Origin of the sequence: Mycobacterium sp. MS1601, from assembly GCF_001984215.1 — a bacterium.
In the GTDB taxonomy this organism is placed as follows: Bacteria; Actinomycetota; Actinomycetes; order Mycobacteriales; family Mycobacteriaceae; genus Mycobacterium.
On sequence record NZ_CP019420.1, the window covers coordinates 6,324,613 to 6,381,095 of the forward strand.

57 protein-coding genes (2 of these 57 only partly in view) are annotated in these 56,483 nt (G+C 67.3%); 16 read left to right on the plus strand and 41 right to left on the minus strand.

The window, feature by feature from the left end; all coding sequences use genetic code 11:
- Positions 1–349: the final stretch of a cryptochrome/photolyase family protein gene (locus BVC93_RS30240; RefSeq protein WP_083740617.1), read on the plus strand. Its footprint begins 944 nt before the window's first position; the window shows 349 of its 1,293 coding nt (coding positions 945–1,293); the start codon falls outside the window, past its left edge; the stop codon is at positions 347–349.
- Positions 350–408: 59 nt separating this feature from the next.
- The gene (locus tag BVC93_RS30245) at positions 409–663 is read left to right on the plus strand and encodes a DUF2631 domain-containing protein (protein ID WP_083740618.1); all 255 of its coding nucleotides are present in this window, start codon (positions 409–411) and stop codon (positions 661–663) included.
- Between the two features lie 127 nt (positions 664–790).
- Here BVC93_RS30245 and rlmN read toward each other — a convergent pair whose 3' ends face one another.
- Genes rlmN through pyrH form a run of 4 tightly spaced genes read right to left on the minus strand, consistent with a single transcriptional unit; the run spans position 791 to position 4,151 of the window.
- Positions 791–1,891: a 23S rRNA (adenine(2503)-C(2))-methyltransferase RlmN gene (rlmN, locus tag BVC93_RS30250; RefSeq protein WP_083740619.1), complete on the minus strand. Its 1,101-nt coding sequence runs from the start codon at positions 1,889–1,891 to the stop codon at positions 791–793.
- Positions 1,892–1,932: 41 nt separating this feature from the next.
- The gene (locus tag BVC93_RS30255; protein WP_083740620.1) at positions 1,933–2,802 is read right to left on the minus strand and encodes a phosphatidate cytidylyltransferase; all 870 of its coding nucleotides are present in this window, start codon (positions 2,800–2,802) and stop codon (positions 1,933–1,935) included.
- A gap of 6 nt (positions 2,803–2,808) precedes the next feature.
- Positions 2,809–3,366, minus strand: a complete 558-nt coding sequence (frr, locus tag BVC93_RS30260) for a ribosome recycling factor (RefSeq protein WP_083740621.1) — start codon at positions 3,364–3,366, stop codon at positions 2,809–2,811.
- Positions 3,367–3,425: 59 nt separating this feature from the next.
- Positions 3,426–4,151 (minus strand): UMP kinase, encoded by a 726-nt coding sequence (gene pyrH, locus BVC93_RS30265; RefSeq protein ID WP_083740622.1) that lies wholly within the window; start codon positions 4,149–4,151, stop codon positions 3,426–3,428.
- A 206-nt stretch (positions 4,152–4,357) separates the two neighbouring features.
- On the opposite strand from pyrH, the gene BVC93_RS30270 reads away from it, so the two are divergent.
- The 5 genes from BVC93_RS30270 to BVC93_RS30290 are packed head-to-tail and all read left to right on the plus strand — an operon-like array spanning position 4,358 to position 9,129.
- Entirely contained in the window at positions 4,358–5,947 is a 1,590-nt protein-coding gene (locus BVC93_RS30270; RefSeq protein WP_083740623.1) for an ABC transporter substrate-binding protein, read from the plus strand.
- Positions 5,935–6,939: an ABC transporter permease gene (locus tag BVC93_RS30275; RefSeq protein ID WP_083740624.1), complete on the plus strand. Its 1,005-nt coding sequence runs from the start codon at positions 5,935–5,937 to the stop codon at positions 6,937–6,939. The genes BVC93_RS30270 and BVC93_RS30275 overlap by 13 nt, the downstream gene beginning before the upstream one ends.
- Positions 6,936–7,763 carry an ABC transporter permease gene (locus BVC93_RS30280; protein WP_083740625.1) on the plus strand — a complete coding sequence of 276 codons (828 nt, stop codon included), beginning with the start codon at positions 6,936–6,938 and terminating at the stop codon, positions 7,761–7,763. Before BVC93_RS30275 ends, BVC93_RS30280 begins: the two co-directional genes overlap by 4 nt.
- A complete protein-coding gene (locus tag BVC93_RS30285) occupies positions 7,763–8,542 on the plus strand; it encodes an ATP-binding cassette domain-containing protein (RefSeq protein WP_083741476.1) in 780 nt (259 codons plus the stop codon). Before BVC93_RS30280 ends, BVC93_RS30285 begins: the two co-directional genes overlap by 1 nt.
- Positions 8,539–9,129 (plus strand): ABC transporter ATP-binding protein, encoded by a 591-nt coding sequence (locus tag BVC93_RS30290; RefSeq protein WP_083740626.1) that lies wholly within the window; start codon positions 8,539–8,541, stop codon positions 9,127–9,129. The genes BVC93_RS30285 and BVC93_RS30290 overlap by 4 nt, the downstream gene beginning before the upstream one ends.
- Here the strand turns inward: BVC93_RS30290 and BVC93_RS30295 are convergent.
- The 6 genes from BVC93_RS30295 to BVC93_RS30320 form a co-directional block, all read right to left on the minus strand.
- Entirely contained in the window at positions 9,126–11,141 is a 2,016-nt protein-coding gene (locus BVC93_RS30295) for a primary-amine oxidase (RefSeq protein WP_083740627.1), read from the minus strand. The genes BVC93_RS30290 and BVC93_RS30295 overlap by 4 nt on opposite strands.
- On the minus strand, positions 11,138–12,643 hold the full coding sequence (locus BVC93_RS30300) for an APC family permease (RefSeq protein ID WP_083740628.1): 1,506 nt from the start codon (positions 12,641–12,643) through the stop codon (positions 11,138–11,140). The genes BVC93_RS30295 and BVC93_RS30300 overlap by 4 nt, the downstream gene beginning before the upstream one ends.
- 41 nt (positions 12,644–12,684) lie before the next feature.
- Positions 12,685–13,419, minus strand: coding sequence for an ABC transporter ATP-binding protein (locus tag BVC93_RS30305; protein ID WP_083740629.1), 735 nt, complete (start codon positions 13,417–13,419; stop codon positions 12,685–12,687).
- 6 nt (positions 13,420–13,425) lie between these two features.
- The gene (locus BVC93_RS30310) at positions 13,426–13,992 is read right to left on the minus strand and encodes an ABC transporter permease (RefSeq protein WP_083740630.1); all 567 of its coding nucleotides are present in this window, start codon (positions 13,990–13,992) and stop codon (positions 13,426–13,428) included.
- Positions 13,989–15,161 carry an FtsX-like permease family protein gene (locus BVC93_RS30315; protein WP_083740631.1) on the minus strand — a complete coding sequence of 391 codons (1,173 nt, stop codon included), beginning with the start codon at positions 15,159–15,161 and terminating at the stop codon, positions 13,989–13,991. Before BVC93_RS30315 ends, BVC93_RS30310 begins: the two co-directional genes overlap by 4 nt.
- Before the next feature lie 143 nt (positions 15,162–15,304).
- A complete protein-coding gene (locus BVC93_RS30320) occupies positions 15,305–16,711 on the minus strand; it encodes an amidase (protein ID WP_083741477.1) in 1,407 nt (468 codons plus the stop codon).
- A gap of 56 nt (positions 16,712–16,767) precedes the next feature.
- Here BVC93_RS30320 and BVC93_RS30325 point away from each other — a divergent pair, with 56 nt between their 5' ends.
- Positions 16,768–17,475: a sensor domain-containing protein gene (locus BVC93_RS30325; protein ID WP_192860142.1), complete on the plus strand. Its 708-nt coding sequence runs from the start codon at positions 16,768–16,770 to the stop codon at positions 17,473–17,475.
- A 105-nt stretch (positions 17,476–17,580) separates the two neighbouring features.
- Here BVC93_RS30325 and tsf read toward each other — a convergent pair whose 3' ends face one another.
- The gene (gene tsf, locus BVC93_RS30330) at positions 17,581–18,408 is read right to left on the minus strand and encodes a translation elongation factor Ts (RefSeq protein WP_083740633.1); all 828 of its coding nucleotides are present in this window, start codon (positions 18,406–18,408) and stop codon (positions 17,581–17,583) included.
- 31 nt (positions 18,409–18,439) lie between these two features.
- Positions 18,440–19,267, minus strand: a complete 828-nt coding sequence (rpsB, locus tag BVC93_RS30335; RefSeq protein ID WP_083740634.1) for a 30S ribosomal protein S2 — start codon at positions 19,265–19,267, stop codon at positions 18,440–18,442.
- Positions 19,268–19,572: 305 nt separating this feature from the next.
- On the opposite strand from rpsB, the gene BVC93_RS30340 reads away from it, so the two are divergent.
- Positions 19,573–20,064, plus strand: a complete 492-nt coding sequence (locus BVC93_RS30340) for a murein hydrolase activator EnvC family protein (RefSeq protein ID WP_083740635.1) — start codon at positions 19,573–19,575, stop codon at positions 20,062–20,064.
- On the opposite strand, the gene BVC93_RS30345 is transcribed toward BVC93_RS30340, so the two are convergent.
- The 10 genes from BVC93_RS30345 to rplS form a co-directional block, all read right to left on the minus strand.
- Positions 20,048–20,890 (minus strand): alpha/beta fold hydrolase, encoded by an 843-nt coding sequence (locus BVC93_RS30345; RefSeq protein ID WP_236950184.1) that lies wholly within the window; start codon positions 20,888–20,890, stop codon positions 20,048–20,050. The genes BVC93_RS30340 and BVC93_RS30345 overlap by 17 nt on opposite strands.
- A gap of 105 nt (positions 20,891–20,995) precedes the next feature.
- A complete protein-coding gene (locus tag BVC93_RS30350) occupies positions 20,996–21,913 on the minus strand; it encodes a tyrosine recombinase XerC (protein WP_083740637.1) in 918 nt (305 codons plus the stop codon).
- A 48-nt stretch (positions 21,914–21,961) separates the two neighbouring features.
- Positions 21,962–22,810, minus strand: coding sequence for a siderophore-interacting protein (locus BVC93_RS30355; RefSeq protein ID WP_083741478.1), 849 nt, complete (start codon positions 22,808–22,810; stop codon positions 21,962–21,964).
- 192 nt (positions 22,811–23,002) lie between these two features.
- Entirely contained in the window at positions 23,003–24,148 is a 1,146-nt protein-coding gene (gene dprA / locus BVC93_RS30360) for a DNA-processing protein DprA (RefSeq protein WP_083740638.1), read from the minus strand.
- Entirely contained in the window at positions 24,145–25,653 is a 1,509-nt protein-coding gene (locus tag BVC93_RS30365) for a YifB family Mg chelatase-like AAA ATPase (protein ID WP_083740639.1), read from the minus strand. Before BVC93_RS30365 ends, dprA begins: the two co-directional genes overlap by 4 nt.
- Positions 25,653–26,024, minus strand: a complete 372-nt coding sequence (locus BVC93_RS30370) for a YraN family protein (RefSeq protein ID WP_083740640.1) — start codon at positions 26,022–26,024, stop codon at positions 25,653–25,655. Before BVC93_RS30370 ends, BVC93_RS30365 begins: the two co-directional genes overlap by 1 nt.
- 118 nt (positions 26,025–26,142) lie before the next feature.
- The gene (locus BVC93_RS30375) at positions 26,143–26,448 is read right to left on the minus strand and encodes a DUF2469 domain-containing protein (RefSeq protein WP_019346355.1); all 306 of its coding nucleotides are present in this window, start codon (positions 26,446–26,448) and stop codon (positions 26,143–26,145) included.
- A gap of 43 nt (positions 26,449–26,491) precedes the next feature.
- Positions 26,492–27,208 carry a ribonuclease HII gene (locus tag BVC93_RS30380; RefSeq protein WP_083740641.1) on the minus strand — a complete coding sequence of 239 codons (717 nt, stop codon included), beginning with the start codon at positions 27,206–27,208 and terminating at the stop codon, positions 26,492–26,494.
- Positions 27,209–28,018, minus strand: coding sequence for a signal peptidase I (gene lepB, locus BVC93_RS30385; protein ID WP_236950525.1), 810 nt, complete (start codon positions 28,016–28,018; stop codon positions 27,209–27,211).
- A 100-nt stretch (positions 28,019–28,118) separates the two neighbouring features.
- Complete coding sequence (gene rplS, locus BVC93_RS30390; RefSeq protein WP_083740643.1) at positions 28,119–28,460, minus strand: 50S ribosomal protein L19; 342 nt, start codon at positions 28,458–28,460, stop codon at positions 28,119–28,121.
- 332 nt (positions 28,461–28,792) lie between these two features.
- Between rplS and BVC93_RS30395 the strand changes: the two genes are divergently transcribed.
- A complete protein-coding gene (locus tag BVC93_RS30395) occupies positions 28,793–29,749 on the plus strand; it encodes a hypothetical protein (protein WP_083740644.1) in 957 nt (318 codons plus the stop codon).
- Here the strand turns inward: BVC93_RS30395 and trmD are convergent.
- From trmD to BVC93_RS30420, 5 genes are all read right to left on the minus strand, one after another.
- Positions 29,746–30,423, minus strand: coding sequence for a tRNA (guanosine(37)-N1)-methyltransferase TrmD (trmD, locus tag BVC93_RS30400; protein WP_083740645.1), 678 nt, complete (start codon positions 30,421–30,423; stop codon positions 29,746–29,748). The genes BVC93_RS30395 and trmD overlap by 4 nt on opposite strands.
- A gap of 12 nt (positions 30,424–30,435) precedes the next feature.
- Positions 30,436–30,957 carry a ribosome maturation factor RimM gene (gene rimM, locus BVC93_RS30405; protein WP_083740646.1) on the minus strand — a complete coding sequence of 174 codons (522 nt, stop codon included), beginning with the start codon at positions 30,955–30,957 and terminating at the stop codon, positions 30,436–30,438.
- An 11-nt stretch (positions 30,958–30,968) separates the two neighbouring features.
- Complete coding sequence (locus BVC93_RS30410; RefSeq protein ID WP_068916357.1) at positions 30,969–31,211, minus strand: RNA-binding protein; 243 nt, start codon at positions 31,209–31,211, stop codon at positions 30,969–30,971.
- Positions 31,208–31,645: a 30S ribosomal protein S16 gene (gene rpsP / locus BVC93_RS30415; RefSeq protein ID WP_083740647.1), complete on the minus strand. Its 438-nt coding sequence runs from the start codon at positions 31,643–31,645 to the stop codon at positions 31,208–31,210. Before rpsP ends, BVC93_RS30410 begins: the two co-directional genes overlap by 4 nt.
- Before the next feature lie 165 nt (positions 31,646–31,810).
- A complete protein-coding gene (locus BVC93_RS30420) occupies positions 31,811–32,230 on the minus strand; it encodes a nuclear transport factor 2 family protein (RefSeq protein ID WP_083740648.1) in 420 nt (139 codons plus the stop codon).
- Between the two features lie 119 nt (positions 32,231–32,349).
- On the opposite strand from BVC93_RS30420, the gene BVC93_RS30425 reads away from it, so the two are divergent.
- The 3 genes from BVC93_RS30425 to BVC93_RS30435 all read left to right on the plus strand — a co-directional run bounded on the left by BVC93_RS30425 (position 32,350) and on the right by BVC93_RS30435 (position 35,894).
- Positions 32,350–33,951, plus strand: coding sequence for a diflavin oxidoreductase (locus tag BVC93_RS30425; RefSeq protein ID WP_236950185.1), 1,602 nt, complete (start codon positions 32,350–32,352; stop codon positions 33,949–33,951).
- A gap of 46 nt (positions 33,952–33,997) precedes the next feature.
- Positions 33,998–34,900, plus strand: a complete 903-nt coding sequence (locus BVC93_RS30430) for a D-alanyl-D-alanine carboxypeptidase family protein (RefSeq protein ID WP_083740649.1) — start codon at positions 33,998–34,000, stop codon at positions 34,898–34,900.
- A gap of 196 nt (positions 34,901–35,096) precedes the next feature.
- Positions 35,097–35,894: a D-alanyl-D-alanine carboxypeptidase family protein gene (locus BVC93_RS30435; protein ID WP_083741480.1), complete on the plus strand. Its 798-nt coding sequence runs from the start codon at positions 35,097–35,099 to the stop codon at positions 35,892–35,894.
- A gap of 10 nt (positions 35,895–35,904) precedes the next feature.
- Here the strand turns inward: BVC93_RS30435 and BVC93_RS30440 are convergent, their stop codons facing one another.
- The 6 genes from BVC93_RS30440 to BVC93_RS30465 are packed head-to-tail and all read right to left on the minus strand — an operon-like array spanning position 35,905 to position 42,361.
- Positions 35,905–36,972 (minus strand): amidohydrolase family protein, encoded by a 1,068-nt coding sequence (locus BVC93_RS30440; protein ID WP_083740650.1) that lies wholly within the window; start codon positions 36,970–36,972, stop codon positions 35,905–35,907.
- 2 nt (positions 36,973–36,974) lie between these two features.
- Positions 36,975–38,534, minus strand: a complete 1,560-nt coding sequence (gene ffh, locus BVC93_RS30445) for a signal recognition particle protein (protein ID WP_083740651.1) — start codon at positions 38,532–38,534, stop codon at positions 36,975–36,977.
- A gap of 14 nt (positions 38,535–38,548) precedes the next feature.
- Positions 38,549–39,469 (minus strand): S1C family serine protease, encoded by a 921-nt coding sequence (locus BVC93_RS30450; RefSeq protein WP_083740652.1) that lies wholly within the window; start codon positions 39,467–39,469, stop codon positions 38,549–38,551.
- 11 nt (positions 39,470–39,480) lie between these two features.
- Positions 39,481–40,449, minus strand: a complete 969-nt coding sequence (locus BVC93_RS30455; RefSeq protein ID WP_197687523.1) for a VWA domain-containing protein — start codon at positions 40,447–40,449, stop codon at positions 39,481–39,483.
- Positions 40,446–41,354, minus strand: coding sequence for a DUF58 domain-containing protein (locus tag BVC93_RS30460; RefSeq protein ID WP_197687524.1), 909 nt, complete (start codon positions 41,352–41,354; stop codon positions 40,446–40,448). The genes BVC93_RS30455 and BVC93_RS30460 overlap by 4 nt, the downstream gene beginning before the upstream one ends.
- Positions 41,351–42,361: an AAA family ATPase gene (locus tag BVC93_RS30465; protein ID WP_083741482.1), complete on the minus strand. Its 1,011-nt coding sequence runs from the start codon at positions 42,359–42,361 to the stop codon at positions 41,351–41,353. Before BVC93_RS30465 ends, BVC93_RS30460 begins: the two co-directional genes overlap by 4 nt.
- Positions 42,362–42,466: 105 nt before the next feature.
- Between BVC93_RS30465 and BVC93_RS30470 the strand changes: the two genes are divergently transcribed.
- Together BVC93_RS30470 and BVC93_RS30475 are read left to right on the plus strand one after the other, a co-directional pair.
- On the plus strand, positions 42,467–43,159 hold the full coding sequence (locus BVC93_RS30470; protein WP_083740654.1) for a response regulator transcription factor: 693 nt from the start codon (positions 42,467–42,469) through the stop codon (positions 43,157–43,159).
- On the plus strand, positions 43,159–44,367 hold the full coding sequence (locus tag BVC93_RS30475; RefSeq protein WP_083740655.1) for a sensor histidine kinase: 1,209 nt from the start codon (positions 43,159–43,161) through the stop codon (positions 44,365–44,367). The genes BVC93_RS30470 and BVC93_RS30475 overlap by 1 nt, the downstream gene beginning before the upstream one ends.
- On the opposite strand, the gene BVC93_RS30480 is transcribed toward BVC93_RS30475, so the two are convergent.
- The 4 genes from BVC93_RS30480 to ftsY form a co-directional block, all read right to left on the minus strand.
- Entirely contained in the window at positions 44,364–46,865 is a 2,502-nt protein-coding gene (locus tag BVC93_RS30480; RefSeq protein WP_083740656.1) for a [protein-PII] uridylyltransferase, read from the minus strand. The two genes, BVC93_RS30475 and BVC93_RS30480, sit on opposite strands and share 4 nt — an antisense overlap.
- 79 nt (positions 46,866–46,944) lie before the next feature.
- On the minus strand, positions 46,945–47,283 hold the full coding sequence (locus tag BVC93_RS30485; RefSeq protein WP_003881099.1) for a P-II family nitrogen regulator: 339 nt from the start codon (positions 47,281–47,283) through the stop codon (positions 46,945–46,947).
- A gap of 33 nt (positions 47,284–47,316) precedes the next feature.
- Entirely contained in the window at positions 47,317–48,669 is a 1,353-nt protein-coding gene (locus BVC93_RS30490; RefSeq protein WP_083740657.1) for an ammonium transporter, read from the minus strand.
- Between the two features lie 202 nt (positions 48,670–48,871).
- Positions 48,872–50,233: a signal recognition particle-docking protein FtsY gene (ftsY, locus tag BVC93_RS30495; protein WP_083740658.1), complete on the minus strand. Its 1,362-nt coding sequence runs from the start codon at positions 50,231–50,233 to the stop codon at positions 48,872–48,874.
- Positions 50,234–50,267: 34 nt separating this feature from the next.
- On the opposite strand from ftsY, the gene fni reads away from it, so the two are divergent.
- Positions 50,268–51,290, plus strand: coding sequence for a type 2 isopentenyl-diphosphate Delta-isomerase (gene fni / locus BVC93_RS30500; RefSeq protein ID WP_083740659.1), 1,023 nt, complete (start codon positions 50,268–50,270; stop codon positions 51,288–51,290).
- On the opposite strand, the gene smc is transcribed toward fni, so the two are convergent.
- The 4 genes from smc to mutM all read right to left on the minus strand — a co-directional run.
- Entirely contained in the window at positions 51,271–54,864 is a 3,594-nt protein-coding gene (smc, locus tag BVC93_RS30505) for a chromosome segregation protein SMC (RefSeq protein WP_083740660.1), read from the minus strand. The two genes, fni and smc, sit on opposite strands and share 20 nt — an antisense overlap.
- A gap of 75 nt (positions 54,865–54,939) precedes the next feature.
- Positions 54,940–55,230, minus strand: coding sequence for an acylphosphatase (locus BVC93_RS30510; protein ID WP_083740661.1), 291 nt, complete (start codon positions 55,228–55,230; stop codon positions 54,940–54,942).
- Positions 55,227–55,640 carry an OsmC family protein gene (locus BVC93_RS30515; protein ID WP_083740662.1) on the minus strand — a complete coding sequence of 138 codons (414 nt, stop codon included), beginning with the start codon at positions 55,638–55,640 and terminating at the stop codon, positions 55,227–55,229. The genes BVC93_RS30510 and BVC93_RS30515 overlap by 4 nt, the downstream gene beginning before the upstream one ends.
- Before the next feature lie 40 nt (positions 55,641–55,680).
- Positions 55,681–56,483: the 3' portion of a bifunctional DNA-formamidopyrimidine glycosylase/DNA-(apurinic or apyrimidinic site) lyase gene (gene mutM, locus BVC93_RS30520; RefSeq protein ID WP_083740663.1), read on the minus strand. It continues 46 nt past the right edge of the window; 803 of the gene's 849 nt are visible here — the last part of the coding sequence; its start codon lies beyond the right edge, outside the window; it ends in the stop codon at positions 55,681–55,683.

Consider the following 56,483-nt stretch of genomic DNA (forward strand, 5'->3'; position numbering starts at 1 on the left):
CGAGAGCGGCTTCATGCACAACCGGGTGCGGATGATCACCGCGTCGTTCCTCGTCAAAGATCTGCATCTGCCGTGGCAGTGGGGTGCACGCTGGTTCCTGGAGCAGTTGCTCGACGGCGACATCGCCAGCAATCAACACGGCTGGCAGTGGGCGGCCGGATGCGGCACCGACGCCGCGCCGTACTTCCGGGTGTTCAATCCGGACACCCAGGGCAAGAAGTTCGACCCCGAGCAGGCCTACGTGCGCCGCTGGGTGCCCGAGTACGGCAGCGACGACTATCCGGCTCCGATCGTCGACCACAGCGCCGAGCGCGCCGAGGCGCTACGCCGGTACAACGCGCTGAGCTGAAACGGCGTATGCCAGAATGACGGGCAGAAATACAGCCCCGATCCGTGAGGAGCTCAGCAGTGGTCAGCACCGAGGTGGAGCGCTACGACGACGTCGATCCTGCCGATGTGCCGTCCGCCAAGTGGGGTTGGAGCAAGATCAACTACCGCACCTGGCATCTGACCGGGCTGTTTATCATCGGCTTCCTGCTACTGATGATGCACGGCAACCATGTCGGCCACGTCGAGGACTACTTCCTCATCGGCTTCGCCGTCATCGCCACGTTTTTCCTGGTGCGCGACTGGTGGGGTCGCCAAAAGGGCTGGATTCGCTAGACCGCTACCGCGAGATCGACGCTACGCAGCGAAAGTTCGAGTGATCACCTGCGTAACGTCGATCTCGCGATGTCAGCCCTCGGCCGCCAGCTGGCCACACGCCCCATCCACGCGCGTGCGCGCTGCGCTACCGGCCTCGTCCCTCGGCCGCCAGCTGGCCACACGCGGCGGCAATCTCACGGCCCCGCGTGTCCCGCACCGTGCACGACACGCCCTTGGCACGCACCCGCTTCACGAATTCCCGCTCCACCGGTTTGGGACTGGCGTCCCACTCGCTGCCCGGGGTCGGGTTCAGCGGGATCAAGTTCACGTGTACCAGCGGCCCGAACGCCGTATGCAGCTTCTTGCCCAGCAGATCTGCCCGCCACGGCTGATCGTTGACGTCACGGATCAGCGCGTACTCCACCGAGACCCGCCGTCCGGTGCGGTCGGCGTAGTAGCGTGCGGCGTCCAGCACCTCTTCGATCTTCCAGCGGTTGTTCACCGGAACCAGGGTGTCGCGCAGTTCGTCGTCCGGGGTGTGCAGCGACAACGCCAGCGTCACGCCCAGCTTCTCGTCGGCCAGCTTGCGGATGGCGGGCGCCAGCCCCACGGTGGACACCGTGACCGAACGCGCCGAGATGCCGAACCCCTGCGGTGACGGGTCGACGATGCGGTGCACCGCGGCCACCACGCGGTTGTAGTTGGCCAACGGCTCGCCCATGCCCATGAACACCACGTTGGACAGCCGGCCGTCGAACTCGTCGCGCACCGCGGCACCTGCGGCGCGCACCTGCTCGACGATCTCTGCGGTGGACAGGTTGCGCATCAAGCCGCCCTGGCCGGTGGCACAGAACGGGCAGGCCATGCCGCAGCCTGCCTGCGACGAGATGCAGACGGTGTTGCGGTCGGGGTAACGCATCAGCACCGACTCGAAGGTGGTGCCGTCGACTGCCCGCCACAGCGTCTTACGGGTCTCCCCCGCGTCACACTGGATCTGCTTGGCAACCTTCAGCAACTCCGGAAACAGCGATTCGCCCAGCTGCGTGCGCAACCCGGCGGGCAGGTCGGTCATCTGCTCGGGGTCGGCGATCAACCTGCCGTAGTACTGCGAGGCCAGCTGTTTGCCGCGAAAGGCCGGAAGCCCCAGTTCAGCGACGGCGGCCGCGCGTGCGTCGGCGTCCAGATCGGCAAAATGCCGCGGGGGAAGTGCCCGTCGCGGTGCCTCGAATACCAGGGGAAGATTCATGATCGGGTTCCAGTATCCGCCATCGGCGGCGTCAACCCCAATCAGGCGAGGACGGCGAGCACGATCCAGGTGGCCGCGGCCGACGGCAGGATCGAGTCGATGCGGTCCATGATGCCGCCGTGGCCGGGCAGCAGTGTGCCCATGTCCTTGATGCCCAGATCGCGTTTGACCTGCGATTCCACCAGGTCCCCCAGCGTGCCGGTGATCACCAGGAAAATGCCGAGCGGGATGCCCACCCAAGCGGGCTGCTCCAGCAGATACACCACCGCCAGCACCGCGGCGGTGGTACCGCAGACCAACGAGCCGGCGAAACCCTCCCAGGATTTCTTCGGGCTGATGGCAGGCACCATCGGGTGTTTGCCGAACAGCACCCCGGCGGCGTAGCCACCGATATCGGAGAACACCACGGCCAGCAGCATGCAGAGCACACGGGCCCAGCCGTCGTCGGGGTAGATCAGCAGGACACCGAACGCGCCGAACAGCGGAATCCACGCGGTGAGGAAAACCGTCACGGCCACGTCCCGCAGGTAATTCGACGGGGCGGTTTTGAGCCCCTGCGCCAGCAGTCGCCAGATCAGGCACACCAGCACGGTCCCACCGAAGCCGCCGAGCGCACCGGCGGCGCCGAACGGCCAGGTCAACCAGATGGTGGCCTGGCCACCCACCAGCAGCGGCACGACCGGGATGACGTAGCCGCCCTCACGCAGCCGGCGGACCACCTCGTGGGTGGCCACCGCGATAGCCGCAGCCACCACGCCGATCCAGACGTACGGGACCCACAGCAGGATGGCGATCAGACCGAAGCCCAGAAAGGAACCGACGGCAATGGCCGCGGGAAGGTTGCGACCGGCACGCGAAGACTTCGGCGCCGGCTCACTGCCAGTGTCGGTGTTGGCCACGGGGGTGCTCACTGGAAGTCAGACTTCCAGCAACTCACCTTCCTTGTGTTTGACCAGTTCATCGATCTGACTGACGTAGGTCTGCGTGCTCTTGTCGAGGTCCTTCTCGGCACGGGTGACCTCGTCCTCGCCGGCCTCGCCGTCCTTCTTGATACGGCTGAGCTCGTCCATGGCCTTGCGCCGGATGTTGCGCACCGAGACCTTGGCGTCCTCGCCCTTGGCCTTGGCCTGCTTGACCAGATCGCGGCGGCGTTCCTCGGTGAGCTGCGGGATGGAGACTCGGATGACGTTGCCGTCGTTGCCGGGGTTGACGCCCAGATCGGAGTTGCGGATGGCGTCTTCGATGCTGCGCAGCTGCGACGCCTCATAGGGCTTGATGACGACCAGTCGGGGCTCGGGCACATTGATGCTGGACAACTGGGTGATCGGCGTCATCGAGCCGTAGTACTCGATGTTGATGCGGGAGAACATGCCGGGGTTGGCACGACCGGTGCGGATCGACGACAGATCGTCGCGGGCCACCGTCACGGCCTTTTCCATCTTCTCCTCGGCATCGAAGAGCGCCTCGTCGATCACGGTTGTTCTCTCCCGTCACTCACTTCGTTCCCCTGGCCGGTCGCCGCTTTACGCAGAGATCAAGAGGTGACCAGTGTCCCGATCTTCTCACCTGCGACGGCCCGGGCGATATTTCCGTCGGTCAGCAGGTTGAAAACCAAGATCGGCATGCCATTGTCCATGCACAAGCTGAATGCGGTGGCATCGGCCACCTTGAGGCCGCGGTCGAGGACCTCGCGGTGGGTGACCGCGGTCAGCAGCTCGGCGTCCGGATTGGTGCGAGGGTCGTCGGTGTACACGCCGTCAACAGCCTTGGCCATCAGCACCACCTCGGCACCGATCTCGAGGGCGCGCTGTGCGGCGGTGGTGTCGGTGGAGAAGTAGGGCAGTCCCATGCCTGCGCCGAAGATGACCACGCGGCCTTTCTCGAGGTGACGCCGAGCGCGCAGCGGGATGTACGGCTCGGCCACCTGACCCATGGTGATGGCGGTCTGCACCCGGGTGTCGATGCCTTCCTTCTGGAGGAAGTCCTGCAGCGCAAGGCTGTTCATCACGGTACCGAGCATGCCCATGTAGTCCGAGCGGGTGCGTTCCATACCGCGCTGCTGCAGCTGGGCGCCGCGGAAGAAGTTGCCGCCGCCGATCACCACCGCCACCTGGGCGCCTTCTCGCACCACGTCGGCAATCTGTCGAGCCACCAGCGACACCACATCGGGATCCAGGCCGACCTGGCCGCCGCCGAACATTTCACCGCCGAGTTTGAGGAGCACTCGGGCGTACTTCGGACGAGGAATCGCCGTCGTCATCTGCCACCCCCATCGGATTCGCCGTTGCCGGACATACAAGCGCCATCCGGGCGTGAGCCAGGACGGCTGTTCCCATCCTGCCTCATGCGGGGGACCCCGGAGCGCCCAGCATCAAAAGTGGGACTACCCGATCGGGTGATGGCGCACAGCGAACTGCCAGGTAAGGTTCGGTCTGATCAATTGAACAGATGAGCGGAAGAGGACGTATGGCACTGAGCAGGGTTCCCCGCCGTGTCGGGTTTGCCACCGCGGTGACCGTGATCACCGTCGCGGGTTGCGCCGCTCCGTCGGAGCCGGCGAACCAGGACCAGATCATCCTTGCCGAAGGCCAGGAGCTGGGTGGCTACAGCCCCTTCGTCAGCTACGGCGAACTCGGTGTCTCCCCCATCTACGAAGGACTCCTGCGTCCGGCGTCGGACACCGACGCACAGATCCCCGACCTGGTACCCGCCTTGGCGTCGGCGCCTCCCGAACAGCGCGCCCCGCGCCAGTGGCGCATCGCGCTGCGCGAAGGTGTCAGCTTCTCCGACGGCACCGACTTCGACTCCGCCGACGTGGTGGCCACCTACGAGGCGCTCAAGAATCCGGCCGTGGCCTCCGATATCGCCACCAATGTCGCGCCCATCACCTCTGTTGCCGCCGACGGACCGCTGGCCGTGACGATCGAGGTGAACACCGACGCCGACCCGTCACCGTATCTGCTGACCGGGATCGTCCCGTCGGAAAAGGTGCAGGACGCCCCGGCCGCCGACTGGGCACTGAACACCGAACCGGTGGGCACCGGGCCCTACCGGTTGGACAGCCTGCGTCCCGATCAGGCAGTCATGGTGGCACGCGACGATTACTGGGGCGAGAGGCCGCAGGTGGCACGCCTGGTCTACACCTACACCCCCGACGACAACACCCGCGCACAACGCATCGCCACCGGGGAGGTGGACGGCGCCAACCTGCCGCCCAAGCTGGTGGGCTCGGTGGAGAGCGACGAGATCAGCACTGTCGCGGTGAAATCGGCTGACTGGCGCGGAGTTTCGTTCCCGTCCGGTGTTGCCTTCACCGCCGATCCGCTGGCCCGGCTGGCGATGAACCTGGGTGTGGACCGCACGGCCGTGATCCGCGACGTCCTCGACGGCCATGGCCGCCCAGCCGACACACCGATCGGCGACGTCTACGGCCTTGCCTACAACCCCGAAGCCACCTTCGCCTTCGACCCGGATGAATCCGCTGCCATCCTGGACCGCGCCGGCTGGGTCACCGGCGCCGGCGGCATCCGGGAGAAGGACGGTGCCCGCGCTGAATTCGAGTTGCTCTACAACGCCGCGGACACCCTGCGCCGCGATCTGTCGGTGGCTTTCGCCACCGCGATGAAACCGCTTGGCATCCAGGTCAATCCGCGAGGCACCAGTTGGGACGAGATCGACACCCGGTTCGAGACCTCTGCGGTTCTGCTGGGCGGCGGCTCCACCCCGTACAGCATCGACTCGCAGGTCTACGACACCCTGCACACCCGGCTGCCGGATTCCTCCCCCTACTCCAACCCCGGCAATTTCACCGCCCCCGGTCTCGACGAACTGCTGGACCGGGCCCGCGAATCCGCCAGCGGCGACGGCAAAGACGCGCTCTACCGCGACATCCAGGCCAGCTACGTCGCCCAACCGTCGAGCGTGTTCCTGGCTTTCCTGGATCACACCTACGCCTACCGCGACCTCGGCTGGAACCAATCGGCACCGATTCTGGAACCACATTCGCATGGAGTCACCTGGGGTCCGTGGTGGCATATGGGCGCATGGACCCGGTGACCGAGAACTGGCGTCGCAACCGAATCACTCCCGCCGCCAGGCTGCTCGGAATCCGTGCTGTCATCGCGATTCCGGTGACCGTGGCAGTGTCGGTCGGGATGTTCTTCGTGGCCGCACTCTCGCCGTTCGACCCACTTGCGGCCTACCTCGGCAGCAACTACCAGTTCGCCACCCAGTCGCAGCGCGAGGCCATGCGGGCTGCCTACGATCTGGACCAGCCCTGGTGGCAAGCGTGGTGGCACTGGTTCACCACCGCGTTGTCCGGTGACCTGGGTTGGTCGTCCACCCAGTCGCTGCCGGTGAGCACGGTGCTGGCCGAACGGATGCCCTTCACCCTGGCGCTGTCGGGCACCGCACTGGTGCTCGGCGCCTCGATCGCGATCCTGCTCGGCGCCGTCGCCGGCATGCGCGGCGGTGCCATCGACCGGGCTTGCAACGGCTTTGCGGTCACCTTCGCCGCGGTTCCGCCCTTCGTGGTGTCGCTGACACTGGTGACGGTGTTCGCTGTCGGGCTGCGCTGGTTCCCCACCTCAGGTGCCCGGCCGCCAGGCAGTGACTACACGGTGAGCGGCGTACTCACCTACGCCGCGCTCCCGCTGACGGCTCTGGTGCTGTCGCAGATCCCGTGGCTGATGCTGGCCACCCGAGCCGAGGTGCGCGACGCCAGGGACTCCGATGCGGTGCGCGCGGCCCGCGCCCGCGGCGTGGACGGCTGGCCGCTGTTGCGCGGCCACATCGCGCCGGTGTCGGTGCTTCCGACGCTGGCGCTGCTGGGCACCCGGCTACCGGAGCTCATCGCCGGTGCGGCCATCGTGGAGACGATCTTCGGCTGGCCCGGCGTCGCGGCGGTCCTGGTGGAATCGGCGGCGGCGCTGGACTTCGCACTCATGGCGGCACTGACGGTGGGCGCCGCGCTGGCGGTACTGCTGGGTTCGGCGCTCTCGGATGCCGCCGCAGTGGCCCTCGATCCCCGGATCGGCTTGCGCGCATGAGCATTTCATTGTTGTCCCGACGGTCCCTCGTGCAGTGGCCCTGGATGCTGCTGGCAACCATCCTGGTTGCCGCCGTGCTGGTCCCCCTGCTGGCCGGTGACCAGGCGGCCGACTTCAGCCGGGCGTTGCGGCCGCCGAGCGCGGCGCATCTGGCCGGCACAGACCATTCCGGGTACGACCTGCTGGTCAGAACCGCAGAGGGGCTGCAGATCTCGCTCCTGATCGCCGCCACGTGCGCGGTGGTGTCCGCCGTGATCGGCGCCGTGATCGGCATCGGGTCGGTGCTGGCCGGCGGGTGGATCGATGCGACGGTGATGCGCCTGGTGGACGGGGTGAACGCCCTGCCGCACCTGGTCGTCGGGATCGTCATCGCGGCGATGTGGCGTGGCGAGCCACTGGCCATCATCGCCTCGATCGGCCTTACCCACTGGCCTGCGGTGGCCCGCGTGGTGCGGGCCGAGTTGTTGTCGGTCACCGACGCCGGCTGGGTGCAGATGTCGCGGCTGGCCGGAGCGTCACGGTGGTTCGTGGCTCGCAATCACCTGCTGCCCGCGGTCACCGGTCAGGCCGTCGTGGCGATGGTGATGCTGTTGCCGCACGCGGTGTGGCACGAATCGACCCTGTCTTTCCTCGGCGTCGGGCTCTCACCGGACCAGGCGAGCCTGGGCACGCTGCTGGGACAGGCGCGCGGTGACATCCTTTCCGGCGCCTGGTGGACGCTGGTGGTGCCCGCCGGCGCCCTGATCCTCACGGCGCTGGTGTTCGCCGCCTCCGCCACCGCGCTGCGGCAACGTCACGAACCTCCGTCCGGGCGGGTGTGGTGATGGTCTATTCACCGAAAGCGGCCGCCCAGTTGGTCGGCGTCACCGTCGACATCGCCACCCGAGGCGGCAGACGCTCCCCCGTTGTGCGCACCCTGGACGACGTGCACCTGTCGGTTCCTGCGGCGGGCTTCACCGCCCTGATCGGCGAATCCGGTTGCGGCAAGTCACTTGTCGCCGCAGCCCTGTGTGGGCTGTTGCCGCCGGGATCACGGGCCAGCGGCCAGATCCTGATCGGCGACCGCGATGTCAGCGACGCCGGGGAATCGCAGTGGCGGCAATTGCGCGGCCGCCGGGTGGGATTCGTGCCGCAGTCGGCAGCGACGTCGTTCACCCCGGTTCGCACCATCGGCGCGCAGCTCACCGAGGTGTGCCGACGGCTCGGCGCCGACCGGGATCCTGCCGAACTGCTGGCCGCGGCCCAGTTGCCGCCGGACACCGGCGCGCTGTATCCGCACGAGCTGTCCGGCGGCATGGCACAGCGTGCGGCCATCGCCGCCGCCATCGCCGCCCGCCCGGCCCTGTTGATCGCCGACGAGCCCACCTCGGCGCTGGACCCCGGCCACGCCGCCGCGGTGTGGGAGCTGTTGGGAGCGGCTGCGCGCGCCGGCGCCGGCGTGCTTGCCATCACCCACGATCTGACGACGCTGCTGGATTCCGGGGTGTGCGACGACATCGCGCTGATGCGAGACGGCACCGTGGTCACCCAAGGTCCATGGGCCGAGATCACCGGAGCCGGCGACGACTACAGCCGGCGGTTCTTCGCCGGGGTGACGGCATGACCCGGCTGCACGCGCAGGACGTCAGCGTCGACTACGCCGGACGCACGGCGTTGCGCGACGCCAACCTCACCGTGCGAGCCGGAGACATCGTCGGTGTCACCGGACCCTCCGGCTGCGGCAAGACCACCCTGCTGCGGGTGCTGGCCGGTCTGCAGCGGCCCTGCTCGGGCACAGTGCAGATCGGGGGCTCTGTGGGCATGTTGGCCCAGCACCCCCGGTTGGTGTGCAACCCGCGCTGGCAGTTGGGGGCGGTGATCGCCGAGCCCGCCAGGATTCGCAGGAGCACCGTCGATCTGGATCCGGTGATCACTCGAGTGGGCTTGGACCCGCTGCTGCTGGACCGCTACCCGGCCCAGGTCAGTGACGGCCAGCTACAGCGTGCGTGTATCGCCCGGGCACTGATGGCGCAACCGACATTCCTGCTGTGCGACGAGCCCACCGCGATGCTGGATCCGATCGCCTCGGCTGCCGTGGTGGACCTGTTGAGACAGATGGCCGACGAGGGCACGGGAGTGGTTGTGGTGACCCATGATCCGAGGATCGTCGCCGGATTGACCGGCGACGTCCTCGAACTGGGCGACCGCTAGGACTCCCGCGCTCGTTCGGCGACGGGCAACCCCGCGTGGTGAGCCGAATGGCATGCTGCCGGCGGACTCGGCGGGATATCCAGTGCCGGGTTGCCGTCGAAGAAGCCGACCGGCTTGAGGTGGAAGCCGGTGTACGCGCACGGCATCACCGGCCAGTCCTCCGGCCGCACCACGTGGTGGGCCCCGACGGTGTACCAGAGCACCACATCGGTGTCGTCCAACGGCGCATCGTCGGCGATGAACTCGGGCAGACCCTGCATGTCGGCCGACTGGTACATGTAGTCGCCGGCGGCGAACTTCTCGGCCGGGTCGTACTTCGTCACCCACAGGTTGTGCTGGACGAAGCGGGCCCGGTCGTAGATGTAGGAACCTTCCTGCACCATCACCGGCACCACCTCTTTCGGGGTGAGCTTGTAGGCCACCGGCGCGCCGAGTTCGTTGATCTTCGACGGATTGGCCACCTTCCAGTACCGGCCGGTGGACCAGTTCCAATCCCTGGCACCCTCGGCTTCCGAGGCCACCAATGTGTCCTGGGTGATCCACGCATTCTTGTGCGGGTTCAGCGCCGGGTCCGGCTCCGGGATCGAATCCACCTCGTAGACACTGTTTCCCGGCCCGTCGATGTTCATGTCGAGGCGGAAATTGAAGAAGTGCTGGTGGTTGGGACCGTAGATGCCGGGGGCCACCATCTTGCCCCAGCGTGGCAGTTCACCCTCCGGGACGGACCCGGTGGTCAACACGCCGGACAGCTTCACCTCGACCTCGATGGAGGCGTCGTTGTAGAAGTACCAGAAGAAGCCGTACTCGTAGTTGCCCACCGTGCAGATCATCGACACCACCAGGCGCCGCGACCGTCGGACCTCCACTTCCTCGGTGCGGAAGTCGGTGTGCTTCCAGGAGATCCCGTAGTCCTCCTCGTGCATGCAGATGGCGTTCGGGATGGTGACGGCATTGCCGCTGGAGTCGTTGACCGTGCCGTCGAAATAGTGGATCTCACCCAGGCAGTCGCAACCGAGGGTCAGCGGGTTGGCCGAGAAGCCCATACCCACTTCACCCATGTCGAAGACGTTCTTGTTCCAGTGCGTGGGTGAGCTGTCACCGTAGGGCACCACCATCTCCGACAGCGATCCCCGGTACATGATGGGCCGGGTCTCACCGCGGTCGGTGTAGGTGACCTCGTGGATGGTCAGGCCCTCGCGCGGGTTGAACCCGATGCGCAGAGACCACTTCTGCCACTGCACATTCCAGCCGTCGACGGTGAAGCTGGGTCCGTCGGGCTGGGTGATCTCGATGGGTTTCACCCCGTCGCGGAACTGCGTGAACGCCGGCCGGTTGTCGGGGTCGAACATGAAACGTGGGTCGTAGTTACCCGACTTCGGCGGCAGAGGCACCACACCGTGGTCCTCGATGTCCAGGACTTCCATGGCGTCGAGATCGAAGGTGACGATCAGGCCCTCGACCGGCCGCGCGTAACCGTGTTCGGACGGCGCGGCCCGCATGAAGGTCAGTGGACGGCAGATCAGTGGCGAGTTGTCGTAGTGGTCCTGCTGGCCGTAGTAGCCGGCAGGCCACGGATCGATCATCGCCAGGCTGAAGTCGGTGACACCACGCTTTTGCATGGCTTCCTGCCACCGCGGATCCTGCCGCACCTTCTCCTCTACCCCGGTCATGTGTTCGACGAGGTAGGAGGGGAAGCGGCCGGGAACGGCCTTCCAGGCGTCGATGGTGCCCGCCGCGACGTCGACAACCGCCTCGTAGATCATCTTGGCGGCACCGTCGTACATGGTGACGAACGCCTGACGTGCCACCGCGGTGTCCGCGAACGTCAACTCCGGTGTCTTGTCCGGCTCGGCGAGCTGGATCATCACGAACTTCAATGTGGGAGTGCCATATTCGGACTCCGAGATGATCCTCGCCGCCGCCTCGATCTCTGCGCCGGAGAGGGGATCCAGTGGATAGCTGACTGAATCACCGGTACCCGGTGTGTTCAGAACCGTGCTGTCCATGGTCATTTGGGTGATTCCTCCTTGTTGAGATCCAGGACCGCCAAGTGCGCGAGGGCGTCTTCCTGGTTCATCTTCGCCGCCGAACGACGGCCGAACACGTACACGATCACGCCAAGAGCCACCATACCGAGGCCGATACCGCCGACCCAGGTCATCCAGGTCGCGGTCGGCACGTCCAGCCACGGGGTGAAGAACGAGTAGTAGATGCCGCCCAGCGTGCCGATCGATCCGACGATGACGGTGATCCAGACACCGGTCATCCCGCCCGGAATCCGCCAGAACTGCTCGCTCTCATAGCGGTCTGCGTACTTCTTGCGCGCGATGATCACCGGGAAAAGGAAGAAGAAGCCGGAGATCAGCCACACCACGCTCAGACCACCCTGGATGTAGACGGTGACGTTGGCCATGCTGCTCTGCGAGTACAGAGTCACCAGGATGATCGACGACAGCACACCCTGGATCAGCACCGCGGTCACCGGATTGCGGGTGCGCGGATTGAGGTGGGTGAAGATGCGCGGCAGGTGGCGCTCCAGACCGGAGACGAAGATCAGGCGGGAGTAGGCCACCTGGTAGGTCATCAGAGCCACGAACACGATGACGGCCAGGACGATTGCCGCGACTTCCATCAGCCCCGGGAAGCCGGAGACGTCGAGGTTGCCGATGACGCCGGTGACCGGATCGATCTGGTCGGACGGCAACACCATCATGGTGCCCAGCGTGGTCAGCAGGTAGATGGCCACGAGGGCAAACGATCCCCAGGCGATCATCTTCGGGCCGCTCTTACGCACCGAGAGAAACTCCGCACCCATGTTGTAGGGCGTCTCGACACCGAGCAGGTACAAGATGACCGTGCCGAAGAGGAACCCGGCGGTGGCGAAGTTCGGCACGGTGGCGTCTTGCCAGCTGAACGGTGTCGCCGACCCGTTCTTCGCCGCGTAGATCAGCCCGGCGATGAAGATGGTGAACGTCAGCACGAAGTACACGACGAACACGGTGTTCATCACCTTCTGGTTGGCGGCCAGCCGGGCCAGGGCCAAACCGACGATGCTCCACAGGATCACCAGCTGCAAGATGATGCTGGTCATCAGACCCAGTTCGGCATGGAATGCCAGCAGAACGAACTGCAACACGATGGCAGGTGAACCGGCACCGTTGAGGATCACCGGGATCCACGACAGATAGCCGCCGACAAATCCCCACTTCTCACCCATGGTTCGGGCCGCCCAGATGTACACACCGCCCTGGCCGGGCCACAGGTTGCCCAGTTCGACGACGGCCATACCGGCGGGAATGAGGAACAACAGGATGCCCAGGATCCACATCGGGATCGCTGTCCAACCACCGGCGGCCATCACCGAGGAACCGGTGATCCAGCAGATGATGAACACGTACATGGCGGTGAGGCCGAAGGTGCTCATCACCTTCGGCAGGACCTGCTCGGGGACGAGCTCGGTGGTCATGAGCTTGTCGCGGTCTGCTATTCGAGCAGCGTCGAGTTCTTGCGTCATCTGTTCTCCGGGAGAAACTAGGGGGACCGAGGGAGGGTGAATCAGTTGATGATCTGTCCGTCTTTCATGCGGACAACACGGCTCGCTTCGTCGGCCACCGTGGGATCGTGGGTACTGGCGACCACGGTGACGCCCAGCGTCGAGCACAGGTCACGCAGCATGCGGACCACCGTTTCCCCCGTACGGTGATCCAGGTTGGCGGTGGGTTCGTCGGCGAGCACCAGCGTCGGATTGCTGATCAGCGACCGCGCAATGGCGGTGCGCTGCTGTTCCCCTCCTGACATCTTGGTGGGCTGATGGTTGATGCGATGGCTCAACCCCACCAGTTCGAGCAGTTCGGTGGCCCGCTTGCGCAGGGCCTTGCGGTCGTAGGGCTCGAACATCAGCGGCAGTTCCACGTTCTCGACCGCGGACAGGAACGGGATCAGGTTGTAACTCTGGAAGATGAACCCGATGGTGTCGTGGCGCAGCGCGGCGAACTGGCTCTCGGTGAGCTTGGAGGTGTCCTGGCCGGCCAGCATCACCGTGCCCTTCGTCGGCCGGTCCAAGCCGCCGATGATGTTCAGCAGGGTGGACTTGCCACTTCCGCTCGGGCCCATGAGGCACACGAATTCGCCTGGCATGACCTGTAGTTCGGCGGCCACCAGAGCCTTGACCACTTCATCACCCAGCTTGTGCAGCTTCCACACATCACTGATCTCGATGACGGGCTTCTGCGCCTTCTCGGTGTCGCCGAGGGCGCCGGTGGCGTCGGATTCCGCGTCCAATGCGGTCATTGTTGTCTAACCTCCTGCGGTCAGGGAACGGATGGGGGGACGCGACGCCGCGTTCCACGTGGGCACGATGCTGGTGGCGACGGCCGCCAGGATGCTGACGGCTATGGCGATCAGCACGCCGGCGAACATGCCGCCGTAGGAGATGCCGGTGCCCACCAAGCCGACCATCGCCAGGATCGCTCCGGTGAGCACCGCGAGGACGGCACCAAGGAGCGCGCCCAGTACAGCTGCGACAACGGGTTCCACCAGCAGCGCTGCCACCACGGGTCCGCGCGGGACGCCGTTGGCGCTGAGCACGCCGAGCTCGCGGGTGCGGTGGGCGATGGTCCTGGTGGTGGCCACCGCGACTTCGACCACACCGACCAGCAGCACAGTGACGGCGATCAGGATGACGGCCTTGTCGATCTCGTCGGCGTGTCCGAGGGTGGCCGATTGGGCGCTGATGCCGGCGGACATCCCGAAGACGAGCACCACCAGGAAGGCGCCGGTGGCGGTGGTGACGATGGGCAGCACCATCTCACCGATGCGTCGGCGTGCCGAAAGGTAACCGTAGGCAAGGCCTTTGCTGATCATCGCGCCTCCAGGAGAGCAACCGGCCGCTGTTGTAGTAGCCGGTGGACCGGTATCAAGGCACCGACGATGGCCATGGCAGGGAGGAAGGCTGCCACCATGGCCGAGGCCTGCAGCCACGCGGTGACAGTGGCGATGCCCGGGATCACCAGTGCCACAGCGGCTCCGGCACCGAGCACACCCACCAGGTAGGCGGCGATGAACACCATGAACGACTCGACGAGGAAGAAGTAGAGCACCTCGTCGGCCAGACCGATACTGCTCATGATGCCGAACTCGCGTTTGCGTTCCTGCACCGCCGCCAGGAACGACGACACCGCGATGACGAAGCCGAGGCCCAGGCCCACGATCGAGATCAAGCCCAGCGTGGAGCTGGTGACCTGGCCGGAGAACAGCGCGGAGAACCGCTGCTCGAAATTGAGCGGGCCCGAGCCGCCCAGCGTGTCGTAGATCAACCCGGCACCTGCGGGGTCGGGCTGAACCGCGGGGTCAGGGGTGGACGGTAGATCGACCTCGGCGCCGAACACCTGGGCCAGATCACGGCGCTTCTCCTGCCCTGCTGGGGCATAGACGGTCCACCATCCGTTGTCTCCGACCACCGACTCCGCAAGATCGGTCGACACGAGCATCGACTGCCCGACGCCTGAGGTGTCGACGGTCAGTTGCTTGCCGCCGACGCTGACCGTGCCGCCGGAGGCGACACCCAGACGGGCGGCCAGATCGGGCCCCAGAACCGCTACGCCGGAAGCAATCTCGTCGTTTCCGCGAAGCGAGACCGCCTGTCCGCCGATATCGGTGACACCGGAGATGGTGTGCACCCCGCGCCAGCCGTCAGGGATGGTGATGGCGGGGGCGGGCCCACCGGCCACCAGTGCCTGGGCTTCCTGGTCGAAGTGCACACCGGCGGCTGGTACTGCCCACAGTTGCGAGTCACCCAGTACGTCGGTCACCGAATCGGCGCCGGTGATCGCGAAACTGGCTGCGATGGTCCGAACCACGACGACGCAGGCGATGGCCAGCGCGATGCCGAGTACGGACAGCACGAAGCGTTCGGGTCTCCGGCGGATGTTGGCCAGCGCGAACCGTACGAGACACATGAAGGTGTTCCCGGAGGAGGCGGTGGCGATGTCCGGTGAGCGGGATGGGGTCGCTGTGGGCGCAGAGGTCTCCACAGCAGGAATGGTGAGATCGCCCTGTTTCCGGCAGTAGTCGCGCGGAATGTCGAATGCGTTAACTCGGGCAAGTCCGAGTTAAGACAGTGTGTCAGCCGAACAACGGATTTCGTTGCGTGGCGACACACGAGTGCACAGGAACCTCACAGATGCCGGAAAGGCTGCGCCTCTTCGATTTCGAAGGCCAACTCCAGCAGGCGCGCCTCCTCCCCCGCCCGCGCGGTGAACATCATCCCGACCGGCAGGCCTGCGGCCGACTCGGCCAGGGGCAGAGAGATCGCCGGATCACCGGTGACGTTCTGCAGTGGCGTGAAAGCCACCCAGTCCTCGAGCCTGCCGATGATCTGCTGGTAGTCCGCGGTGGGGTCCAGGTGTCCGATCCGGGGCGGTTCCTCGGTCAGCGTGGGAGTGAGCACGACGTCGTAACCACGCATCATTCGCTCAGTGTGCCTGCGGGTCAAGGCAAGTCGTGTCAGCGCTCCGGGCAGCCGGTGCAGGTTGCGAGCGGCGTGCCGCTCGAGGCCCAAGGTGAGGTTGTCGCATTTGGTCCGGTCGAAGGTCTGGCCGAACCGGCTTCGTCCGCCCCGCACCAGCGCCATCGCCAGCAGCGCCCAGTAGAGGACGAAGTCGTCGGCGAAGGTGGCCGGCACCGGAGGTGGCCCGTCATGGAACTCGACGCGGTGCCCGAGCCTTTCGAGCAGGGCCGCGGTTTCGGACGTCAGCTCGCGGACTTCGGCACCGCACGCCCGCTTCACCGAGTCGGTGAACACCGCCACCCGCAGCCGGGTACGGCCCGGCCCCGTGACGTCACCGATCGGCGGCAGTTTCGGGGTGCGCTGGGTGTGTTCGATCTCCCGGTAGAACGCTGCGGTGTCACGCACCGTCCTGGTCACCACCCCGTTGGCGACGATGCGGATCGGCATCTGGCGCACGTTGCGATCGAGTGGCAGTCGCCCCCGGGTCGGTTTGAGCCCCACCAACCCGTTGCAGGATGCGGGTATCCGGATCGACCCGCCGCCGTCGTTGGCGTGGGCGATGGGTACCACTCCTGCAGCCACCAACGCGCCGGCGCCCGAGGAGGACGCTCCCGCCGTGCGATCCAGACCCCAGGGGTTTCGGACCGGACCGAGTCGCGGGTGCTCGGCGGAGGCGCTGAAGCCGAATTCCGACATCTGGGTCTTCCCCAGCGGCACCAGCCCGGTCGCAAGATAGGCCCGGGCGAAATCACCGTCGGCGGACTCCAGCCGGGGCCGCCACGCGTCGGTTCCTTCCATGGTCGGCATCCCTGCGACCGCGACGTTGTCCTTGACGAAGGTGGGGACCCCGTCGAAGAACCCGCCGTAGCGCGTAGATGACGCGGCACGGGCCCTTGCCGTGTCGTAGGCACGATGGGCGATGCCGTTCAGCTCGGGGTTCACCGCCTCCGCGCGGGCGATGGCGGCAGCCACCACCTCCACGCGGCTGATCAGGCCGCGGCGGAGTGCGTCGACGACGCCCACGGCGTCGAGGTGGGCCAGGGCGTCATCGTCGAAGGCAGAGACACGGGTCACCTCCAGCACGCTAGCAATACACGTGTCCAATAAGAACCGTCGCGTACGGTGTCGTCGTGCTCCACAGCAACGGGATCCGGTGGCTCGCGGCCCTGTTGTGCGCCTGCGCTGCCACCGGCTGCAGCACCACCGTGCCCGGCGCTCCGGTGCCTGCGGGCGCCCACGGCGCCTCGAGTCGCGACGTGACGGTCAACGACCTACCGGATTTGCTCCTCAAGCCCGGGGAGTTCAACGACATCCTGGGCACCACCAACATGACCATCAGCGACACCTCTGAACGTGCGGTGGCACTCGACCCCGGCCAGACGGTCACCGGTGACGCCAGCTGCCTGGGCGCCGCGTTCTCGGCGATGGCCGATGTGTACCGCGGCACCGGATACGTCACCGCCCTGGGTCAGCGGGTCACACAACCCCAGGACGACGCCGCCTACATCGTCTTCCAGTTCGTGGCCCTCTACCCCGGGGCCGGCGGGGCGGAGCGGTTCGTCCGGGAGTCCGAGGAGACATGGCGGGTGTGTGCAGGCAGTCCGGTGAGCCTCAAACAATCCGACACGGTCACCGACACCTGGACCATCGGTGACACCGTGACCTGGCAGGGCATCGTATCGGTGGTCAACTACCAGGAAGGTGGCGACGGCTGGGCCTGCTCACGGTCGCTGGCCGCCAGATCCAATGTCGTCGCCGACGTGGCGGCCTGCGGTGACCGGGTGACCACCGACACCAGCGCCGCCATCGTCGCCGAGATCGTCAACAAGGTGCACTAGACAGAAAGAAGAAACCCCGCGTCGGCCGGGATCACCGGCCCCGGACGCGGGGTCTCTGTATCTGAGCGGATTGGTGTGCCGCTCAAGTAATAACCGGGTCGGTCGTCAGGCCTGACCGACCTCGAACCGCACGAAGCGGGTCACGGTAACGCCGGCCTCGTCGAGCAGCGCCTTGACCGACTTCTTGCTGTCGGACACCGACGGCTGATCCAGCAGCACGACATCCTTGTAGAAACCGGTGAGACGACCCTCGACGATCTTGGGCAGCGCCTGCTCGGGCTTGCCCTCGGACTTCGCGGTCTCCTCGGCGATGCGACGCTCGTTGGCGACGGTTTCGGCGGGCACCTCGTCACGCGTGAGGTACTTGGCCTTGAGGGCGGCGATCTGCAGCGCCACGGCGTGGGCTGCTTCCTTGCCCTTGGCCGCGTCCGCACTGGTGTACTCGACGAGCACACCGACGGCCGGCGGCAGGTCGGCTGCACGCTTGTGCAGGTAGACCTCGACGGTGCCGTCGAAGAAGGCGGCGCGACGCAATTCGAGCTTCTCGCCGATCTTCGCCGACAGGTCCGCCACGGCCTGCTCGACGGTGGAGTCACCCAGTTTGGCGGCCTTGAGCGCGTCGACATCGGTGGCCTTCGCCGCGACGGCGGCGGTCAGCACCTGGTCGGCCAGCGCCTGGAACTCCGCGTTCTTGGCCACAAAGTCGGTCTCTGAGTTGAGCTCGATCAGCGCACCGTCCTTGGCCGCCACCAGACCCTCGGCGGTGGCGCGCTCTGCGCGCTTGCCGACGTCCTTGGCACCCTTGATACGGAGCAGTTCGACAGCCTTGTCGAAGTCGCCGTCGGAATCGACGAGCGCGTTCTTCGAGTCGAGCATCCCGGCACCGGTCAGATCCCGCAGGCGCTTGACGTCGGCAGCGGTGTAGTTAGCCATGAAAGCCTCTCTCGGATCAGATCCGAACGAATCAGGAAGCGTCGGTGGTGGTCGTGGTCTCGGCGGACTCGGTGGCGGCACCGGTTGTGGCAGAGGCCAGCAACTCCTGCTCCCACTCGGCCAGGGGCTCGCCGGCAGCGGCTTCGGGCTTGCCGTCGCCGCTGGCGATTCCCGCGCGGGCCTGCAGACCCTCGGCGACCGCGGAGGCCACCACCTTGGTCAGCAGAGCGGCCGAGCGGATGGCGTCGTCGTTACCCGGGATCGGGTAGTTGACCTGGTCGGGATCGCAGTTGGTGTCCAGGATGGCGATAACCGGGATGCCGAGCTTGATGGCCTCGTTGATGGCCAGGTGCTCCTTGTTGGTGTCGACGATCCAGATGGCCGACGGCACCTTCTGCATGTCGCGGATACCGCCGAGGCTGCGCTCCAGCTTGTTCTTCTCACGCGTGAGCATGAGGATTTCCTTCTTGGTGCGTCCCTCGAAGCCGCCGGTCTGCTCCATGGCCTCGAGTTCCTTGAGGCGCTGCAGACGCTTGTGGACGGTGGAGAAGTTGGTGAGCATGCCGCCCAGCCAGCGCTGGTTCACATACGGCATGCCGACGCGGGTGGCCTCATCGGCGATGGATTCCTGCGCCTGCTTCTTGGTGCCGACGAACAAGACGGTGCCACCGTGGGCGACGGTCTCCTTGACGAACTCGTACGCCTTGTCGATGTAGGTCAGCGTCTGCTGCAGGTCGATGATGTAGATGCCGTTGCGGTCGGTGAAGATGAACCGCTTCATCTTGGGGTTCCAGCGACGGGTCTGATGCCCGAAGTGGGCGCCGCTGTCAAGCAGCTGCTTCATGGTTACAACAGCCATGGTTGTGCCCAGCTTTCATTGTCGGTTGTCGTCCGGCACCGGTTGATGCCGAACCCTGGCGTCTGCGTCCATGCCGGACCCGTGGTTCACACGGGACCGCCGGCAGGATGGTGCAACCTTGAACTGTTGTCCGAGAACGACAGGCGAGGGCTGCGTCGCAGGCGCGCGAAGTCAACTCACTGATGCGAGTTGCGGATAGAAGTTTACACCCTGCTAACAGGTGCTTTGTCCACACAGCGGAGCTGATCCCCAACCGGTGACACCATGACTGGCGCCCACCGTGGCCGACGCGCTGAACTGCACCGATGCGGGCTGTCCTGGTCATTCTGGCACTTCTTGGTGCTACGTGCGCCGCGCCGGCCGCCGCCGAGGCCACCCGACTGCAGTGGCCGCTGCGGCCCCGTCCTGCGGTGCTGCGAGCGTTCGACCCACCTTCCCCGAACTGGAAGCCGGGCCACCGCGGCGTCGACCTCGCCGGTGCAGACGGGCAAGCGGTGCTGGCCGCCGCACCGGCGCGAGTGGTGTTCGCCGGCACACTCGCCGGCCGTCCGCTGGTCTCGCTGGAGCATCCCGGCGGGCTGCGGACCAGCTACGAGCCGGTAGTGGCCGTGGTGCGGATGGGGCAGCAGGTGAGCACCGGCACCCCGATCGGCACCCTGCTGCCGGGTCACGCGGGCTGCGGGGCGCCGGTCTGCCTGCACTGGGGCGCGATGTGGGGGCCTTCGTCGCGGGCCGATTACGTGGACCCGCTGGATCTGTTGACCTCGACTCCTGTTCGCCTCAAACCGCTGCCATGAAGCTCAGCATCGCGTCGAGCACCACCACCGGCTGGTCACGCTGCACCCAGTGCCCTGCGCCGGGGACGATCTGCAGCCGCGCCTCGGGGATCAGCGACTGGGCTTCGACGGCCCTGGCGACGGGCACCCCGGAGTCGCGGTCGCCGTGGATGATCAGCGCAGGCGGCGCGAAACCCGGCAGCCGGTCGCGATAGTCGGTGGTCAAGCGGTCCCAGCGGATCTGCTCTCGCTGCCACTGGGCGAAGCTGCCCAGTCCAACGCCGGCTCGGGCGGCGGCTCTGACCTCCGCGAGCAACTGCGCCGTGCGCTGCTCAGGCGAACGGATCAGCGACGCCATACTCGCGTCCAGGGCGGAGTTGCTGCGAGCCGTCGCCTTCGACAGGGCAGTCAGCAGCCCGGTGCGCACCATCGCCCAGGTCAGCAGCTGACGTGCCGGCGAGAAGAGGCCGTCGCTCAGGCGCGGCATGATGCCGTAGCTGCCCAGCAGGATGGCCCCGCGCACCGTATCGGGGCGCGCCAGCGAGTGGCCGATGGTCATTCCACCGCCCAACGAGAGGCCGGCCACCACATACGTCTTCAGCCCCAGAGTGTCGACGAATTCCCCGACGTAGTCGACGAGACCTTGTTGGGTGGCCGGCCCGGGAGCACTCGCGCCGTAACCGGGATGATCCGGCGCAAGCACCCGGTACCCGGCCGTCGCCAACTGCGGCCCCAGTCCGCCCCACGACAAGGCGGCGCTGTCCACCCCGGCTCCGTGCAGCAGGACCACTGTCCGCGCCGCGGGGCCACCGGACCATTCGAGGTAAGAGACGGGGCCCCAGGACAATTCGACGTGTTCTCGGTTGGCGTCGATGACGAAAGTCCTTTCTGCCGTGGCCTTCCCTGCGCGGTCTCACCAGCCCACGGACCCTGACCCACCGCCACTGAGGGCCTATGCGCGTGGATGGGCCTGGTCGTGAACCGCCCGCAGCCGCGACACCGTCACGTGGGTGTAGAGCTGGGTGGTGGCCAGGGTCGAATGCCCCAACAATTCCTGCACGATGCGCAGGTCCGCACCACCTTCGAGCAGGTGGGTGGCCGCGCTGTGGCGCAGTCCGTGCGGACCCATGTCCGGGGCGTTGGAAACCGCCGTCAACGTCTGATGCACCACGGTGCGCGCCTGGCGAGCGTCCAGGCGTCCGCCGCGCGCCCCCAGCAGCAGCGCCGGGCCGGAATTGCGGTTCAGCAGTGCCGGTCGGCCGTCCGCCAGCCAGGCTCGCACCGCGTCCTCGGCGGGTTCACCGAACGGTGCGGTGCGCTGCTTGTTGCCCTTGCCGAGCACCCGCAGCAGCCGGCGCGGCAGGTCCACGTCGTCGACGTCGAGTCCGCACAGTTCGCTGACTCGGATTCCGGTGGCGTAGAGCAGCTCGACGATCAACCGATCCCGCAGCGCCAACGGATCGCCTTGCTGCGCACCGAGTTCAGCGGCAGCCATCGCAGCCAGCGCCTGGTCCTGGCGCAGTACCGACGGCAGTGACCGGTGGGCTTTGGGCATCTGCAGGCGCGTAGCGGGATCGTTGTCGAGCAGTCCGCGCCGTAGCGCCCATGCAGTGAACGTCTTGACCGCAGACGTGCGTCTGGCCAGTGTGGTGCGGGCCGCACCGGCAGCTGCCTGGGCGGCCAACCAGGCGCGCAGCACCGGCAGGGTCAGCGTCGTCAGCCCCGCGCCCGGGTGCCTGTCGGTGACGAACTCGAACAGTGCACGCAGGTCACCGAGGTAGGCGCGCTGGGTGTGCGGTGAGCGGCCACGTTCGAGCGCCAAGTACTCGGCGAACTCGTCGAGAACCGGGTCGAAGTCGAAAGCCTGCACTCCCCTACGGTGTCAGACCGTAGGGGTCCCGCGCCTGCTCGACACGCCTCAGCTGTCGGTTCCCTCGGCTTTGGCCAGTTCCTGCTTCCACTGCCGGAAGGTCTCCTCGGTGCGGCCGCGACGCCAGTAACCGGAGATGGACGCCCACTTGGCGTCCACACCGCGTTCCTTGCGGATGTACGGACGCAGGTTGTGCATGACCACCTGCGCTTCACCATGGATGAACACGTGCACCTGACCGGGCAGCCACGCAGCGTTCTTCACCGCCTCGATCAATGGCGCATGGTCGCCGGCGTTGTCATCGGGCACCAGATCGGCGCGGCCACCGCGGTAAATCCAGTGCACGTGGACACCTTCGGGCGCTGGGAACGACACCTCGTCGTCAGGACCGGCGACCTCGATGAACACCTGCCCCACCGCGTCGGCGGGCAGCGCCGCGACGGCGGCGCTGATGGCAGGGATGGCGGACTCGTCGCCGGCGAGCAGGTGCCAGTCGGCGGCCGGGTCGGGTGCGTAGGCGCCGCCGGGACCCATCAGATAGACGGCCTCGCCGGGCTGGACCTTGCCCGCCCAGGCTCCGGCGATGCCGTGCTCGCCGTGGGTGACGAAGTCGATGGCGATCTCCCTGGCCTGGGGATCGGCCCAGCGCACTGTGTAGGTGCGCAGCGTGGGCTGCTCGTTGGCGGGCAGCTTCTTGAAGCTGTCCAAGGTCAGCGGCGTTTTCAGCTTCGCGATGTCGACTGCCGGGGGGATGAAGGCGATCTTGACGTAGGAGTCGGTGAACTCGCTGGGTGTGAAGGTTCTGAAGCCATTGCCACCGAGGATCACTCGCACCATATGCGGTGCCAGTTGCTCGGTACGTACTACCTCGAATGCGTGCAGTGGTCGGCCCGCCACATCGCCTCCCATCGTCGTTTGCTTGCTCTGAATCGACTATACGAGCAGCAGCCCCGGCAACGGGTTGGTCCGTGGCGGGGTGCGGCCCAGCTCACCCGCCGATCCGCTGGCCGCGATTCATTACATGAGCCCGCCGACCGGCTCGACCGGCGGTAGCCAGCGGCCCCGCCTGCCAGACGAAGGTCGTGAACCTCAGCCTCGTGCCCTGTTGAGTCGCCACCTCCCCCCGTCGCTGCGCACCAATCCGTCGAGTTCCAGCAGCGCCAGCTGACCCATCACCTGCGGCACCGGCATCCCCGCGCCCACGGCGATCTCCTCGAGAGTAAGCGTCCCGCGCCGCGGCAGCGCCTCGTACACGCGGTGTTGCTCCGGTGTCAGGGTGTCCAGCGGCGTGACGGGATGTTCTGGCTCCTCGGCCAATTCACCGATGTGTCCCATCACCTCGACGATCTCCTGTGCCCGGGTGACCAGGACGGCGTCGCCGTCGTTGCGCAGCAGCTGATGACAGCCGGCCGACGCCGACGAGGTCACCGGCCCCGGCACCGCGCAGACGGTGCGCCCCAGCGAGCGTGCCCACGCAGCGGTGTTGGCCGCTCCGCTGCGCAATCCAGCCTCCACGACTACGGTTGCGCCAGACAGGGCTGCCACCAGGCGGTTTCGCGTCAGGAACCGGTGGCGCGCCGGTCGCACTCCCGGTGGATACTCGCTGAGCAGCAACCCGTTGGTCGCGACCCTGTGCAGCAATGCCGAATGCCCGGCCGGGTAAGGCACGTCGATCCCGCCGGCGAGGACGGCAACCGTCACACCCTCGCAGGCCAAAACCGTGCGATGGGCGGCGCCGTCGATACCGAAGGCTCCGCCGGAGACCACAGCCACCCCGGACTCCACCAGCCCCGCGCTGAGGTCCGCGGCCATCTGTTCGCCATAGGCGGTGCACGCGCGGGTGCCCACGACAGCGGCCGCACGCCGCGAGATGTCATCGGCGTTCTCCGGGCCGATGGCCCACAGCACCAACGGTGGGTGCTCGTCGGAGCGGCGTTTGCGCGCTGGCTTCGACACGGTGAAGGGGTGCACCGCCCAGGCCGGCCACTCCCCCTCGTCATCCGCGGTTATCAGCCGGCCGCCCCGGCGCTGGAGGAGGTCCAGATCATCAGCAGCACAGTCGATGTCACGTCGCGCTTCGACCAGGGCGTCCAGTTGTGACGAGACCGCACCACGTCGCACCCGGTCAGCGGCTTCCACCACGCCCACGGCCGCCACCAATTCGGCCAATGGCGCGCATGGTGGTTCGGCGACTCTCGACAGATATGCCCAAGCCAACTGCTCGACGCGGGTCATCGGCCCGCCCCCGACTGGCGGAAACCCAATGCCATCGCCACGTCGTCGGTGTTCGGCCTGTCCCGGCCGGCGAGATCGGCCATGGTCCACGCCACCCGCAGACAACGATCCACGCCCCGGATGCTGATCAGGCCACGACCCATCGCATTGCTCAGCGGCGCCATCGTGTGTTTGTCCAGGCGATAGCGTTGTCGCAGAAGAACTCCGCTGACTTCGGCATTGGTACTGATACCGTGCCGCTTCCAGCGTTGGGCGGCAGCCTGCCTGGCTGCCCAGACACGTTGGCGCACCGCTGCAGTGGGCTCGCAGTCCTCGGTGGTGTAGGCCGTGGTTCGGACCGGTTCCAGTTCCACCCGCAGGTCGACACGATCCATCAGCGGACCGGACAGCTTGCCCAGGTATCGGCGTTTGGATGCTGCCGGACAGATGCAGTCACGGGAATCCGGCGGCGCGCACGGGCACGGGTTGGCAGCCAACACCAACTGAAAGCGCGCCGGGTAGCGCGCCACTCCGTCGCGGCGGGCCAGCCGTACCTCGCCCTCTTCCAACGGCGTTCGCAGTGCCTCGAGTACCGAGGTGCCGATCTCTGCGCACTCGTCGAGGAAGAGCACTCCGCGGTGGGCGCGACTGATGGCGCCGGGGCGTGCCATCCCTGATCCTCCACCCACCAGCGAGGCCAGACTCGAGGTGTGGTGCGGGGCCTCGAACGGCGGCCTGGTCACCAACGGCGTCGACTCCGACAGCACTCCCGCCACCGAATGAATGGCCGTCACCTCCAACGACTCCGATTCCGTCAACGACGGCAATAGCCCCGGAAGACGCTGCGCCAGCATCGTTTTCCCCACTCCGGGCGGACCCGTCATCATCACATGGTGGGCACCGGCGGCGGCCACCTCGATCGCCAGCCGCGCCCGCGCCTGACCCACTACATCCGCCAGATCCACCGACGCCTCGACCGTCGATGCCGCAACCTGCACCCGGCCCGCCAAGTGGCCACCGTCCAGCCACTTCCGGAACTCGTTGAGGCTGCCCACTCCCAGCACCTCGATGCCGTCGACCAGACTGGCCTCCGCCAGGTTGTCAATCGGCACCACCGCCGTCTTCCACCCCTGCCGCTGCGCGGCCAACAGCGACGGCAAAACCCCACGCACCGGTCGCACCCGACCATCGAGAGCCAATTCCCCCAGCAGCACGCCTTTTTCGAGTCGATGCCACGACTTCCCACCTTCGGCTGACATCACCGCCGCCGCCAAAGCCAAGTCGTACACCGACCCGACCTTGGGCAACGTCGCCGGCGACAACGCCAACGTCAACCGCGACATCGGCCACGTGGCCCCACTGTTGGTGATCGCCGAACGCACCCGATCCCGTGACTCCTGTAACGCCACGTCCGCCAACCCGACCAGATGCACCCCCGGCAGGCCACTGTTGATATCGGCCTCGATCTCCACGGTCTCCCCGGCCAGCCCCCGCACCGCCATCGAGAACGCCCGACCCAGCGCCATCACCCCACCCCCATCACATACGAAAGCTCCGGCTCCCGTGTGCGCCCCACCCGCACCCCGACGACATCGATCCGCACACACGCCCACCGACGATCCTGGGCGGCCAGCCACAACGCCGCCAACCGCCGCAACCGACGGACCTTGGCGGCCGTCACCGCCTCAGCCACCCCACCGAACCCGTCACCCGAGCGTGTCTTCACCTCCACGAACACCACCGTGTCCGACACCGGGTCAGCGGCCACCACATCCAACTCGCCGTACCGGCACCGCCAGTTCCGGTTCAGGATCACCCACCCCGAGGCCACCAAATGATCCACCGCGCACTGTTCACCGTATGCGCCCAACTGCGCCCGCGTCCACGAATCCGTCATGCACGCAGACTGCGACCACCCTCCGACACAACGTCGACGCCAACCCCGGGAATCGGCCCCATACACCCCAGTTATCCACAGTCAGAACAACATCCACAGGGCCCGCGGCCCAGGCGGACTACTCCGGAAGCCGCAGCTCGGGTTTTTCGACCTCTTCGATGTTGACGTCCTTGAAGGTGATGACCCGGACCTGCTTGACGAACCGCGCAGGCCGGTACATGTCCCACACCCAGGCGTCGGCCAGGCGCAGCTCGAAGTACACCTCGCCGTCGGAGTTGCGCGGTATCAGCTCGACGCTGTTGGCCAGGTAGAAGCGGCGTTCGGTCTCCACGACGTAACTGAACTGTCCGACGATGTCCTTGTACTCGCGGTACAGCGAGAGCTCCATCTCGGTTTCATACTTCTCGAGATCTTCAGCGCTCATCGGTCCAGCTGTCCTTCATGTCGATCAATCCCCTCATCTTGTCCTACCCGAGTTCACTGCGCTGCTCCAGCGCGGGATCGCAGCCGTCAGCGAGTTCCACCACCTGGCCACCGGCGACCCGGCGCACGTTGATGAACGAATGTCGGTGCTGCGCCGACGGGCCGAGCTTGACCAGGGCTTCGGTGTGCGCGGCCGTGCTGTAGCCCTTGTGGACGGCGAAACCGTACCCCGGATGCTCGCGGTCCATCGCCACCATCAGCCGGTCTCGGCTCACCTTGGCCAGCACACTTGCCGCGGCGATACACGCCGCGGCGGCATCACCGGAGATCACCGGCAGCGACGGCATCGGCAGGCCGGGCACCCGGAACCCGTCGGAGAGCACGTATCCCGGCTTCAACGACAGCCCGGCCACCGCACGGCGCATGCCTTCGATGTTGGCGACGTGCACACCCCGGCGGTCTACTTCCGTCGACGGGATGAACACCAGGTGATAGGCCAGCGCATACCGCTTGATCAGCGGGAAAAGCCGTTCGCGTTCTTTTTCGTTGAGCTTCTTGGAATCATCGAGCCGAGCCAGGCTGGTCAGTTTGTTGGGTCCCAGCACACAGGCCGCCACCACCAGCGGACCCGCGCAGGCGCCCCGCCCAACTTCGTCCACACCGGCCACCGGCCCCAGCCCGCTGCGATACAGCGCGGACTCCAGCGTGCGCAGACCCGCCGACTTGCGGATCACAGTGCGCGGCGGCCAGGCAGCAGGCACTCAAGCACCCTGCGACGACGTCGAGCTTTCTTGTGGATTCACCGTCGTCACGCCACCCCAGCGCGACGGCGGCCACGCGATGAACCGCGCCTTACCGATGACGTTCTCCACCGGGATGGTGCCGTTCATGGGGTCGCCCGTGCAGATGAGACCGTTCTGCGCGTCGGCGGGCGAGCTGGTGCAGTGCGCGCGGGAATCCGCCGAGTGGGTTCGGTTGTCACCCATCACCCACAGCCGATTCTCCGGCACGGTGACGGGACCGAACTCGTTGCCCAGACAGGGGTAGATGGCCGGGTCGGCCATCATGGTGTTCGGGTCGAGATACGGCTCGTCGAGCTTCTTGCCGTCCACGGTCAGGCCGGTGTCGGCGCGGCATTCGACGGTCTGACCGCCAACAGCGATGACGCGCTTGACCAGATCATTCTGGTCCGGCGGCACAAAACCGACAAACGACAGCGCGTCCTGCACCGTACGGATGGCGGGGTTGTCCGACCGGATCGATTTGTAGCCGACACTCCACGACGGCGGCCCCTTGAAGACGATGACGTCCCCGGGCGCCGGGTCGGTGAAGCGGTAGCTCAGCTTGTCGACCATGATCCGGTCACCGACGCAGCCCGCGCAGCCGTGCAACGTCGGCTCCATCGATTCCGAAGGAATCAGGTACGGCCGCGCGATGAACGTCAGCATCACGTAATAGAGAACCAACGCGATACTGACAAGAATCGCACCCTCACGCAGAGCGGACTTCTTCTTCTTGGGCTTCTTGTCGTCGGCGCTGCGATCGACCTCATCGGCCGCCGGGTCGATCAACTCATCAGCCCGGTCGGCCGAGTCCTCGGTGTCGGTCACGGCATCAGCGTAGTCAGCATGTCCCGCAGCGGGAGTACGCGGCGCCGCAGAGCGCGCAAACTCAGCGCTTTTCCTTGATCTTGGCCTTCTTGCCGCGCAGCTCACGCAGGTAGTACAGCTTGGCGCGACGGACGTCACCGCGGGTCAGCACCTCGACCTTGTCGAGGTTGGGCGAGTGCACCGGGAAGGTGCGCTCCACGCCGACGCCGTAGCTCTCCTTGCGGACGGTGAAGGTCTCACGGATGCCACCGCCCTGCCGGCGGATGACGACACCCTTGAAGACCTGGATGCGCTCCTTGGTGCCCTCGATGACCTTCACGTGCACGTTCACGGTGTCGCCGGGGCCGAAGGCCGGGATGTCGTCGCGCAGCGACGCCTGGTCGACGAAGTCCAGCGTGTTCATCGGTGACTCTTCCTTGCGGTCGCGGCTATGGACTACACCCAGCACACTTGTGCCGGGCGGATCCGTAGCCGATGGGTGGGGCTTTCGGTGTGTGCCTTAGGTCTGTCACGCAGCAGGCGGTGCTACCAGCCCACGCAGACAACTTGTCAATTGTGCCAGACGCGACGCATGCAGTGAAATCGCGTCGTCAGCGGCGTTGCGGACCATACCAGCGAGCCTGCCTGACCACGCGCATGTGCAAAGAAACCACTAGTCTGGTTTTCTCGGGCAGGGCTTGACACCAACAGGCCACAGGACCCGATCCCAGACATATACACGCACTCAGGAGCAGCATGCGTTCGCGGGCGTCGAACCTGGTGAAGGCCGACAATCTTGTGAAAGCAACTGTCGCCGTCACCAGTGCCGCGTTGATCGCAGCCTGTGCCGGATGCGAAGCCCGGGTCTACGGCTCCACCGGCCAGCATCTTTCCGATGCCCCACAGATGTCGGTGGTGGCCCCGCAGGCGCCCGCGGACGTGGCTCCGGCCCCCGTCGTCGCACCCCCGGCCTCGTTCACCGGATTGCAGGCCCGCGCCGATCAGGCGGTGGCCGCGGCCGCCGATGAGGGTGCCGACGTCGCCGTCATGGTGCTGGATCGGGAAACCCGTCAACAGGTTTCCGCGGGACGCACCACGGGCTGGGCCACTGCCTCGGTGGTCAAGCTGTTCATCGCCGACGATCTGCTGCTGCGCCAGCCGGACCTCTCCCCCGACGATCGCCAGCTGCTGGATTTGATGCTGCGCTCCTCGGATGACAGTGCAGCCGAGACATTTTGGAACCGCGGCGGCGGCAGCGCGATCGTGAATCGTGTCACGGCGCGATACGGACTGACCGAGACGTCACCTCCGAACAACGGCCGCTGGTTCAACACCATCACCTCGGCCGCCGATCTGATCAAGTACTACGACATGATGCTGGCCGGTACCGGCGGCCTGCCGCGCGAACGCGCCGGCATCATCATGGCCGATCTCGCCGCGTCGACCCCCACCGCCCCGGACGGCACCCAACCAGGGGGTATCTATCCGCAGCGCTTCGGGATTCCCGAGGGCCTGCCCGCCGAACGTGTTGCGGTGAAACAGGGTTGGATGTGCTGCATCGGCGGCGACTGGATGCACCTGTCCACCGGCGTGCTCGGTGTCGACCGGCGCTACCTGATGGTCATCTATGCGTTGCAGCCCGTGGGTGCGACGGCGGCGCGCGAAACCATCACCGAGGCGGTCCGGTCCATCTTCCCCGCCGGGCGGGTTTAGCGCAGCAGATCGGGACGACGCTCCCGCGTGCGTTCTTCCGCTGCTTCCCGGCGCCAGCGCTCGATGCGGGCATGATCGCCGGACAGCAGTACTGCGGGCACATCCAGGTCCCGCCAACTCGGCGGCCGCGTGTAGCTGGGACCTTCGAGCAATCCGTCCGAATGTGAATCCTCTTGATGCGACTTCGGATTGCCGATGACATCAGGCAGGAGCCGGATGACGGCCTCCAGCATCACCAGGGTGGCCACTTCCCCACCGTTGAGCACGTAGTCCCCGATGGACACTTCTTCGACCCGCATGCGCCGGGCGGCGTCGTCGGCCACCCGCTGGTCGATGCCCTCGTAGCGGCCGCAGGCGAACACCAGATGCCGCTCGGCGCTCCAGCGGGCAGCGGTGGCCTGGTCGAACAGCCGCCCCGCCGGGGTGGGAACCACCAGAAGGGTTTCGGCGGAACAGATTTCATCAAGAGCCGCACCCCAGACGGGTGCCTTCATCACCATGCCGGGCCCGCCGCCGTAGGGCGAGTCGTCGACCGACCTGTGCACGTCGTGGGTCCAGCGCCGCAGGTCGTGGACACCGAGCTCGATCCGCCCGCTCTCGATGGCCTTGCCGGGCAGTGCCTGCCTCAGCGGCGCCAGGTAATCGGGGAAGATGGTGATGACGTCAATGCGCACTCGGGCCCAGCCTCATTCGAGGTCCAGCAGGCCTTCGGGCGGGTCGATCTCGATCAGACCGTCGGCCAGCGACACGGTCGGCACGAACGCCGCGATGAACGGGACGAGTTTCTCCGCACCGTCCGGCGTCTTGATCGACAGCAGTTCTCCCGCGGCGGTGTGCAACACCTCGGTGACGGTGCCGATGTCCACTCCCGCGACGGTCCGTACGGCCAGCCCTTCGAGCTGGTGGTCGTAGAACTCGTCGGGGTCGGTGATGGGTGGCAGATCCTCGGATTCGACCAGGAACAGCGTGCCACGCAGGGAGTCCGCGGTGTCCCGGTCGCCGATGCCGGACAGCCGGACCAGCAGCCGTCCGCCGTGCTCACGGACACTGTCGATGAGGTACTCGCGCTCGGCCTTGCCGCGAGATGCCCTGCCGCGCAGAACTTTGCCCTTCGTGAAGCGGCCGCCGGGATCGTCGGTGCGCACCTCGACGACCACCTCACCGGTGACGCCGTGCGCCTTGACGATACGACCGACGACCAACTCCACGAACGTGCGACCTACTGGTCGGTGTCCACCACGTCGACGCGGATCCCGCGGCCGCCGATACCGGCGACCAGGGTGCGCAACGCGGTGGCGGTACGTCCGCCGCGACCGATGACCTTGCCCAGGTCCTCGGGGTGCACGTGCACCTCGACGGTACGACCACGGCGGTTGGTCACCATGTCGACGCGGACGTCATCGGGGTTGTCGACGATCCCGCGGACCAGATGCTCCACGGCGTCGACGACGACAGCGCTCATTCGGCAGCGTCGGCGGTCTCGGCAGGTGCCTCGGCGTCAGCCTTGGGGGCCTTCTTCTTCTTGGGGGTGATGGCCTCGTTGGCCGGGCCACCGTCGGCCTGCGCCAGAGCGGCGTTGAACAGGTCGAGCTTGCTGGGCTTGGCTTCCTTGACCTTCAGGGTGCCCTCAGCGCCGGGCAGGCCCTTGAACTTCTGCCAGTCGCCGGTGATCTTCAGCAGAGCCAGGATGGGCTCGGTGGGCTGGGCGCCGACGCCGAGCCAGTACTGGGCACGCTCGGAATCGATCTCGATCAGGCTCGGCTCTTCCTTGGGGTGGTAGCGGCCGATGACCTCGATGGAGCGGCCGTCGCGGCGAGAGCGCGCGTCGGCGATGACGATGCGGTACTGGGGATTGCGGATCTTGCCGAGCCGGGTCAGCTTGATTTTCACAGCCATGGAAAAGAAAACTCCTGTTTGAGTGCCACGCTGCAATTCAGCGATCAGGGCAGATGACCCTGATCCGGTTTTGCCTCACGTGTGTGACCGCCGCACAGCCTGAGTCGTACGGCAGACAGCCGACCATTGTGCCAGAGCAACCTGCCCGGACAGAAATCACGCCTGCTAGATCAGTTTGTCGAAGCACTTCGTTTCGACACGGCGGGTCATCCGCCAGCCGTCGGCGGTGCGCAGGAATTCGTCGTCGTACCAGAGCCCGCAGAACAGGACCTGCTTGCGATCTGCGTCGAGCACCATCGGGTTGAAGCAGATCACCCGAGAGGAGGCGGTGTCGCCATCGAAGGTGATCGACAGGTTGCCCAGCATGTGCGAGTAGGCCGGAAAGTTGGGCAAGACCTCCGACAACCACGCCTTGACCTCGGGATACCGGCCGTCGATACCTCCCATGGCGCGGTAGTCGATGTAGGCGTCCGCGGTGAACACCGCGTCCAGGTCGTCGAAGCGGCGGTTGTCGATGGCAGTCGAGTAGTCGACGAGCAGCTGCTGGATCTCCAGGCGGTCGGAGATCTCCTCGAGGCTGAGCATGGAAGACAATTCAACACTCCCGGTAGCGAAACCGGCCAGGAAAGGGACCAACCCATTCGACACACACTCCAAGTAAGGTCGCCCTAACTTAGGCGATCCTCAGTGATTGGAGTGGACCGTTGCCTGACCCGTTCTCCCTGCTCGTCGGATACGGCAGCGAAACCGGTGGCGCCGAACAACTTGCGGGCCAATTCGCCGTCGCCGCCAAAGCGCTCGGCATCGATGTCACCCCTGTCGAACTCAACGCCGTCGACGCGGTGAAGCTGGCCGCCGCCACGCATTTTGTCGCGATCACCGCCACCTACGGCGAAGGCGAGTTCCCCTACAACGCCCACCTGTTCTGGGACCTGCTGGAAGGCTTCGATGCCAGCAGCGCACCGAAGCCTTTTGAGCATCTGAGCTTCGCCGTCCTCGGCCTGGGCGACAAGTACTACATCGACTTCGCGAACGCCGGAAAGCTGCTCGACGCCCGCCTCGAGGAACTGGGCGCCACCCGGCTCACAGCCCGCGTCGACTGCGATGTCGACTTCGACGCCGACGCCGCCGCCTGGACCGCCGGCCTGATCGAACTGCTTCCCTGTGTCGACGAGCCGGTCAGCTCCGCCGCCGACCCGGTCGATTCACCGCAGTGGCATCGCGGCAATCCCTTCACCGCAGCGCTGGTGTCCAGACAACTGCTCACCGAAGCGGACTCCCAGGACGAGGTGTGGCACTACGAGCTGGATCTGGCCGGCAGCGGGCTGACGTATCAGTCCGGTGATTCGATAGGCGTGCACCCGGTCAACGACCCCACACTGGTGAAGGCGGTGCTGACCCGGCTGGGCCGCAGCGCCGACGACACCGTGCCCGGCCACGATCAACCGCTGGGCACGCTGCTGGCCGAGCATTTCGAGATCCGCACACCGTCCCGAGACCTGCAGGCACTGGTCGCGGACCGCACCGCCGATACCGAGGCTGCCGCAGCTCTGCGCAGCGACGACCCCGCGACGCTGGAGTCCTGGCTCTACGATCGCGATCTGCTCGATCTGCTGGACCTGGCCGAGCTCCGCGCAGACGAGGTACTGAGCACGCTGCGACCGTTGCAGCACCGCGACTACTCGATCGCCTCCAGCCCGCACATCCATCCCGAGCGGGTGCACCTGACCGTGGCCACCGTGCGCCACCACCGCGGCGGCCGCGCCCGTGCGGGCGTCGCCTCCGGGTATCTGGCCGACCACGCCGAGCAGGTCCGGCTGCACCTCGTGCCCAATTCCGGCTTCCGGCTGCCCGCCCCGGACGTCCCGATCATCATGGTGGGCCCGGGCACCGGTATCGCGCCGTTCCGGGCCTTCCTGCAGGAGCGCCGGGCCACCGCGGCCACCGGCAAGGCGTGGCTGTTCTTCGGACACCGGCACCACGCCACCGATTTCCTGTACCGCCAGGACCTGCAGGACTTCCTGGAGACCGGCGTGTTGAGCCGGCTGAATCTCGCCTTCTCCCGCGACGGGCACGACGCGAAGTACGTCCAGCACCACATGCTGACTCACGCCGCGGATCTGTTCGCCTGGCTTCAGGAGGGGGCGCACCTCTACGTGTGCGGTGACGCATCACGGATGGCACGCGACGTCCACCACACGTTGCACCAGATCGTTGCTTCCGCAGGCGGTTTGGACGCCGACGCCGCCCGCGCCTATGTCGACGAGCTCACCAGAGCGCACCGCTACTGCCGAGATGTGTACTGACGTCCACTTCTGAGGAGCCCGACCTCAAGGGTTAGGCTGCCTCTTCATGCGCAAGCTGCTGACGAGTGTGGCGGTCACCTTGAGTCTGGCATTGATCTTGGCTCTGGTGGCATTTGCGCCGTCGTCGGAGGCTCAGCCCCTCAGCGACATCACGGTGGTTCAACCCGTGGGCTCGGTGCCGGTGCCCGACGGACCTGCCCAGGCCTGGATCATCGCCGACATGGACACCGGACAGGTGTTGGCCGCCCGCAACGAGAACAACACCTACGCGCCGGCGAGCACCATCAAGACTCTGCTGGCCCAGGTGATCCTCGACGAAGTGCCGATGGACTCCACGATCGTGGCCGACGAGGCGGACACCCGCGTCGAGTGCAACTGCGCCGGTGTGCTGCCCGGGCACACCTACACGGCCCGGCAACTGCTCGAGGGCCTGCTGCTGGTGTCGGGTAACGACGCCGCCAACACCTTGGCGCGCATGGTCGGCGGCACCGATGCGGCGGTGGCCAAGATGAACGCCAAGGCCGTCTCGCTGGGCGCCCACGGCACCAGCGCCGGGTCCCCGTCGGGCATCGACGGCCCCGGCATCAACATCTGGTCCACGCCGCACGACCTCGCGGTCATCTTCCGCTCGGCCATGACGTACCCGGTGTTCGCCCAGATCGTCGCGCAGCCCACCGCGGTGTTCCCCAGCAAGACCGGCGACCGTGTGCTGGTCAACCAGAACGAACTACTGCACCGCTACCCCGGAACCCTCGGCGGCAAAACCGGTTTCACCGACCTGGCGCGCAAGACCTACGTGGCGGCCGCATCCCGCAACGGCCGCCGGCTGGTGATCGCCATGATGTTCGGTCTGGTGGTCGAGGGCGGACCCACCTACTGGGATCAGGCGGGCGCACTGCTGGATTGGGGCTTCACCCAGAACAGCGGCGCCGGCATCGGTGTGCTCTGAGCTCGGTCGCCGAGGCGGGTGTGGGGGTCCCCCAGCGGAGCGAGGGGGAGGACGAGCCCGGGGGCGAGCGGGCCGAGCTAGGTGTCTGAGCACCGGAAGTTGCTGATTCGCAACCGTTTCGAGATCAGCACCGCACGCACAGTGGTTACGCTCGGCGGTCGTGCCCCAAGGTCTGCTCGCGCTGATCGTGTCTCTGATGCTGGTGGCGGTGCTGGGGGCGGGTCCGGCCGCCGCCGCTCCCCCGGTGGGGGCGGTGACCACCGCTCCGGACGGTCCGGCGCAGTCGTGGATGGTCGCCGACATGGACACCGGCACCATCCTGGCCGGTAAGAACCCCACCGCCGCCTCGGCACCGGCCAGCACCATCAAGGTGCTGCTGGCAATGACCGTGCTCGACCACCTGGACCCCAACAACTTCGCCAGGGCCGCACCGGTGCACACCCAGGTCGAGTGCTCGTGCGTGGGTCTGGTGCCCGGTCAGGCCTACACCACCACGCAGTTGTTGGCGGCCATCCTGATGGTGTCGGGCAATGACGCCGCGAACATGCTCGGCGACATGCTCGGCGGCTACCGGGCGGCGATCATGCGGATGAACGCCAAGGCCCAGTCCGTCGGCGCAACCAGCACCCGCGCGCTGTCACCGTCGGGCCTGGACGGACCCGGCTGGGAATCGCTCACCACGCCAAGGGATCTGGGCGTCATCTTTCGAGCCGCACTGTCCTATCCCCTGCTGGCGCAGATCATGCGTTCCCCGTCGGCGCAGTTTCCCAGCCGCGACGGCGTCAAGACGATCCACAATCAGAACCAGCTGCTGGAGCGCTATCCCGGTGCACTCGGCGGGAAAACGGGTTTCACCAATCTGGCGGGCAAGACCTACGTGGGTGCCGCCCAGCGCGGCGACCGCCGACTGGTGGTGGTGCAGATGAAGGGCAGCGGCGATCTCTACGGCCAGGCCATGGCGCTGCTGGACTGGGGTTTCGCCCAGCCCCGTTGACAGGCGGCTGCTAGAACACCCGGCCGCGCAGGATCACCACGTCCGGCGCGCTCAGCACAGCCGCACTGGTTCGCGGATCCTCGGCGAAGCACAGCAGATCCGCTGACGCGCCGTGCTCCAGACCGGGGCGGCCCAGCCAGCTGCGCGCGGTCCACGATGCCGCCCCGAGCGCTTCGTCGGCACTCATCCCGATGGTCTTGAGCGCCTCTACCTCATCGGAGATGCGCCCGTGAGCCAGCATGCCGCCGGCGTCGGTACCCGCGTAGATCGGGATGCCGGCATCGTGGGCCGCCGCCAGACGTGCCCCGCTACGGGCGTACAGATCGTGCATGTGGGCGGCGTAGACGGGATACTTCGTGGCCGCCGCAGCGATGTTGGGGAAGTTCTCGGTGTTGATCATCGTGGGCACCAGAGCGGTGCCGTGGGAAAGCATCAGCTCGATGACCTCGTCGGTGATGCCGGTGCCGTGCTCGATGCAGTCGATGCCGGCGTTGATCAACCCCGGCAGCGCATCCTCACCGAAGACGTGCGCGGTGACCCGGGCACCCTCGGCGTGGGCGGCGTCGATGGCAGCTTTGAGAATCTCATCGGACCACAGCGGCGCCAGATCACCGACCCCGCGGTCGATCCAATCCCCCACCAGCTTCACCCAGCCGTCGCCGAACCGGGCTTGTGCGGCCACCACGTCGGGCAGCTGCGATTCGTCCTCGATGTCGATCGGCAGGCCGGGAATGTAGCGCTTGGGCTTGGCGATGTGCTTTCCCGCCCGGATGATGCGGGGCAGGTCCTCGCGGTCGTCGATGAAGCGGGTGTCGATGGGTGATCCGGCGTCGCGTAGCAGCAGGGCGCCCACGGCGCGGTCCGCCTCCGCCTGGGTGACGGCCTCCTCGACCGAGGTGGGCCCACCCGGCCCGAGGCCGACATGGCAGTGGGCGTCCACCAGTCCAGGGATGATCCAGCCCCCGTCGAAGACGGTGTCGGCGCCTGACACCGGCTCCGCTGACAGCCGGCCGTCCACCACCCACCAGTCCACGAGCTCACCGCCGGGCAGCTCGATACCCCGCAGGTGCAGCCGCACGACTACTTCTGCCCCGGGAACTTCAGCTTCGAGAGGTCGAAATTGGCCAACCCGGGCGGCAGTTCGTCGAGACCTTTGGGCATCTGCGACAGATCAGGGAAGTTACCGGGCAGGCCGGCGCCCATCGGCGACTTGGGCTGCGTCGGACCGCGACCCTTCTTCTTGCCTGCCTGCTTGTTCTTGCCCTTGGCTGCCTTGCGCCCAGAGTTCTTGCGGCCGAACGGCATACCCATCTGCCCGGCCATCTGGGACATCATCTTGCGGGCTTCGAAGAAGCGGTCCACCAGCTGATTGACCTCGGACACCGTGACACCGGAGCCATTGGCGATACGCAGGCGGCGAGAGGCGTTGATGATCTTGGGGTTGGCACGCTCGGCCGGCGTCATACCGCGGATGATGGCCTGCAGCCGATCCAGCTGGGTGTCGTCGACGGCGGCCAGTGCGTCCTTCATCTGGCCGGCGCCGGGCAGCATACCCAGCAGGTTGCCGATGGGGCCCATCTTGCGAATGGCCAGCATCTGCTCCAGGAAGTCCTCGAGCGTCAGCTCACCGGAGCTGATCTTGGCGGCGGCATCCTCGGCCTGCTGCGCGTCGAAAACCTGCTCGGCCTGCTCGATGAGCGAGAGCACGTCGCCCATACCGAGGATTCGGCTGGCCATCCGATCGGGGTGGAAGACGTCGAAGTCTTCGAGCTTCTCACCGCTGGAGGCGAACAGGATCGGCACACCGGTGACCTCACGCACCGACAGCGCAGCACCACCGCGGGCGTCACCGTCGAGCTTGGTCAGCACCACACCGGTGAAGCCGACGCCGGCGCCGAAGGCTTCGGCAGTGGCCACCGCGTCCTGGCCGATCATGGCGTCGAGCACGAACAGCGTCTCGTCGGGGCGCACGGCATCGCGGATTCCGGCGGCCTGAGCCATCAAGACGTCGTCGATGCCGAGGCGGCCTGCGGTGTCGACGATGACCACGTCGAAGTGCTTGGCCTTGGCTTCGGCCAAACCGGCCGCGGCCACCGACACCGGGTCACCAGGGCCCGCGCCCTCGGTTTCGGGGGCGCTGGGTGCGGTGCCCGGGTGGGGCGCGAAGACGTCGACGCCGGCCCGCTGGCCGACGATCTGCAGCTGATTCACCGCGCCGGGACGCTGGAGGTCACAGGCCACCAGCAGCGGCGTATGACCTTGTCCTTTGAGGAACTTGGCGAGCTTGCCGGCCAGGGTGGTCTTACCGGCACCCTGCAGGCCCGCGAGCATGATCACCGTCGGCGGGGTCTTGGCAAACCTCAGCTGGCGGGTCTCGCCGCCGAGGATGCCGATGAGCTCCTCGTTGACGATCTTGACGACCTGCTGGGCGGGGTTCAACGCACCGGAGACCTCGGCGCCCTTGGCGCGTTCCTTGATGCGGTTGATGAAGGCGCGGACGACGGGCAGCGATACGTCGGCTTCGAGCAGCGCGAGCCGGATCTCCCGAGCCGTGGCGTCGATGTCGGCGTCGGTCAGCCGACCCTTCCCGCGCAGGCCCGAAAGCGCACCGGTGAGCCGATCGGACAGGGATTCAAACACCCGGCAAGCCTACGTCAGCCGCCCGCGATGATCGCCCTGGCCACCTCGATCGCGCGATCGATCGGCACCGCGAAACCGATACCGATATTGCCCGCCTCAGCGCCACCCACGGTGGCAATGGCCGTGTTCATCCCGATCACCTGGCCCTCCAGATTGGCCAGCGGCCCGCCCGAATTGCCCGGGTTGATCGATGCGTCGGTCTGCAGCAACTGCTGCTCGGGCTGGGGACCCAACCGTGCCGTCCGGTCGACTGCGCTGATGATGCCCGCGGTGACCGTGCTGGCCAGCCCCAGCGGGGCGCCTGCGGCGATGACGGGCTGGCCGATGGCGACACCGCTGCTGACCCCTAGCGCCGCCGGCGGTGGCGGATCGCCGGTCATCTCCAGCACCGCGACATCGATCTGCGGATCGCTGCCGACCACCCTGGCCGCACCACGACGGCCGTCCGACATCCGCACCAACACCCGCTGAAACCCTTCGACGACGTGGCTGTTCGTCATGATGCGGCCCTGCTCGTCGATGACAAAGCCGGATCCGCGGCTGTTGCCCGCCGCCACCTGCACCACGCTGGGTAGCAGTGCCGCCGCGGCGGACCGTGCGTCCGGTGCCGCGCCCGCGACCGCAGGCGACGGCGCGCTCTGCCGTAACACCGGCACCGTGGTGATCTCCGCGGCTGCCCACAGCCCGGTACCGGCACCAGCTGCGCCGCCGGCCAGCAGACAGGTAGTGACCAGCAGCGCGAGGCCGGCTCTGGAGCGCCGGGGCGCCACCGGTGCCGCAAGGGGTGACGGCACCGGTGGCGCGGCATGGGAGGACCCGCCACCGATTCGTGTCGGAACCGGCGGCGGCGCGACCGGCGGCGGTGGGGGCGGCGCGCTGCCCGGAGTCAGGAAGGTCGGTCCCGCCGGACGGGTGCCGAGATCGAACTCAGACATGTGTGCTCCTGTCAGACCAGTCGGGAGAACCAGCGCATCGACAGCCCGGCGGCGACGATGCCGAAGGCCAGGGCCAGAGCGGCGACAAACGGGGTGACCTCGCGCCACTCGGTGCGCCACCCGATGGACGAGCCGATATCGCGGTAGACCTGCTCCAATTCGTCGCTGCTCTCGGCGGAGTAGGCGATGCCGCCGGTGGCCTCGGCCAGTTCGGTCAGGGTGCGCACGTCGACGGGTACGGGGATCGCGTAGCCCCCGGTGTCCAGGACGCCACCGTCGGTGCCGTAGGCGATGGTGGACACCGGCACCCCGGCCGCCACCGCCGCCAAAGCTGCTTCGTCGATACCGCGACCCGCGGTGTTGCTGCCGTCCGACAGCAGCACCACGTGGGCGGGCAGCCGGTCCCGACCCTCTTCCGGCGCGTCCTCGGTCTCGCCGGCGACGGTCAGTATCTGATCCAGCGACGTGAACACCCCCTCGCCGATAGCGGTCCGCGACTGGGTGCCCAGCATCTGCAGACTGGCGGCGGCCGCCTCGTGGTCGGTGTCGGGGCGGTGCACCACCGACGTCGCCCCGGCGAAGGTCACCACTCCGACATTGAAGGTGTCGGGCAACTGCTCGATGAAGTCGCCCGCTGCCGCCACCGCCGCGGTGAGCCGGTCCGGGCTGACGTCGCGGGCCTGCATCGACTCCGAGGTGTCCAGGGCGACGATGATGGTGGCCCGCTCATACGGCACCCGTACCGGCATCTCCGGCCGGGCCGCCGCCAGTCCACACAGCGCCAGCGCCATCAGCAGCAGCGCCGCGGGCAGGTGCCTGCGCCACTTCGGCCGTTCCGGAATCACCTTGTCCAGCAACGGAAGTGCTGCGAACCGCACGACGTAACGCTGCCTGCGCCGGACGGTGACGACGTAGGTGAGCGCCAGCAGCGCCACCGGTACCAGCATCAGCAGGCCCAGAGGGAACAGGAACGTCATCATCGGCGCGCTCCCCGGCGGCGCAGGGTGCGCTGCCGCTGGCGCAGGAACCGGGCCAGGTCACGGATCCAGTCCCGTCCCGTGCTGGCTTTGAGGTGGTCAGCCCCGCTGGCGGTGATAGCCGAGGCCACCGCGGCGCGATGTGCTTCGGCGGCGTCGCGGTACTGGCTTCGCAGCCGCCGGTCGGACGTCCAGACCTGGCGCTGCCGGCCGGATTCCGGGTCCACCAAAGTCACCGCTCCGATGTCGGGCAGTTCCAGTTCACGGGGGTCGACGATCTCGACCACCACCACGTCATGGCGGTTGACCAGTCGCCGCAGCGGGCCCTGCCAGTCGAAGGGAGCGGCATCGGCGCCGTCGGGGTCCAGGAAGTCCGAGACCACCACCCGCAGGCCCGGCCCGCCGCGGCGCGCACCCAATGCGGTCATCGCCTGCGCCAGGCCCGGTGAGCCGGGGCCGGTGCGGGCGCTGCGCAACGCCCGGGCCGCGCGCGACGCCGCCAGTTTGGCCCGGTCCGGCCGCTGCCAGGACAGCCCATCGGCACCGAAGGTGGCCACGCCCAACGTGTTTCCCGGCGCGTCGGTGAGCAGACCGAGGGCCCAGACGATGCGGGCCGCCAGGTCCAGCTTCTCCTCGGAGACGGTGCCGAACGCCATGCTGGGGCTGGTGTCCACCAGCACCCAGGTGTCGAGCCGGTTGTCCGCGCGCGGACGCCAGACGTGCGGCTCACCCGAGCGCGCGGTGATGTTCCAGTCGATGTGGCGCACGTCGTCGCCGGGCTGGTAGCGCACCACCTCCTCGCGTTCGGAGCCGACACCCAGCCGCATCCCCTCGTGATCGCCGGTGAGCAGGCTGTCGATGCGCCGGCGCAGGCCCAGGTCCAGTGCCTGCCAGGGGGGCGCAGTCACGAGGCCACCTCGGTGAGCTGTTGGCTGTTGGGCGCGACCACCGGAGGCGGCACACACTCCAGCAGCGTCGCGATCACCGCGCGGGGTTCCACTCCGTCGGCCACCGCGTCGAAGGTCAGCACCAGGCGGTGGGCCAGGACGTCGGGGGCGATGTCGGCGACGTCGGCGGGCAGTACGTAGTCGCGGCCCCGCAGCACCGCGAGCGCCCGGCTGGCGGACAGCAGCCCCAACGAGCCACGTGGTCCCACCCCGTACTCCAGCACGCCGGCAATGGCGTCGGCGCCGTACTCCACCGGCTCGCGGGTGGCCATCACCAACCGCACGATGTAGTGCGCCACCGCGTGGTGCACGAAGACCTCTTCGGTGGCGCGCTGCAGACGCAGCACGTCGGCGGGTTCCATCAGTCGGCGGGCGCGCGGCGGTGTCGAGCCCATCCTGGCCAGGATGGCCATCTCCTCGAGTTCGTTCGGATGGGTCAGGTCGATCTTCAGCAGGAACCGGTCCCGCTGAGCCTCGGGCAGGTGGTACACGCCATCGGTCTCGATGGGATTCTGGGTGGCCAGCACCAGAAACGGTTCGGGCAGGGCGAAGCTCCGCCCGCCGATGCTGACCTGCCTCTCCGCCATCGCCTCCAGTAGCGCCGACTGCACCTTGGCCGGAGCGCGATTGATCTCATCGGCCAGCACCAGGTTGGCGAAGACGGGCCCCAGCTCGATGTCGAAGGTCTCCGTCGAAGGCCGCCACACCCGGGTGCCCATGATGTCGGCGGGCATCAGGTCCGGAGTGAACTGCAGCCGGTTGAAGCTGCCGCCCACCACGGTGGCCACGGTGCGCACCGCCAGTGTCTTGGCCAGCCCGGGTACCCCTTCCAGCAGGACGTGCCCGCCGGCCAGCAAGCCGACCAGTAGTCGCTCCAGCATCGAATCCTGGCCGACGACAACGTGCTTCATTTCGAAGAGTGCGCGCTCAACCAGTGGCCCGTACGCCTCGGTGTCGTGATCGCTCATGGCACCCACTTCATCAGCCGGAGGCGAAAACCCCGGAAAACTCCGACGAAAGACGACCGAAAGCCAAGTGGTCGCGGTGCCGAGTCGCCGCTACCCTCGGCTGACATGCGGGTTCTGATCGTCGAGGACGAAGAGGGGTTGGTCAGCGCACTCCGCATCGGTCTGCAGCGCGAAGGATATGCGGTGGACACCGCGCTGTCGGAAGCCGAAGCGGTCCACCGGCTCACCGTCAACGCCTACGACGTCGCACTGGTGGACGTCAACCTGCCTGACGGTGACGGGCTGGACCTGGCACGGCGGCTGCGCGCCGGTGAGATCGACTCCCCCGCCGGACGTGAGATCCGAATCATCATGCTGACCGCGTTGGGCACTCTGCCCGACCGGGTGCGGGGGCTGGATGCGGGTGCCGATGACTACATCGTCAAGCCGTTCGCGCTGGCCGAGCTGACGGCGCGATTGCGGGCCGTTCTGCGTCGCGAGGTGTCAGGCGATTCCTCGGTGCTACGCCTGGGCGACATCACCGTGGACACCGCCCGCCAGATCGTCCGTCGCGGCGGCCGCGAGGTGGATCTGACGCTCAAGGAGTTCTCGGTGCTGCGGTATTTGATGACCCGGCCCGATCACGTGGTCTCGGCCGAGCAGATCCTCGAACACGTCTGGGATGAGAATGCCGACCCGTTCACCCAGACCGTGCGGGTGACGGTCGGGACGTTGCGCCGCAAACTCACCCTCGGTAGCGAAGAACAGGTGTTGCACACACTGGTCGGCCGCGGTTACCGACTGCGCATCCCTGCCTGATGCGCACCATCCGGGTGCGGCTGGCCCTCACCACATCCTGTTGGCTGTCGGTGATCTCGGCGCTGATCCTGGCCGGGGTGTACTTCGCGCTGTCGAGGACCATCGACGCCGCGCCGTTGGACCCGGTGACCGTCAAGAAGTTCGACCGCAAGTCCGACGGCACCATGGTCTACCGGGTGGGCGAGAGTTTCCAGGCGGCCGACCTGGAAAGTGTGCAACGGGCGGTGAACTACTCGACGCTGGAGACGCTGCGGGACTACTCGCTGCTGGCGTTGGGTGCGATCTTTGTGATCAGTCTGGTGGTCGGCTGGTTCGTGGCCGGGCGGCTGCTGCGGCCGGTCGGCGAGATCACCCGCACCGCCAATCGCCTTTCCGCCAGCGACCTTTCGCAGCGCATCAATGCCACCGGCCCGAAAGACGAGCTGCGGACGCTGGCCGACACCATCGACGGCATGCTGGACCGGCTCGACGAGGCGTTTCGCACCGAACGGGCACTGGTCGAGGACGTCTCGCATGAACTGCGCAACCCGGTGGCGGTGGTGCAGGCCAATGTCGAGGCCGTGCTGGCCGACGAGCACTCCACCGCCGAGGAACGGGCGCATGCGCTGGCGGTGATCAGCCGTGCCACCAGCCGGATGTCACGTCTGCTGGAGGATCTGCTGGCGACCGCGCGACGACGCTCCGGTTCGTTCGCCGATCAGCCGGTGGATCTCGAATCGTTCGCCCAGGATGTGGTCGACGAGCATCGACTGCTGGCCGAGGAACGGCCACTGCAGGTGATCACCCGCATGTCCCCCGGCCCCGTGGTGTACGCCGATCCCGAATCGTTGGCCCGCGCTCTGGCCAACCTGTTGTCCAACGCCATCCGGCTGGCGCCCAAGGGCTCTGAGCTGACCATCGCCAGCGGCAGCACCCGCGGCTGGGCCTGGGTGGCGGTGCGCGATCAGGGCCCGGGAATCGCCGAGGAAGAGCAGCAGCGGGTGTTCGACAGGTTCCGACGAGGCCACCCGGCCCCCGAGAAAAGAGTGGGCCGCGGCTCGGGTCTGGGGCTGGCCATCGCGCGGCAGATCGTCGAGAGCCACGAGGGCAAGCTGGCCTTGTACAGCGCACTCGGTGTCGGCAGCACCTTCGTGATCTGGTTGCCGGACCGGGCCATCGCCAACCGGCCCGAGCGCAGCGACCAACCGCCGCTGGACTGCCCGCTCTAGCTGGCTTCCTCGACGGGCTTGGCAGGTGGCGGAGCGGGCAGCACTGCAAGCAGCCCGCGTTCCAACTGTTGGCGCAGCAAGCCGTCGGTGTCGGCGGCAGGCAGCACGATGCCGAACGCATCCACCACCGAGGAACCCAAGGTGGTGACCTTCGCCCAGGCGATGTCCACGCCGGCACGCTCGAAGACGGCGGTGAGGCTGGCCAACAGGCCGGCGCGGTCGGTGGTTCGGATCTCGACCAACAGCTCGCGCTCGGAGCGCCCGTCGTGCCAGAGCAATCGCGGAGGTGCTGCCGGGGCATTGACGGGTACCGCGGCACGCACTTCACCGGCGCGGCCACGGCCCGTTGTTCCGTCGGAGTCCTTCTGCTCCAGGGTGGCCACCACGTCGAGGTCGCCGTCGACCGCCAGGATCAGTTGCTGGCGAAGCAGTTCGGCGGCCGGCGGTGACCCGAAATGTGGCGACACCACGAAGGTGTTGATGGCTGAGCCGCCGTGGCTGTTGACCGACGCCGAATGCACTCGCAGCGAGTTCAGCGCCAGCACCCCTGCGGCCTTCGACAACAGCCCGCGTCCGTCGGGCGCGATCATCGTGACGTTGTAGGTGTGCGCGCTCTCCCCCGCGGTCAGGTCGACGTGCACGCCCACCTCGGTGGCCAGTTCGAGGTAGCGCGGGTCGATCGGATCGGCGTGCGGCAACGGCTCTCCTGCCATCACCAGTCGGCAACGCCGCACCAGATCGCCGATCAACGACGCCTTCCAGTCTCCCCAGACTCCCGGTCCGGTGGCCAGTGAATCGGCTTCGGCCAGGGCGTGCAGCAGTTCCAGCAGGACGGTGTCGCCGCCGAGTGCGGTCACCACCGCGGCGATGGTGTCCGGGTTCTGCAGATCTTTGCGGGTGGCGGTCTCCGGCAGCAGCAGGTGATACCGCACGATGGCCGATAGTGTCTCGACGTCCGAAGGCCACAAACCCAACCGGGTGCCGATCTGGGTGGCCAGTTCAGCGCCGATGATGCTGTGGTCACCGCCGCGGCCCTTGCCGATGTCGTGCACCAGAGCGCCCAGCACCAGCAGGTCCGGCCGCGACACTCTGGTGGTGAAAACACTTGCCCGCGAGACGGTTTCCACCAGATGCCGGTCGACGGTCCAGATGTGTACGACGTCGCGGGGCGGCAGGTCGCGCACCGCACCCCATTCCGGGAACAGCCGGCCCCACAACCCGGTGCGGTCCAGCGCCTCCACGGTGGCCACCGCGGCGGGTCCGGCCGCCAGCAGCACCAGAAGGTCTTTGAGCGCAGGCCGCGGCCAGGGGGTGCGCAGTTCCGGCGCCGAGTCGGCCAGCCGCGACAGCGTGGACCCCGATATCGGCATACCGGTGGTGGCCGATGCCGCGGCCACCCGCAGGATCAACCCGGGATCACGCTCGGGGCGCGCGTCACGGGCCAGGATCACCTCGCCGTTGAACTCGATGACACCTTCGTCGAGAGGCCGCCGCACCGGCCGCCGCAATGCGGCGAAACCCCGGCGCGGCAGCGCGTTTCCGGCGGTGCGCAGTCCGGCGTCGACGTAGTAGCTGACGGTCCGGGCGGCATCGGAGAGCATGCGGGCCAGATCGAACCGGTCTCCGATGCGCAGCGCGGCACCGATCTCGTCGGCGTGCTGCGCCAGCAGTTGATCACGACCACGGCGGGAAGTGCGGTGCAGTTCGGTGCGGACGTTCAGCAGCGCCAGGTGCGCGCCGCCCAGCGATCCGGTGGGCGAGGCCAACGACTGGCTGGGGTACACGTCAGCCAGTTGGGCGATGGCCAGCGCGTTGAGTAGCTGGACGTCGCGCAGACCGCCGCGCCCGCATTTGAGGTCGGGTTCGGCGCGGTGGGCGATCTGGCCGCTGCGCTCCCACCGGGAATGGGTTTGTTCGACGAGTTCTTCGAAACGCGAGGCGATTCCCGTGCGCCACTGTCGGCGGGCTCCCCCGATGAGCAGTGACGACAGGGCGGGGTCACCGGCGATGTGGCGGGCTTCGAGCATGGCGAGGCCGGCCGAGATGTCCTCGCTGGCCACTTTCAGCGCCTCCGGCACGGTACGCACACTGTGGTCCAGACGAATGTTGGCGTCCCACAACGGATACCAGAGGTGCTGAGCCACGTCGGCGACCATCTGCTCGGGCATGTTGTCGTGCACGAGCGTGAGATCGAGATCGGAGTAGGGCACCAGTTCCCCGCGGCCCAGCCCGCCGGTGGCCACGATGGCGAAACCACTTGTGGGGGTGATGCCGATTTCGGTGGCCTTGGTGGTGAGCCAGAATTCGTGCAGATCCAACAGGGCATCACGCAGCGCGGCCGAATCCAGTTGCCGCGTGCCGCCGTCCAGCAGTTGTTGGACAGCCTTTGCGAGGTCGTGAGCCGGCTTTGGCGGCTCGTTCAGGGCGGGCATAGACGAGCCCGCCGCCGGGGCTTCTTTGCGGGAAGCACCGGCGGCGGGGTCTGGAATCTGCTTCATCTCGTCCTTCGTGTTCCGTTACCGAAAAGCTCTCACTCGGTCCCGGGCCTGGAGAGGACTTTGGCGAAGTTGTTGCGGCTCAAAGGGCGTCAGCGCCCCGCTCGCCTGTGCGGACGCGAACCACGGTGTCCACCGGGCTGACCCACACCTTGCCGTCACCGATCTTGCCGGTGCGTGCGGCCTGCACGATGACGTCGACCACCTTGTCCACGGCAGAATCATCGACGACCACCTCCACACGTACCTTCGGCACGAAGTCGACGGAGTATTCGGCGCCGCGGTAGACCTCGGTGTGGCCCTTCTGGCGACCATAGCCCTGCACCTCACTGACGGTCATACCAAGGATACCCGTCTGCTCCAGGCCGGTCTTGACATCTTCCAGCGTGAACGGCTTGACGATCGCAGTAATCAGCTTCATGTAGTTGATCCCTTCCGATGAAATTGTCGCCGATCAGGCGAGCTCGTAAGCCGTTTCGGCATGTTCGGTCTCATCGATACCAGTGTCCTCGTCCTCTTCGCTGACGCGCCAGCCCATCGGCTTGACGATGAAGGCGATGATGGTGGTCATGATGGCGGTGAAGATCAGCGCCACCGCCGCGATGACGAACTGGACAACCAGTTGCTGGATACCGCCGCCGTAGAACAGTCCGGTCTCGGTGGCCAGCAGGCCGATGCCGACAGTGCCCCACAGGCCGGCGACCAGGTGCACGCCCACCACGTCGAGCGAATCGTCGTAACCGAACTTGTACTTCAGGCCGATGGCCAGCGCCGAGAGAATACCGGCAACCGCACCCAGGATCAGTGATCCGATGGGTGACAACGAACCACAGGCCGGGGTGATGGCGACCAAGCCGGCAACGATACCCGAGGCGGCGCCGACGCTGGTGGCGTGGCCGTCACGAATGCGCTCAACCACAAGCCAGCCCAGCATGGCGGCGGCGGTGGCAGCGGTGGTGTTCACCCAGACCAGGCCGGCCACCATATCGGCAGCGCCCTCGGAGCCGACGTTGAAGCCGAACCAGCCGAACCACAGGATGGCCGCGCCGAGCATGACGAACGGGATGTTGTGCGGGCGGAAAGCGGTCTTGCCGAAGCCCTTCCGCTTGCCGAGCAGGATTGCCAGGACCAGGGCGGCCATACCGGCGTTGATGTGGACCACGGTGCCACCGGCGAAGTCGATGGGCGCCACGTTGGCCGAGCCTTCGTCGTCGACACCGAAGATCATCGCCGCGATTCCGGAGTCGGAACCCGACAGCAGGCCGCCACCCCAAACCATGTGGGCCAGCGGGAAGTACACCAGCGTCACCCAGATGCCGCCGAACACCAGCCAGGTGCCGAACTTCATCCGCTCGGCGACCGCGCCGCTGATCAGAGCGACGGTGATGACGGCGAACGTCAGCTGGAATGCCACCCAGACGATGGCGGGCACGGTGCCGAAACCGCCCAGCACGTAAGTGCTGACCCCGTCGACCTCGCGCGACTCGACCAGTTGGGTCAGGCCGAACAGCGAGAAGGGGTTGTCGAAGATACCCAGGATGTCGCTCTCACCGGTGTGGCCGGAGGAGAAGGACATCGAGTATCCCCACAGCACGTAGATGACGCTGACGACACCCATGGAGCCGAACGACATCATCATCATGTTGAGGACGGACTTCTGGCGCGACAGGCCGCCGTAGAAGAACGCCAGGCCCGGGGTCATGAAGAGAACCAGGGCGGCAGAAGTGAGAACCCAGGCGGTGTCGCCGGCGCTCAGACCATCCGGCCCGAAGGGCAGAAAGGCTTCGTCGGGTAAGGCTAAGACCACTTTGTGTGAACCTCCTTGGAGAGTGCGCCGATTCCGGATCGGCCTCGCAGAGAAGGTTCTTTTGCCGTGGTTTCATCGGTGATTCTGTTGTGTTTCCGCCAAGTGAACGCACACGCCGTAAGCGTTACGCTCGTGTTTCGACGTTGCCGGCCAGCGAAATTGACGCGAAAATGCGAGACTGTAAAGCTCGCAGCCCCGGTTTTCAGCCCAGCAGAGCGTTGACGAACGCCCCCGGCTCGAACGGTGCCAGATCGTCGGCACCCTCGCCCAGGCCCACCAGTTTCACCGGCACACCGAGTTCCTGCTGCACGCGGAAGACGATGCCGCCCTTGGCTGTGCCGTCCAGCTTGGTCAGGACCACGCCGGTGATGTCGACGACGTCGGCAAACACCCGCGCCTGCGCCAGCCCGTTCTGTCCGATGGTGGCGTCGAGCACCAGCAGCACCTCGTCGACAACCGCGCGCTTGCCGACCACCCTCTTGACCTTGCCGAGCTCGTCCATCAGACCGACCTTGTTGTGCAGCCGGCCGGCGGTGTCGATGACCACGACGTCGGCGCCACGCTCGATCCCCTTGTCCACCGCGTCGAAGGCCACCGACGCGGGGTCGGCACCCTCGGGCCCGCGCACCACCTCGGCGCCCACCCGCGACGCCCAGGTCTGCAGCTGATCGGCGGCCGCCGCACGGAAGGTGTCGGCGGCGCCGAGCACCACGCGGCGGCCGTCGGCGACCAGCACCCGGGCCAGCTTGCCCACGGTGGTGGTCTTACCGGTGCCGTTGACGCCCACGACCAGCAGCACCGAGGGCGCGTCGGCGTGGGGCAGGGCTTTGATCGAGCGGTCGAATTCGGGGTGCAGCTCGGCGATCAGCGCGTCGCGCAGCACCTGGCGGGCATCGGCGTCGGTACGCACCGCCGACGAGGCGAGCTTGGCCCGCAGGGTCTCCATCACCGCGGCCGTGACCACTGGACCCAGGTCGGCGATCAGCAAGGTGTCCTCGACCTCCTCCCACGAGTCCTCGTCCAGGTCGCCGCCGCCCAACAGCCCCAGGACGCTGCGGCCGAGGGCGTTCTGAGACTTGGCCAACCTGCCGCGCAGGCGTTCGAGGCGGCCGTCGACAGGCGCGATGGTGTCCAGTACGGGAGCCCGTTCGGGCTCCGGTTCCGGCACGGACTCCGATTCCGGCACCGGCTCCGGTTCGGGCGCAGGTGCAGGCTCTTCCAGCGATTCGGCTGGCGTTATGGTGCCCGGTTCGGGAAGCTGTACGTCGGCGATCGATCGCTTGGGAGCGTCTCGCGGGACCGTGGCATCGTCCCCGACCGTGGGTAACCCGTCGGTGTCGATCCGTTCGGCGGGCCGAACCTGCTCCGGAGCAGGTGGGGCCGACTGACTGAACGTGATCCCCGATGTGGCGGTGTAACCACCCGACCGGTCGACCTGCTCAGTGGTGTCCGGAGCCGCCGACAAACTGATGCGCCGCCGTCGATAGCGCACCAGCCCGACAACTAGCGCAGTGACGAGCAGAACGGCGATGACCGCGAGTGCGATCCACAGACCTTCAGACACCAGGTCATTGTCCCAAAGCGGGTATCACGTGACGATGCCGCCCGAGCAACCCAGCGTCCGCAAGTTGCGCCACATCGACGCCTGCCTCACCGGTGCCGTGGAGTACACCGAGGTGACCACCGGTTTTGAACGGTACCGGCTGCCCTACAACGCGCTCACCCAGACCAGCCTGTGCACGGTGAAGTTGGAGGCCGTGTTCCTCGAGGCACCGTTGAGCGCACCGCTGCTCGTCGGCGCCATGACCGGCGGAGCCGAACTGTCGCAGACCGTCAACCGCAACCTGGCCGCGGCCGCGCAGCAGTGCGGGGTGGGCATGATGCTGGGCTCGCAGCGGATCATGATCGACGACGAGGCCGCCGCGGCCAGTTTCGACGTCCGCGACGTGGCACCCGACGTTCTGCTGATCGGCAACATCGGGCTGGCTCAGCTGCGTCCTGCGATGGTGCCGTACCTGTCCAAGGCGATGGCCCGGGTGGGCGCGGACGCCCTGGCGGTGCACACCAACCCGTTGCAGGAGGCCCTTCAGGCCGGCGGCGACACCGATTTCACGGGGTCGCTGCCACACCTGCTGGACTTGATCGCATCGTTCGAGTATCCGGTGCTGGTCAAAGAGGTGGGCCACGGTATCGGCGGACGTGCCGCCAGGATGTTGCGCGGCAGCCGGATCGCCGCTGTCGACGTGGCGGGCGCCGGTGGGACGTCCTGGGCCAGGGTCGAGCAGCTGGTTCGTTACGGCGAGATCCGATACCCGGCGCTGGCCGAGTGGGGGGTACCCACGGCCGACGCGCTTCTCGAGGTGCAGCACGAGCTGCCCGGGGTCCCGGTGATCGCTTCGGGCGGTATCCGTACCGGCATGGACGCTGCCAAGGCCTTGGCCATGGGAGCCAGCGCGGTGGCCGTCGCGCGACCCCTGCTGGCACCCGCGGTGCAGTCGGTGGACGCGGTGGTCGACTGGCTGGGCCGGTTCATCGAGGAACTGCGCGTGTGCCTGCACGGCTGCGGCGCCGCCACGGTGGCCGAGTTGCGCCAGGTGGGCGTCAGCCCGATCCCGTCTTGACCAGCTCCTGGCCACGCATCCGCTGCGAGATCACCTGGGTGATGCCGTCGCCTTTCATGGTGACGCCGTAGAGCGCGTCGGCGATCTCCATCGTGGGCTTCTGATGGGTGATGACGATCAGCTGCGACTTCTCCCGCAATTGCTCGAACAAGCCGAGCAACCGACGCAGGTTCACGTCGTCGAGGGCGGCCTCCACCTCGTCCATGACGTAGAACGGCGAGGGCCGGGCCCGGAAGATCGCCACCAGCATCGCCACCGCGGTCAGTGATTTCTCACCGCCGGACAGCAGCGACAGCCGTTTGACCTTCTTGCCCGGCGGACGCGCCTCCACCTCGACACCCGTGGTCAACATGTCGCTGGGATCGGTGAGCAGCAGACGCCCTTCGCCGCCGGGGAACAGCGAAGCGAACACCTGCTCGAACTCGCGCTCGACATCGGCGTAGGCCTCGGTGAACACCTGCAGGATCCGGCTGTCCACCTCCTCCACCACGTCCAGGAGGTCTTTGCGGGCGGCCTTGACATCCTCGAGTTGGGTGGACAGGAAGTTGTAGCGCTCTTCCAGCGCCGCGAACTCCTCGAGCGCCAGTGGGTTCACCCGGCCGAGCTCGCGCAGTTCCTTCTCGGCGCGTTTGGCACGGCGTTCCTGGGCGTCCCGGTCATACGGCATGGGTGCGGGCATGGTGACCTGCTCACCGCGCTCGCGGGCCTGCTCGTACTCGGCCATCTCCAGCTCAGATGGCGGCAGACCGGTGTGCGGCCCGTATTCGGCCACCAGATCGCTTGGCGCCATGCCGAATTGTTCGAGCACCGACTGTTCCAGCTGTTCGACGCGCAGGGCCGCCTGCGCCTTGGCCACCTCGTCGCGGTGCAGCGAGTCGGTCAGGGCGGTGATCCGGTTCTTCAGCGCCTCCACCTCGTCGCGGGCTGCGGCCATCGCGGCGGCACGCTGCTGGCGTTCGGTGGACAACTGGTCGCGGGTGCGTGAGGCCACCGTCACCACCGCGGCCAGCCGCTGTGCCAGCGTCCGGCCCGACTCACCGACAGCCGCGGCGATCGTGGCCGCATGCTCGCGGGCGGCGCGCGCCCGCTGCGCCCGCACCCGCGCCTCGCGCTCGGACGCCGCGGCACGGCGCAACGAATCTGCCCGGCCACGAACGGCATTCGCGCGCTCCTCGGCGGTGCGCACCGCCAGCCTGGCCTCCACCTCGGCGGCGCGCACGGTCTCCACCACCGCGGTCAGACGCTCCCGGTCGACGGGCTCATCTGTCGGCGACACCGAGATGTCCTGAGCGGCGTGCAGCCGCTCCTCCAATTCGGTGAGCTCGGTGACGGTCTGCGCCCGGCTGCTCTCCAGCTCTTCGCGTTGTTTGATCTGGCGGTGCCAGTCGTTCTCGGCGTTGCGGGCCTCGACACCGAGGCGGCCCAGCTGTTCATAGATCTGCGAGATCGCCGCATCGGATTCGTTGAGGGCGGCCAGGGCTTGCTCGGCAGCGTCCTGTCGCGCGGTCTGCTCGGCGGTGGCACCAGCCAGAGCCGCCGTCAGTTCAGCGACTTGCGTTTCGGCAGTAGCCAATTCATTGCGCGCTTTGTCGATTTCCGAGGCGATCTCCAGCGTGCTGGGTTTGCGATCCGATCCACCGGTCACCCAGCCCTGGCCCACCAGATCGCCGTCACGGGTCACCGCGCGCAGGTCACCGTTGCGCGACACGACGTCCAGTGCGGCGCCCAGGTCCTCGACCACCACCACCCCGGTCAGCAACGCCGTCAGCGCGCCCCGCAGTCGAGTGGGCAGGTCGACCAGTTCCAGCGCCCACCGCGCCCCTGCGGGCAACTCCACCACCGGTCGGCCGTTGTGCTCGGGCCAGTCCCCCACCACGATCGCCGCCCGACCTCCGTCGGCCTCCTTCAGCGCCGCCACCGCGGAGCGAGCAGCGTCGAAATCCTCGGCCGCCAAGGCGTCCGCCGCGGCGCCGAGCACCGTCGCGAGTGCCACCTCATAGCCTGTGTGCACCTTCATCAGGTTGGCAACGGATCCCAAAAGTCCTGTACCACTGCGGTTTTCCACCAACCAGGCAGCACCGTCGCGACGCTCCAGCCCGACGGCCAGCGCGTCGATCCTGGATCGCAACGAGACCACCTGACGTTCGGCGGCGCGTTCGGCGGCCTGCAGCTCGGCCACCCGTTCGTCAGCCAACCGCAGCGCCGTGACAGTCCGGTCGTGTTGGTCGTCGAGGCCCACCTCGCTCTGATCCAGTTCACCGACGCGGCCCTGCACCGTCTCGAACTCGGCCTGAGCCTGCTGGAAACGCTGCCCGGCTTGCTCGATGCCCTCGGTCAGCCGGGCCACCCGCTCGTCGGTGGATTCGACCCGGGCCCGCATGGTCTCCACCTGACCGGCCAACCGCGCCAGCCCTTCGCGGCGGTCGGCTTCGGCCCGAACCGCGGCCAGATGAGCACGCTCGGCGTCCGCGGCAGCCGATTCGGCTTCGGAGAGTTCTTCACGAGCGGCTTCCAGGCGCGCCCTGGTCTCGGCCAACTCGGCGAGCAACTGCTGCTCCAACTCGGCGACCTCGTCGGCCTGGGCGTCCAGCTCGTCGGGATCCTGCCCACCGCCGTGCACCGGCTCGGCTTCCAGCAGCTGGGTGCGCTCGGTGGCGATCCGCACCGTCGCGCTGACCCGCTCGGCGAGCGCGGAGAGCCGGAACCAGGTCTGCTGGGCGCGCTCAGCCCGTTCGGTCAGCGTTGCGACGGCCGTCTCGTGCTCGGTGAGCTCGTCGGTGGCAACCGCCAGCCGCTCGGTGGTCTCCTCGTGCTCGCGGCGCAGCGTGGCCTCGGTGCCGCCCACCCCGTCGAACTCCGCTTGGCGGCGCACCAGGTCGTCGGCGGCCAGTCGCAGCCGGGCATCACGCAGATCAGCCTGGATGGTCTGCGCCCGGCGCGCCATCTCGGCCTGGCGACCCAGCGGTTTGAGCTGGCGACGCAGTTCGGTGGTGAGGTCGGTCAGGCGCGCCAGGTTGGCGGCCATGGCGTCGAGCTTGCGTACCGCCTTCTCTTTGCGCTTGCGGTGCTTGAGGACGCCCGCGGCTTCCTCGATGAAGGCGCGCCGGTCCTCGGGCCGCGACTCCAGGATCTGCGAGAGCCGGCCCTGACCGACGATGACGTGCATCTCGCGGCCGATCCCGGAGTCGGACAACAATTCCTGGACGTCCATCAGCCGGCAACTGCTGCCGTTGATCTCGTACTCCCCGGCGCCGTCGCGGAACATCCGGCGGGTGATCGACACCTCGGAGTACTCGATGGGCAGCGCGTTATCGGAGTTGTCGATGGTCAGGGTGACCTCGGCGCGACCCAGCGGCGCCCGAGTGGACGTGCCGGCGAAGATGACGTCTTCCATCTTGCCGCCGCGCAGGGTCTTGGCGCCCTGCTCCCCCATCACCCAGGTCAGCGCGTCGACAACGTTGGATTTGCCGGACCCGTTGGGCCCGACCACGCAGGTGATGCCGGGTTCCAGACGCAGAGTCGTCGGCGACGCGAAGGACTTGAAGCCCTTCAACGTCAGACTCTTCAGGTGCATGGCGTGCCAGATTACCTCTAGTCCGGTCGACGAGCTTCAGGCACGAGAGGGACAGCGGGCCGGACTACAGAGGCCTCAGCGTTCGCTGAAGCCCCGGATCAGCTCACCTGGCGCCGACCAGTCGGCCACCACGGTGTCCACCCGGCCGGGCGTGTGGTCACCGCGCAGCAGTGCCAGCAATCGTTCCGCGGCGGCTCGGGGGCCCTGGGCCACCACCAGCACGCGGCCGTCGTCCTGGTTCTTGGCGTAGCCCGTCAGCCCCAGCTCCAGCGCACGCGACCGCGTCCACCAGCGAAAACCCACCCCCTGGACGTGGCCGTGCACCCAGGCGGTCAACCGGACGTCGGTGGTGTCGTCGGAAGTCATGGCCTCTTGTCGGCGATCTCGAAGGTGACCTCGGTCCCGGATTTCAGCGTGCGGCCCACGGTGCACACCTGGTCGATGGCTCGGTTGACCACGGTGCGCACCCGCTCGGCTTCGGCCTCCGACAGCCCGGACAGGTCGATCTCGAGCACCTCCTGCAGCAGCGGGTAGCGCTCCTGCTCGCGATCCGGCGGCCCCGACACCTTGATGGTGGCCTGGTAGTCGTCACCGAGACGACGCGCCAGCGGAACGTCGCTGGACATCCCACTGCACGCGGCCAGCGCGATCTTGAGCAACTCGCCGGGGGTGAAGACGCCGTCGACGTCCTCGGAGCCGATCAGCACCTCCGCTCCGCGCGAGCTCTTACCCGTGTAGCGCCGGCCACCCGTGCGCTCCACCCACAGTTCGGTCATGTGTGTCTCTTTTCTCGTCGACGCAGATCCGGTACCGACCTCAACCACGAGGACGCGGCTGGCATTTCGGGCAGTAGAACGACGACCGGTTCATGAACTTGTCCCGGCGCATCACCGCCCCGCAGCGACGACAGGGTTGCCCTTCGCGGCCGTAGGCGTCCAGGGAGCGGTCGAAGTAGCCCGATTCGCCGTTGACGTTGACGTAGAGCGAGTCGAACGAAGTGCCTCCCTGGCCCAGCGCGTCACGCATGACATCGCCTGCGTGGTCGAGGATGCGCGCCAACGTCGGCTTGGTCAGCGTCTCGGCGATGCGAGCGCCGTTGACTCTCGACCGCCACAGCGCCTCGTCGGCGTAGATGTTGCCGATGCCCGAGACCACTGTCTGGTCCAGCAGCTGGCGTTTGATCTCAGAGTGCTTGCCGCGCAGCACTTTCACCACAGCATCACGGTCGAACCGCGGATCCAGCGGATCACGGGCGATGTGGGCGACCACGTCGGGCACCTCGGTGCCGTCGACGGTGGTGAGCTCGGTCAGCATCCAGCCACCGAAGGTGCGCTGGTCGACGAAACTCAAAGCGGTGCCGTCGTCCAGCAGTGCGGCGATGCGCAGATGCTCGGCGCGACGGACCGGCCCCAGCAGCATCTGCCCGCTCATACCGAGGTGCACCACCAGCGCTTCTCCGCTGCCGAGCGTGAGCCACAGGTACTTGCCGCGCCTGCCGGTTCCGGTGATCTGGTTGTCCAGCAGGCGCGCGGTCAGATCCGCGGGGCCCGCCTCGTGCCTGCGCACCGCGCGGGGATGATGCACCCGAACGGCGGTGATGGCCTTGCCTGCGACGTGTG

Excerpts from the sequence above, each read along its gene's own strand:
- BVC93_RS30310 (WP_083740630.1), bottom strand. The coding sequence starts at position 13,992 with ATGATCAGCAAAGGCCTTGCCTACGGTTACCTTTCGGCACGCCGACGC.
- BVC93_RS30435 (WP_083741480.1), top strand. The coding sequence starts at position 35,097 with ATGCTGGTGGCGGTGCTGGGGGCGGGTCCGGCCGCCGCCGCTCCCCCG.
- fni (WP_083740659.1), top strand. The coding sequence starts at position 50,268 with ATGCCGCCCGAGCAACCCAGCGTCCGCAAGTTGCGCCACATCGACGCC.
- BVC93_RS30395 (WP_083740644.1), top strand. The coding sequence starts at position 28,793 with ATGCGTTCGCGGGCGTCGAACCTGGTGAAGGCCGACAATCTTGTGAAA.
- BVC93_RS30280 (WP_083740625.1), top strand. The coding sequence starts at position 6,936 with ATGAGCATTTCATTGTTGTCCCGACGGTCCCTCGTGCAGTGGCCCTGG.
- rplS (WP_083740643.1), bottom strand. The coding sequence starts at position 28,460 with ATGAACACGCTGGACTTCGTCGACCAGGCGTCGCTGCGCGACGACATC.
- BVC93_RS30515 (WP_083740662.1), bottom strand. The coding sequence starts at position 55,640 with ATGACCGAACTGTGGGTGGAGCGCACGGGTGGCCGGCGCTACACGGGT.
- BVC93_RS30285 (WP_083741476.1), top strand. The coding sequence starts at position 7,763 with ATGGTCTATTCACCGAAAGCGGCCGCCCAGTTGGTCGGCGTCACCGTC.
- BVC93_RS30295 (WP_083740627.1), bottom strand. The coding sequence starts at position 11,141 with ATGACCATGGACAGCACGGTTCTGAACACACCGGGTACCGGTGATTCA.
- BVC93_RS30410 (WP_068916357.1), bottom strand. The coding sequence starts at position 31,211 with ATGAGCGCTGTCGTCGTCGACGCCGTGGAGCATCTGGTCCGCGGGATC.
- pyrH (WP_083740622.1), bottom strand. The coding sequence starts at position 4,151 with ATGACGACGGCGATTCCTCGTCCGAAGTACGCCCGAGTGCTCCTCAAA.
- BVC93_RS30430 (WP_083740649.1), top strand. The coding sequence starts at position 33,998 with ATGCGCAAGCTGCTGACGAGTGTGGCGGTCACCTTGAGTCTGGCATTG.
- BVC93_RS30300 (WP_083740628.1), bottom strand. The coding sequence starts at position 12,643 with ATGACGCAAGAACTCGACGCTGCTCGAATAGCAGACCGCGACAAGCTC.
- rpsP (WP_083740647.1), bottom strand. The coding sequence starts at position 31,645 with ATGGCTGTGAAAATCAAGCTGACCCGGCTCGGCAAGATCCGCAATCCC.
- BVC93_RS30420 (WP_083740648.1), bottom strand. The coding sequence starts at position 32,230 with ATGCTCAGCCTCGAGGAGATCTCCGACCGCCTGGAGATCCAGCAGCTG.
- BVC93_RS30290 (WP_083740626.1), top strand. The coding sequence starts at position 8,539 with ATGACCCGGCTGCACGCGCAGGACGTCAGCGTCGACTACGCCGGACGC.
- BVC93_RS30455 (WP_197687523.1), bottom strand. The coding sequence starts at position 40,449 with ATGATGACGTTCCTGTTCCCTCTGGGCCTGCTGATGCTGGTACCGGTG.
- smc (WP_083740660.1), bottom strand. The coding sequence starts at position 54,864 with ATGCACCTGAAGAGTCTGACGTTGAAGGGCTTCAAGTCCTTCGCGTCG.
- dprA (WP_083740638.1), bottom strand. The coding sequence starts at position 24,148 with ATGACCCGCGTCGAGCAGTTGGCTTGGGCATATCTGTCGAGAGTCGCC.
- BVC93_RS30275 (WP_083740624.1), top strand. The coding sequence starts at position 5,935 with ATGGACCCGGTGACCGAGAACTGGCGTCGCAACCGAATCACTCCCGCC.
- BVC93_RS30470 (WP_083740654.1), top strand. The coding sequence starts at position 42,467 with ATGCGGGTTCTGATCGTCGAGGACGAAGAGGGGTTGGTCAGCGCACTC.
- tsf (WP_083740633.1), bottom strand. The coding sequence starts at position 18,408 with ATGGCTAACTACACCGCTGCCGACGTCAAGCGCCTGCGGGATCTGACC.
- rlmN (WP_083740619.1), bottom strand. The coding sequence starts at position 1,891 with ATGAATCTTCCCCTGGTATTCGAGGCACCGCGACGGGCACTTCCCCCG.
- BVC93_RS30375 (WP_019346355.1), bottom strand. The coding sequence starts at position 26,448 with ATGAGCGCTGAAGATCTCGAGAAGTATGAAACCGAGATGGAGCTCTCG.
- BVC93_RS30485 (WP_003881099.1), bottom strand. The coding sequence starts at position 47,283 with ATGAAGCTGATTACTGCGATCGTCAAGCCGTTCACGCTGGAAGATGTC.
- BVC93_RS30305 (WP_083740629.1), bottom strand. The coding sequence starts at position 13,419 with ATGACCGCATTGGACGCGGAATCCGACGCCACCGGCGCCCTCGGCGAC.
- BVC93_RS30450 (WP_083740652.1), bottom strand. The coding sequence starts at position 39,469 with ATGTCTGAGTTCGATCTCGGCACCCGTCCGGCGGGACCGACCTTCCTG.
- BVC93_RS30365 (WP_083740639.1), bottom strand. The coding sequence starts at position 25,653 with ATGGCGCTGGGTCGGGCGTTCTCGATGGCGGTGCGGGGGCTGGCCGGG.
- BVC93_RS30370 (WP_083740640.1), bottom strand. The coding sequence starts at position 26,024 with ATGACGGATTCGTGGACGCGGGCGCAGTTGGGCGCATACGGTGAACAG.
- BVC93_RS30340 (WP_083740635.1), top strand. The coding sequence starts at position 19,573 with ATGCGGGCTGTCCTGGTCATTCTGGCACTTCTTGGTGCTACGTGCGCC.
- BVC93_RS30510 (WP_083740661.1), bottom strand. The coding sequence starts at position 55,230 with ATGACTTCCGACGACACCACCGACGTCCGGTTGACCGCCTGGGTGCAC.
- BVC93_RS30465 (WP_083741482.1), bottom strand. The coding sequence starts at position 42,361 with ATGAGCGATCACGACACCGAGGCGTACGGGCCACTGGTTGAGCGCGCA.
- BVC93_RS30475 (WP_083740655.1), top strand. The coding sequence starts at position 43,159 with ATGCGCACCATCCGGGTGCGGCTGGCCCTCACCACATCCTGTTGGCTG.
- rpsB (WP_083740634.1), bottom strand. The coding sequence starts at position 19,267 with ATGGCTGTTGTAACCATGAAGCAGCTGCTTGACAGCGGCGCCCACTTC.
- BVC93_RS30480 (WP_083740656.1), bottom strand. The coding sequence starts at position 46,865 with ATGAAGCAGATTCCAGACCCCGCCGCCGGTGCTTCCCGCAAAGAAGCC.
- BVC93_RS30270 (WP_083740623.1), top strand. The coding sequence starts at position 4,358 with ATGGCACTGAGCAGGGTTCCCCGCCGTGTCGGGTTTGCCACCGCGGTG.